The 55,638-nt window shown below is 72.4% G+C and carries 51 protein-coding genes and 1 pseudogene (1 of these 52 only partly in view); 23 read left to right on the top strand and 29 right to left on the bottom strand.

What is annotated here, in order from left to right; translation table 11 throughout:
• From QSJ97_RS04405 to QSJ97_RS04395, 3 genes are all read left to right on the top strand, one after another.
• A protein-coding gene (locus QSJ97_RS04405) for a xanthine dehydrogenase family protein molybdopterin-binding subunit (RefSeq protein ID WP_285670403.1) crosses the window boundary here: on the top strand, positions 1-2,124 show its 3' portion. It extends 183 nt beyond the left edge of the window; only the last 2,124 of its 2,307 coding nucleotides appear in the window; its start codon lies beyond the left edge, outside the window; its stop codon occupies positions 2,122-2,124.
• Between the two features lie 84 nt (positions 2,125-2,208).
• Complete coding sequence (locus QSJ97_RS04400; protein WP_285670402.1) at positions 2,209-2,769, top strand: VOC family protein; 561 nt, start codon at positions 2,209-2,211, stop codon at positions 2,767-2,769.
• A 198-nt stretch (positions 2,770-2,967) separates the two neighbouring features.
• Positions 2,968-4,194, top strand: a complete 1,227-nt coding sequence (locus QSJ97_RS04395; protein ID WP_285670401.1) for a LysM peptidoglycan-binding domain-containing protein — start codon at positions 2,968-2,970, stop codon at positions 4,192-4,194.
• Positions 4,195-4,212: 18 nt separating this feature from the next.
• Here QSJ97_RS04395 and QSJ97_RS04390 read toward each other — a convergent pair whose 3' ends face one another.
• From QSJ97_RS04390 to QSJ97_RS04365, 6 genes are all read right to left on the bottom strand, one after another.
• On the bottom strand, positions 4,213-4,776 hold the full coding sequence (locus QSJ97_RS04390) for a MerR family transcriptional regulator (RefSeq protein WP_285670400.1): 564 nt from the start codon (positions 4,774-4,776) through the stop codon (positions 4,213-4,215).
• On the bottom strand, positions 4,776-5,096 hold the full coding sequence (ihfA, locus tag QSJ97_RS04385; RefSeq protein ID WP_285670399.1) for an integration host factor subunit alpha: 321 nt from the start codon (positions 5,094-5,096) through the stop codon (positions 4,776-4,778). The genes QSJ97_RS04390 and ihfA overlap by 1 nt, the downstream gene beginning before the upstream one ends.
• Positions 5,097-5,279: 183 nt before the next feature.
• Positions 5,280-6,257, bottom strand: coding sequence for a beta-ketoacyl-ACP synthase III (locus QSJ97_RS04380; RefSeq protein ID WP_285670398.1), 978 nt, complete (start codon positions 6,255-6,257; stop codon positions 5,280-5,282).
• A gap of 4 nt (positions 6,258-6,261) precedes the next feature.
• On the bottom strand, positions 6,262-7,341 hold the full coding sequence (plsX, locus tag QSJ97_RS04375) for a phosphate acyltransferase PlsX (RefSeq protein WP_285670397.1): 1,080 nt from the start codon (positions 7,339-7,341) through the stop codon (positions 6,262-6,264).
• A 46-nt stretch (positions 7,342-7,387) separates the two neighbouring features.
• A complete protein-coding gene (gene rpmF / locus QSJ97_RS04370) occupies positions 7,388-7,591 on the bottom strand; it encodes a 50S ribosomal protein L32 (protein WP_285670396.1) in 204 nt (67 codons plus the stop codon).
• Between the two features lie 176 nt (positions 7,592-7,767).
• On the bottom strand, positions 7,768-8,337 hold the full coding sequence (locus QSJ97_RS04365; RefSeq protein ID WP_285670394.1) for a YceD family protein: 570 nt from the start codon (positions 8,335-8,337) through the stop codon (positions 7,768-7,770).
• A gap of 150 nt (positions 8,338-8,487) precedes the next feature.
• Between QSJ97_RS04365 and QSJ97_RS04360 the strand changes: the two genes are divergently transcribed.
• On the top strand, positions 8,488-8,943 hold the full coding sequence (locus tag QSJ97_RS04360) for an outer membrane protein assembly factor BamE (protein ID WP_285670393.1): 456 nt from the start codon (positions 8,488-8,490) through the stop codon (positions 8,941-8,943).
• Positions 8,944-9,010: 67 nt separating this feature from the next.
• On the opposite strand, the gene nusB is transcribed toward QSJ97_RS04360, so the two are convergent.
• The 6 genes from nusB to nrdR all read right to left on the bottom strand — a co-directional run bounded on the left by nusB (position 9,011) and on the right by nrdR (position 13,587).
• The gene (gene nusB, locus QSJ97_RS04355; protein WP_285670392.1) at positions 9,011-9,508 is read right to left on the bottom strand and encodes a transcription antitermination factor NusB; all 498 of its coding nucleotides are present in this window, start codon (positions 9,506-9,508) and stop codon (positions 9,011-9,013) included.
• The gene (locus QSJ97_RS04350; RefSeq protein WP_285670391.1) at positions 9,508-10,050 is read right to left on the bottom strand and encodes a 6,7-dimethyl-8-ribityllumazine synthase; all 543 of its coding nucleotides are present in this window, start codon (positions 10,048-10,050) and stop codon (positions 9,508-9,510) included. The genes nusB and QSJ97_RS04350 overlap by 1 nt, the downstream gene beginning before the upstream one ends.
• Positions 10,037-11,167: a 3,4-dihydroxy-2-butanone-4-phosphate synthase gene (gene ribB / locus QSJ97_RS04345; RefSeq protein ID WP_285670390.1), complete on the bottom strand. Its 1,131-nt coding sequence runs from the start codon at positions 11,165-11,167 to the stop codon at positions 10,037-10,039. The genes QSJ97_RS04350 and ribB overlap by 14 nt, the downstream gene beginning before the upstream one ends.
• Before the next feature lie 112 nt (positions 11,168-11,279).
• A complete protein-coding gene (locus tag QSJ97_RS04340) occupies positions 11,280-11,891 on the bottom strand; it encodes a riboflavin synthase (RefSeq protein ID WP_285670389.1) in 612 nt (203 codons plus the stop codon).
• 76 nt (positions 11,892-11,967) lie between these two features.
• The gene (gene ribD, locus QSJ97_RS04335) at positions 11,968-13,092 is read right to left on the bottom strand and encodes a bifunctional diaminohydroxyphosphoribosylaminopyrimidine deaminase/5-amino-6-(5-phosphoribosylamino)uracil reductase RibD (RefSeq protein ID WP_285670388.1); all 1,125 of its coding nucleotides are present in this window, start codon (positions 13,090-13,092) and stop codon (positions 11,968-11,970) included.
• Positions 13,093-13,095: 3 nt separating this feature from the next.
• Positions 13,096-13,587, bottom strand: coding sequence for a transcriptional regulator NrdR (gene nrdR / locus QSJ97_RS04330; protein ID WP_285670387.1), 492 nt, complete (start codon positions 13,585-13,587; stop codon positions 13,096-13,098).
• Positions 13,588-13,833: 246 nt separating this feature from the next.
• Here nrdR and QSJ97_RS04325 point away from each other — a divergent pair, with 246 nt between their 5' ends.
• Entirely contained in the window at positions 13,834-14,214 is a 381-nt protein-coding gene (locus tag QSJ97_RS04325) for a DM13 domain-containing protein (RefSeq protein ID WP_285670386.1), read from the top strand.
• Between the two features lie 6 nt (positions 14,215-14,220).
• On the opposite strand, the gene QSJ97_RS04320 is transcribed toward QSJ97_RS04325, so the two are convergent.
• The 4 genes from QSJ97_RS04320 to glyA all read right to left on the bottom strand — a co-directional run bounded on the left by QSJ97_RS04320 (position 14,221) and on the right by glyA (position 18,743).
• A complete protein-coding gene (locus QSJ97_RS04320; RefSeq protein ID WP_285670385.1) occupies positions 14,221-14,649 on the bottom strand; it encodes a hypothetical protein in 429 nt (142 codons plus the stop codon).
• A gap of 76 nt (positions 14,650-14,725) precedes the next feature.
• A complete protein-coding gene (locus QSJ97_RS04315) occupies positions 14,726-15,331 on the bottom strand; it encodes a hypothetical protein (RefSeq protein WP_285670384.1) in 606 nt (201 codons plus the stop codon).
• A gap of 81 nt (positions 15,332-15,412) precedes the next feature.
• Positions 15,413-16,879, bottom strand: a complete 1,467-nt coding sequence (locus tag QSJ97_RS04310; protein ID WP_285670383.1) for an ATP-grasp domain-containing protein — start codon at positions 16,877-16,879, stop codon at positions 15,413-15,415.
• A gap of 568 nt (positions 16,880-17,447) precedes the next feature.
• The gene (gene glyA / locus QSJ97_RS04305) at positions 17,448-18,743 is read right to left on the bottom strand and encodes a serine hydroxymethyltransferase (protein WP_285670382.1); all 1,296 of its coding nucleotides are present in this window, start codon (positions 18,741-18,743) and stop codon (positions 17,448-17,450) included.
• 263 nt (positions 18,744-19,006) lie between these two features.
• Between glyA and QSJ97_RS04300 the strand changes: the two genes are divergently transcribed.
• From QSJ97_RS04300 to QSJ97_RS04265, 8 genes are all read left to right on the top strand, one after another.
• Entirely contained in the window at positions 19,007-19,774 is a 768-nt protein-coding gene (locus tag QSJ97_RS04300; RefSeq protein ID WP_285670381.1) for an NAD kinase, read from the top strand.
• Positions 19,771-20,517: a P-loop NTPase family protein gene (locus QSJ97_RS04295; RefSeq protein WP_285670380.1), complete on the top strand. Its 747-nt coding sequence runs from the start codon at positions 19,771-19,773 to the stop codon at positions 20,515-20,517. The genes QSJ97_RS04300 and QSJ97_RS04295 overlap by 4 nt, the downstream gene beginning before the upstream one ends.
• A 7-nt stretch (positions 20,518-20,524) precedes the next feature.
• Positions 20,525-22,711, top strand: a complete 2,187-nt coding sequence (locus tag QSJ97_RS04290; RefSeq protein ID WP_285670379.1) for an RNA degradosome polyphosphate kinase — start codon at positions 20,525-20,527, stop codon at positions 22,709-22,711.
• A 48-nt stretch (positions 22,712-22,759) separates the two neighbouring features.
• Positions 22,760-24,328 (top strand): Ppx/GppA phosphatase family protein, encoded by a 1,569-nt coding sequence (locus tag QSJ97_RS04285; RefSeq protein ID WP_285670378.1) that lies wholly within the window; start codon positions 22,760-22,762, stop codon positions 24,326-24,328.
• Between the two features lie 1,298 nt (positions 24,329-25,626).
• Entirely contained in the window at positions 25,627-26,967 is a 1,341-nt protein-coding gene (gene proS / locus QSJ97_RS04280) for a proline--tRNA ligase (RefSeq protein WP_285670377.1), read from the top strand.
• A 40-nt stretch (positions 26,968-27,007) separates the two neighbouring features.
• A complete protein-coding gene (locus tag QSJ97_RS04275) occupies positions 27,008-28,270 on the top strand; it encodes a lipoprotein-releasing ABC transporter permease subunit (protein ID WP_285670376.1) in 1,263 nt (420 codons plus the stop codon).
• Positions 28,263-28,943 (top strand): ABC transporter ATP-binding protein, encoded by a 681-nt coding sequence (locus tag QSJ97_RS04270; protein WP_285670375.1) that lies wholly within the window; start codon positions 28,263-28,265, stop codon positions 28,941-28,943. The genes QSJ97_RS04275 and QSJ97_RS04270 overlap by 8 nt, the downstream gene beginning before the upstream one ends.
• 104 nt (positions 28,944-29,047) lie before the next feature.
• The gene (locus tag QSJ97_RS04265) at positions 29,048-30,799 is read left to right on the top strand and encodes a PAS domain-containing hybrid sensor histidine kinase/response regulator (protein ID WP_285670374.1); all 1,752 of its coding nucleotides are present in this window, start codon (positions 29,048-29,050) and stop codon (positions 30,797-30,799) included.
• Here QSJ97_RS04265 and QSJ97_RS04260 read toward each other — a convergent pair.
• The 4 genes from QSJ97_RS04260 to QSJ97_RS04245 all read right to left on the bottom strand — a co-directional run bounded on the left by QSJ97_RS04260 (position 30,736) and on the right by QSJ97_RS04245 (position 33,799).
• Positions 30,736-31,176: a globin domain-containing protein gene (locus tag QSJ97_RS04260; protein WP_285670373.1), complete on the bottom strand. Its 441-nt coding sequence runs from the start codon at positions 31,174-31,176 to the stop codon at positions 30,736-30,738. The genes QSJ97_RS04265 and QSJ97_RS04260 overlap by 64 nt on opposite strands.
• A 91-nt stretch (positions 31,177-31,267) precedes the next feature.
• Complete coding sequence (locus QSJ97_RS04255; RefSeq protein WP_285670372.1) at positions 31,268-31,771, bottom strand: hypothetical protein; 504 nt, start codon at positions 31,769-31,771, stop codon at positions 31,268-31,270.
• Entirely contained in the window at positions 31,768-32,727 is a 960-nt protein-coding gene (gene speB, locus QSJ97_RS04250) for an agmatinase (RefSeq protein ID WP_285670371.1), read from the bottom strand. The genes QSJ97_RS04255 and speB overlap by 4 nt, the downstream gene beginning before the upstream one ends.
• Positions 32,728-32,818: 91 nt before the next feature.
• Complete coding sequence (locus QSJ97_RS04245; protein WP_285670370.1) at positions 32,819-33,799, bottom strand: class I SAM-dependent methyltransferase; 981 nt, start codon at positions 33,797-33,799, stop codon at positions 32,819-32,821.
• A 141-nt stretch (positions 33,800-33,940) separates the two neighbouring features.
• Here QSJ97_RS04245 and dnaE point away from each other — a divergent pair, with 141 nt between their 5' ends.
• From dnaE to QSJ97_RS04225, 4 genes are all read left to right on the top strand, one after another.
• Positions 33,941-37,384 carry a DNA polymerase III subunit alpha gene (gene dnaE / locus QSJ97_RS04240; protein WP_285670369.1) on the top strand — a complete coding sequence of 1,148 codons (3,444 nt, stop codon included), beginning with the start codon at positions 33,941-33,943 and terminating at the stop codon, positions 37,382-37,384.
• A 281-nt stretch (positions 37,385-37,665) separates the two neighbouring features.
• Complete coding sequence (locus QSJ97_RS04235; protein WP_285670368.1) at positions 37,666-37,959, top strand: hypothetical protein; 294 nt, start codon at positions 37,666-37,668, stop codon at positions 37,957-37,959.
• A gap of 119 nt (positions 37,960-38,078) precedes the next feature.
• Positions 38,079-38,483: a methylmalonyl-CoA epimerase gene (mce, locus tag QSJ97_RS04230; RefSeq protein WP_285670367.1), complete on the top strand. Its 405-nt coding sequence runs from the start codon at positions 38,079-38,081 to the stop codon at positions 38,481-38,483.
• Position 38,484: 1 nt separating this feature from the next.
• Positions 38,485-38,757, top strand: a complete 273-nt coding sequence (locus QSJ97_RS04225; RefSeq protein WP_285670366.1) for a DUF1467 family protein — start codon at positions 38,485-38,487, stop codon at positions 38,755-38,757.
• A 112-nt stretch (positions 38,758-38,869) separates the two neighbouring features.
• On the opposite strand, the gene QSJ97_RS04220 is transcribed toward QSJ97_RS04225, so the two are convergent.
• The 4 genes and pseudogenes from QSJ97_RS04220 to QSJ97_RS04205 form a co-directional block, all read right to left on the bottom strand.
• A complete protein-coding gene (locus tag QSJ97_RS04220) occupies positions 38,870-39,454 on the bottom strand; it encodes a nitroreductase family protein (protein ID WP_285670365.1) in 585 nt (194 codons plus the stop codon).
• Positions 39,451-40,140 carry a GNAT family N-acetyltransferase gene (locus QSJ97_RS04215; RefSeq protein WP_285670508.1) on the bottom strand — a complete coding sequence of 230 codons (690 nt, stop codon included), beginning with the start codon at positions 40,138-40,140 and terminating at the stop codon, positions 39,451-39,453. The genes QSJ97_RS04220 and QSJ97_RS04215 overlap by 4 nt, the downstream gene beginning before the upstream one ends.
• 270 nt (positions 40,141-40,410) lie before the next feature.
• Positions 40,411-40,911: pseudogene (locus tag QSJ97_RS04210) on the bottom strand (GNAT family N-acetyltransferase); the annotation flags it as partial.
• Entirely contained in the window at positions 40,908-42,398 is a 1,491-nt protein-coding gene (locus QSJ97_RS04205; RefSeq protein ID WP_285670364.1) for an MORN repeat-containing protein, read from the bottom strand. The pseudogene QSJ97_RS04210 and the gene QSJ97_RS04205, both read right to left, overlap by 4 nt.
• Before the next feature lie 285 nt (positions 42,399-42,683).
• On the opposite strand from QSJ97_RS04205, the gene QSJ97_RS04200 reads away from it, so the two are divergent.
• A complete protein-coding gene (locus QSJ97_RS04200; RefSeq protein WP_285670363.1) occupies positions 42,684-44,408 on the top strand; it encodes an NAD+ synthase in 1,725 nt (574 codons plus the stop codon).
• 49 nt (positions 44,409-44,457) lie between these two features.
• On the opposite strand, the gene QSJ97_RS04195 is transcribed toward QSJ97_RS04200, so the two are convergent.
• The gene (locus QSJ97_RS04195) at positions 44,458-45,294 is read right to left on the bottom strand and encodes a hypothetical protein (RefSeq protein WP_285670361.1); all 837 of its coding nucleotides are present in this window, start codon (positions 45,292-45,294) and stop codon (positions 44,458-44,460) included.
• A gap of 238 nt (positions 45,295-45,532) precedes the next feature.
• Between QSJ97_RS04195 and gltX the strand changes: the two genes are divergently transcribed.
• From gltX to QSJ97_RS04175, 4 genes are all read left to right on the top strand, one after another.
• Positions 45,533-46,879 (top strand): glutamate--tRNA ligase, encoded by a 1,347-nt coding sequence (gltX, locus tag QSJ97_RS04190; RefSeq protein ID WP_285670360.1) that lies wholly within the window; start codon positions 45,533-45,535, stop codon positions 46,877-46,879.
• A gap of 232 nt (positions 46,880-47,111) precedes the next feature.
• Positions 47,112-48,521, top strand: a complete 1,410-nt coding sequence (gene cysS / locus QSJ97_RS04185) for a cysteine--tRNA ligase (RefSeq protein ID WP_285670359.1) — start codon at positions 47,112-47,114, stop codon at positions 48,519-48,521.
• Positions 48,522-48,663: 142 nt separating this feature from the next.
• Positions 48,664-50,349: a citramalate synthase gene (gene cimA, locus QSJ97_RS04180; protein WP_285670358.1), complete on the top strand. Its 1,686-nt coding sequence runs from the start codon at positions 48,664-48,666 to the stop codon at positions 50,347-50,349.
• Complete coding sequence (locus QSJ97_RS04175) at positions 50,342-51,133, top strand: squalene/phytoene synthase family protein (protein WP_285670339.1); 792 nt, start codon at positions 50,342-50,344, stop codon at positions 51,131-51,133. The genes cimA and QSJ97_RS04175 overlap by 8 nt, the downstream gene beginning before the upstream one ends.
• Before the next feature lie 22 nt (positions 51,134-51,155).
• On the opposite strand, the gene QSJ97_RS04170 is transcribed toward QSJ97_RS04175, so the two are convergent.
• The 4 genes from QSJ97_RS04170 to QSJ97_RS04155 all read right to left on the bottom strand — a co-directional run bounded on the left by QSJ97_RS04170 (position 51,156) and on the right by QSJ97_RS04155 (position 54,405).
• On the bottom strand, positions 51,156-51,797 hold the full coding sequence (locus QSJ97_RS04170) for a class I SAM-dependent DNA methyltransferase (protein WP_285670336.1): 642 nt from the start codon (positions 51,795-51,797) through the stop codon (positions 51,156-51,158).
• A 76-nt stretch (positions 51,798-51,873) separates the two neighbouring features.
• Complete coding sequence (gene trmFO, locus QSJ97_RS04165) at positions 51,874-53,241, bottom strand: methylenetetrahydrofolate--tRNA-(uracil(54)-C(5))-methyltransferase (FADH(2)-oxidizing) TrmFO (protein ID WP_285670335.1); 1,368 nt, start codon at positions 53,239-53,241, stop codon at positions 51,874-51,876.
• A gap of 42 nt (positions 53,242-53,283) precedes the next feature.
• Positions 53,284-54,027 carry a VIT1/CCC1 transporter family protein gene (locus tag QSJ97_RS04160; RefSeq protein ID WP_285670333.1) on the bottom strand — a complete coding sequence of 248 codons (744 nt, stop codon included), beginning with the start codon at positions 54,025-54,027 and terminating at the stop codon, positions 53,284-53,286.
• A 78-nt stretch (positions 54,028-54,105) separates the two neighbouring features.
• Positions 54,106-54,405, bottom strand: a complete 300-nt coding sequence (locus QSJ97_RS04155; protein WP_285670330.1) for a DUF4389 domain-containing protein — start codon at positions 54,403-54,405, stop codon at positions 54,106-54,108.
• 146 nt (positions 54,406-54,551) lie between these two features.
• Here QSJ97_RS04155 and mtnA point away from each other — a divergent pair.
• The coding region (gene mtnA, locus QSJ97_RS04150; protein ID WP_285670328.1) for an S-methyl-5-thioribose-1-phosphate isomerase at positions 54,552-55,638 on the top strand (1,087 nt) is incomplete at its 3' end.

Genomic DNA, 55,638 nt, shown 5'->3' with positions numbered 1-55,638 from the left:
GGTGTGCGCCTGGTGATGAGCGCCGCCGAGCTCGAGGAGACGGTGCGCAACGACATGCCCGGCGGGCGCATCCCCAACCGCGACGGCTCGGTCTCGGTCCGCCCGAAGCGCCCGATGCTGGCGCGCGAGCGGGTGCGCCATGTCGGCGAGGCGGTGGCGGTGGTGGTGGCCGGAACCCTGGCCGAGGCGCACGACGCCGCCGAGGCGGTGACCGTCGATTATGACAGCCTGCCCGCGGTGACCGACGCCGCCGCGGCGCTCGCCGGCGACGGCGCGCCGCTGCACGAGAAGGCGCCCGGCAATCTCTGCTATGACTGGGGGATCGGCGACGAGGCCGCCACCGATGCCGCGCTGGCCGCCGCGGCGCACCGGGTGACGCTCGATCTCGTCAACAACCGCGTCGTCGCCAACCCGCTGGAGACGCGGGCCTGCATCGCCGAATGGGCCGACGATCACCTCACCCTCACCTTCAACGGGCAGGGGGTCTGGGACCTGCGCGACCACGCCGCCAGGGCGCTCGGCCTCGACAGGGCGCAGGTCACCGTGCGCACGCCCGATGTCGGCGGCGGCTTCGGCATGAAGGCCTTCATCCACCCGGAATACGTGGTCTGCGCCGAGGCCGCCCGCCGGCTCGGCACCCCGGTGAAATGGACCGCCGACCGCTCCGAGGGCTTCCTCGCCGATGTCGGCGGGCGCGACCAGAGGGCCGAGCTGGTGGCCGGCTTCGATGCCTATCACCGGCTGGTGGCGATGAAGGTCCGCACCGTCGCCAATCTCGGCGCCTATTGCAGCCAGGCCGGGGTCTTCATCGCCTCGCAGCTCGCGAGCCGGGTGCTGACCGGGGTCTATGACCTGCAGACCGCCTTCTTCGGGGTCAGGGGCGCCTTCACCAACACCACCCCGGTGGACGCCTATCGCGGCGCCGGGCGGCCGGAGGCGCAGTATCAGCTCGAGCGGCTGATCGACAAGTCTGCCCGCGTGCTCGGGGTCGATCCGGTGGCGCTGCGGCGGAAGAACTTCATCCGGCCGGAGCAGTTCCCCTACCGGACCATCGTCGACGAGACCTACGATGTCGGCGATTTCGGGCGGGTGCTCGACCGCGCGCTGGCCGAGGCCGACCATGCCGGCTTTGCCGCCCGGCGCGCCGCCAGCGAGGCGGCCGGGAAATATCGCGGCCTCGGGCTCTGCTGTTACATCGAATCGATCCTCGGCGCGCCGGACGAGATCGCCCGCATCGCCTTCGCCGAGGATGGCGGGGTGGATCTCTATGTCGGCACCCAGTCGAACGGGCAGGGGCACGAGACGGTCTACCGGCAGTTCCTGCACGCGCGCACCGGCATCCCCTTCGAGAAGATCCGCGTGGTGCAGGGCGACACGAGCCTGATCGCCAAGGGCGGCGGCACCGGCGGCTCGCGCTCGGTCACCACCCAGGGCACCGCGATCAACGGCGCCTCGGATGCGCTGATCGAGAAGCTGAAGCCGCTCGCCGAGGCCGAGCTCGAGGTCTCCGGCGGCGATCTCGTCTGGGAGGCGGGGGCCTGGCGCGTCGCCGGCACCGACCGGGCGGTGGACCTGATGCGCCTCGCGGCCAGGGGCCGCGCCGAGGGCCGGCACGACCTGCTCACCCAGGAGACCGGCACCGAGCTGCCCGGCCGCTCCTTCCCCAATGGCTGCCACATCGCCGAGGTCGAGATCGACCCGGAGACCGGCGTCACCGCCTGCGTGAAATACACCGTGGTCGACGATTTCGGCGTGCTGATGAACCCGATGCTGGCCGAGGGGCAGGTGCATGGCGGGGTGGTGCAGGGCATCGGCCAGGCGCTCGCCGAGCATGTGGTGTTCGACGAGGACGGCCAGCTGCTCTCCGCCACCTTCATGGATTACGCGCTGCCGCGCGCCGCGGATGTGCCCTGGATGCCGTTCCACCACGAGGGCACGCCCTCCACCGCCAACGCCATCGGCATGAAGGGCTGCGGCGAGGCCGGCACCGTGGGCGCGCTGGCGGCGGTGATGAACGCCTGCCTCGACGCGCTCTGGGACCGCGGCGTGCGCCAGGTCGACATGCCGATGACCCCGGCGCGGGTCTGGTCGATGCTGAACGCCCAGGCCGAGGCCGCCGGATGACCCTTTGGGCTGGCGCTCGGCGCGCGGTCCGCTAGCCTGCGCGCGAGGCGTTCGGGCGCCGACTCAGGCGGGGAGGGAGACGAGATGCGGAAGATCCAGACCCAGGGGGTGCATCACATCACCTTCAACGGCGCCGACCGGCAGAGCACCATCGACTTCTGGGAGGGCGTGCTCGGCATGCCCTTCATCTTCGAGCAGCCCAATCTCGACGCGCCGCAGATCAACCATCTCTATTTCGACCCCGGCGACGGCCGGCTGATCACCGTGTTCACCGAGGAGAGCCGCAAGCCCGGCGGGCGGGTGGTGGACCAGGTCGGCTCGATGCACCACATCGCCTTCACCGTGAGCCTCGCGAGCTGGCGCCAGGCGCTGCTGCGGCTCAAGGAGGCGGATATCGCCAATTCCGGCCCGGTGGACCGGGGCTTCATGCACTCGATCTATTTCCGCGACCCCTGCGGGCAGCTGATCGAGCTGGCCTGCTACAAGTTCGACCCGCCCGAGGGCGCGACCCATGCCGAGGTGCTCCGCCTCGCCCATGACCTGCGCATCATGCGGGGGGCGAAGAACATCGAGGAGGAAGACCTCGCCGACGCCATCGAGGCGATCACCGCGCGGCGCGGGCTCAGCCTCTCGGCGGACGACTGACGCGGCCGGCCGAAAAAATTCCTCTCCAAGTCTTGAAATCCCCTCTGCAAATCACGTGGTGGGGAAAATCCGGTTGTTCTGTAAAAACGCGATAGCATCTGAAAACAAACCCGCGCAGTTTGCGAAATAGCCCGCCTGCCTCCGGTATCGCTTCGGTCATGCACCGAGACACAACGATGTTGCCGGAGGAAAAGAGAGATGGGACATAACCCCTTCGCCCGCCAGATGGCGGCCGACGAGCGGGTGCTCAGCCGCCAGATCGGACAGGACCTGACCCGTGCCCTGCGCGCCTCGCGCGTGCAGCGCCGCGCCGATGCCGCGACCACCAGCACCACCCGCCGCCCGCCCCGCGAGGTCACCCGCATCTTCGAGGAGGCGCTGGCGCGCGAGATCCGCGGCGTGGCCCGCGCCAACCGCTCGATCACCATCGACACCTGCATCTGCTACGCGCTGCAGCGCAGCTCCTGGCAGGCCACGGTGAACGCCGTCGTGCGCTACCGCACCCAGTCCCGCGGCGGCGTCAGCCACACCCTGGCGCAGGGCGACACGCTCTGGACCGTCGCCGAGCGCTACTACGGCCACGGCGCCTACTGGTCGGCGATCGCCGACGAGAACCCGCGCGCGCTGAACAGCCGCCAGCAGTTCCTGATGTGCGGCGCGATCCTGCGCATCCCGCGCATCGACGTGGTGCCGGAGATCCGCGACGTGCCGAGCCTGGCGCGCCAGGCCCGCCCGCCGCGGGAGGCGCAGCGCCCGGCCCGCACGCCGGAGCTGCCGTTCCCGGAGATCCAGTGCACCATGCAGCACAGCCGCCCGGTCACCCTCGGGCCGGTCTGCATGGGCGGCGTGACGGTGGAGGTCACCATCGAGCCGAGCGGCAGCCTCGTGGTGAACCGGCCCGGCACCGTGCCGGCGCGCTTCGACTGCCGCCGCTACCGCGCGCAGGTGCAGGCCGAGATCGGCCGCATCACCGCCGCCTTCCGGATTTCCAGCTTCACCACCGGGCGCTTCACCATCTCCAACCGCCTGCTCGGCGGGCGCTACACGGTGGCGCTCAATCTCGACACCGACGGCAGCTTCGGCTTCAGCATCTCGGAGCGCCGCAGCGAGACCACGATCCGCGGCTACCGGGTGACCACCAGCATCGGCTTCGAGGTCACGATCCGGGTCACCAGCACCTGCGGCCAGCCGGTCGGGGCGCCCTCCGCCGAGGGCGTGCGGCGCACCCAGGGCGCGCGCTCGCGCGGGCGCAACACCGCCGCCGATCTCGCCGAAGCCGGGGCCTGGACGGCGGCGGCCGGGGCCGCGGCGGCGCTCGGCCGGGTTCTCCTGGAATTCGCCGGCCGCGCGCTCAGCTTCGCGACGATGCCGATCATCATCATCCTGCCGCCGGGGATGAACGAGCAGGGCGGGCCGATCGCCTGACCGGCCGGGCGCGCCGGCTCAGCGGCTCTCGAGCTGCTCGAGGATCGCCTGCAGCCGGCGGATCGAGCCCTGCACCCGCGCCCGGTCCTCCTCCGAGAGGGCAGGGCGCGCCGGCGCCCGCCCGCGCTCCGCGCCGGTCTCGCCGGTCTCCCCGTCGTCATCCGCCATGGCTGCCTCGGCCTTCAGGGTGGGCACGGCGGCCCCGAGCCGCGCCTTCAGCGCCGCCAGCCGCTCCGGCGCGTCCTCCGGCAGGCCGGGCGCGGGCACCTCGCCCGCCTCCAGCCGGCCGCGCGCCACCACCGCCTTGGTTCCCTGCTCGCGCAGGATCTTCTGGGCGCCCTTGATGGTCAGCCCGTCGTCGTAGAGCAGCGCCTTGATGCCGCGCAGCAGCGCCACGTGGTCGGGCCGGTAGAGCCGCCGCCCGCCATTGCGCTTCATCGGCTTGACCTGGACGAAGCGGGTCTCCCAGAAGCGCAGCACGTGCTGCGGCACGCCGAGATCGTCGGCCACCTCGGAGATCGTGCGGAAGGCCTCCGCGGACTTGCCGCCGGCCGGTCGGCCCCGGGCGGGGGGTGTCGCCATCAGCCGGCCCCTCCGTCCGCACCCGAATTGCCGCTGTTCACGCGCTCCTTCATGATGTGCGAGGGCCGGAACACCAGCACCCGGCGCGGCCCGATGGGCACCTCCTCGCCGGTCTTGGGGTTGCGGCCCATGCGCGGACCCTTCTCGCGCACGGTGAAGGTGCCGAAGGAGGAAATCTTGACATTCTCGCCGCGCACCAGCGCGTCGGAGATGCGGCCGAGAATGGTCTCCACGAGCTGCGCGGATTCGCTTCTCGACAGGCCCACCTCGCGGTAGACCGCCTCGCTCAGATCGGCGCGTGTCGCGGTGTTGCCGGTCATTCCGAACCATCCCCTGAACGAGATCACAAAGGTACCACAGTTCTGAAAAGCTAATGGAATCACGAAGAAAGAGTCAATCTTTACGACGACCCATCCATTCCGGAGCGGGCCTGTCGGCAGCGCTGCGGCGCCGTCAGTTCGGGCAGGATCGGGGGAACGGGGGGGCCGCGGCGCGGCGCCGGATCACCAGCGCAGCAGCGCCGATCCCCAGGCCAGGCCGCCGCCGATGCCCTCCATCAGCAGCAGGTGCCCGGGCTTGATTCGCCCGTCCGCGACGGCGGTGGAGAGCGCCAGCGGGATCGAGGCGGCGGAGGTGTTGCCATGGTCCTGCACCGTCACCACCACCTTGCTCATCGGCAGGCCGGCCTTCTTGGCGGTGCTCTCGATGATCCGCAGGTTGGCCTGGTGCGGCACCATCCAGTCGAGCTCGCCGCCTTCGACCCCGGCCTTCGCCATCACCTCCTCGGCGACCTCGGCGAGCTTGACCACGGCGTGGCGGAAGACCTCCTTGCCCTCCATCCGGAGATGGCCGGCAAGGCCGGTGGTCGAGGGCCCGCCCGAGACGTAGAGGATGCGGTTGTGCGCGCCGTCGGAATGCAGGCAGGTGGCGAGCACGGCGCGGTCGGCCGCGGTGCCGGTGCCCTCGGCGGCCTCGAGGATCACCGCCCCGGCGCCGTCGCCGAACAGCACGCAGGTGCTGCGGTCGTCCCAGTCGAGAATGCGCGAGAAGGTCTCCGCGCCGATCACCATGACCCGCTTCGCCTGGCCCGAGAGGATCAGCCCGTTGGCATTGGCCAGCGCATAGATGAAGCCCGCGCAGACCGCCTGGATGTCGAAGGCGAAGCCGTTCGGCATGCCGATGCCGTACTGCACCCGGGTCGCGGTGGAGGGGAAGGTCTGGTCCGGCGTCGCGGTGGCGACCACCAGCGCATCGAGGCTCGAGGCGGTGAGCCCGGCATTGGCCAGCGCGGCACGGGCGGCGGCGATGGCGAGGTCGGAGGTCTTCTCGCCCTCGGCCGCGATGTGCCGGCGGCGGATACCGGTGCGGGTGCGGATCCACTCGTCGGAGGTGTCGATCCGCCGGGCCAGTTCCTCGTTCGTGACGACGCGCTCGGGCAGATAGTGCCCGCAACCGATTGCCCGCGCCCTCACCTGACCCATGCCGTCACGCTCCCACATCGTCGTTTTGGGGCCCGCCGGGCCCGGTCGCCCGTCTGATATCGAGCTTTCCCAGTTGCTTGGCAACCCGTTGCGTAAACTCTGTCTCGGCCATCTGCGCCGCGAGCTCGATCGCCGAGACGAAGCCGACCGCATCCGCCCCGCCATGGCTCTTCACCACGGTGCCGCGCAGGCCGAGGAAAACCCCGCCATTGACCCGCCGCGGATCGATCCGCTGGCGCAGCCGCATCAGCGTGGTGACGGCGAACATCGAGGCGAAGCGGGTCAGCCAGCTGTGCCGGAACGCGCTGGTCAGCGTCTGCCGGACGAACCCCGCCGTGCCCTCGCCGGTCTTCAGCGCGATGTTGCCGGTGAACCCGTCGGTCACCACCACGTCCACCCGGTTGCCGGAGAGGTCGGTGCCCTCGACGAAGCCGTGATAGGCGAAGCGCCCGGTGCGGGTCGCGGCATCGGAGATCAGCGCCGCGGTCTCGCGCAGGCGGTCCGGGCCCTTGGTCTCCTCGGTGCCGATGTTCAGGAGGCCGACCCGCGGCGCGTCGACGCCGAAGGAGATCCGGGCATATTCCGCGCCCATCAGCGCGTATTGCGCGAGATGCGCGGGCTCGGCGCTCAGATTGGCGCCGACATCGAGCGCGATGGTGTAGCCCTCGGGCCGTGCCGCCGGCCAGTGCACCGCGATGGCGGGGCGCGCCACACCGGGCGCGCGCCGCAGGATCAGCACCGCCATCGCGAGCAGCGTGCCGGTGTTGCCGGCGGAGACGGCAACCGCCGCCTCGCCGCGCGAGACCGCCTCGAGGCATTGCCACATGGAGGTGTCGCGCCGGTCGCGCAGCGAGCGCGTCGGCGGGTCGTCCATGCGCACGAGGCCTGGGCAGTCGCGCAGCTCGTAGCGGCCGACAAGCGCGCTCCGGCGCCGGAGCAGGGGCTCCAGCTCCTCGGCGCGGCCATGCAGCAGGAAACGCAGGCCCGAGCGCTTGCGCGCAACCCGGTCCAGCGCGCCGATCAGCGGAGCAGGACCGCGGTCGCCGCCCATCGCGTCGATCGAGAGCACCGTCTCGGGAGCCATTCGTAATCCTCCAGGCGCCGCCGCAGGCCGCGGCGGCGGCCCGGCCTCAGCTGTCGTCGTCCAGATCCAGATCCTGGGCGACGTTCACAACCTCGCGGCCGGCATAGTAGCCGCAGGACCCGCAGACATGGTGCGGCAGCTTCAGCTCGCCGCAGTTCGGGCATTCGTTGCTCGACACCGCGGTCAGGGAATCATGGCTGCGGCGCATATTGCGTTTCGAGCGCGTGACCCGGTTTTGTTGGACAGCCATGCTCTCCTCCAGCTCTTCTTCTCTGCGCGGCGGGGATTGGCGGCGCTGGCGCATCCGCCCGCCTCACCCGGTCCGCCCTGTGGGAAACGAGACGCGGACAATACCCCTTTTTGCCTCGCAGGCAAGCCCCCGCCGGGCGATTTTCCGCGGCCCCCGAAAGCGCCCCGGCCGGCGCCTCAGCCGCCGCCGCTCTCGAGCTTGCGCTTGAGCGCCTCGAGCCCGGCGAAGGGGCGCATCGCCTCGTCGGTCAGCGGCGCGGTACCGGGCGGGCCGACGACCATCCGGCCGAGCTCGGCGCCCTCGGCGCGGGGATAGGGCTCGATGGCCAGCGCCAGCGCCTCGGCCAGCGTCTCGACCAGGTCGATCCGGTCGGCGAAGCGGTCCGGCGCGTCGTCGTCCACCTCGGTCTCCTCGGCGGCATCGGGCGTCGCGCCGTCGGCCCGCGGCAGGTAGCGCCGCTCGACCGGCTGGTCGACATGGGCGCGCACCGGCTCCAGGGTGATCACGCAGGCCTGTTCGACCTCCGCGGCGAGCTGCCCCTCGAAGCGCCAGCCGGCCTCCTGCCAGGGCACCATGCGGCCGGTGAGCCGGACCCCGGCAAGCGCCACCACGTCGAGGAACCGCGCCAGCGCGGCGTTCTCCTCGTCGGTCGGCACCAGCTCCACCGGCGTCTCCCGGTCGCGGCTCAGCCGCGCCACCATCACCGGGTGATGGAAGGGCAGCGGCAAGGTGTCGGCATCGGTCATCGCAGTCGGCTCCCGTCGTCGGTATCGAGGGCAGCGAAATCCGGGGCGGCAGGCCCCGTGGCGGCAGGCCGCATCGCGCAGGCCCCCAGTCTTGCAGCCCGTGGGCCCTCAATGTAAGGGGTGAACAGGCGGCTGGGGAGACGATGCGTGATGAAAAATCGGAGTTCGGCGGGCATCGCCCTGATCCTGGTGGCCGGCCTCGCGGCCTGCGCCCCGCATATGCGCACCCATGGCTACGTGCCGATCCCGGAGGCGCTGGCGCGGATCGAGCCGGGGCTCGACACCCGCAGCTCGGTGCAGGCCAAGATCGGCCGGCCCTCGGCCAGCGGCGCCTTCGACGAGACCGGCTGGTATTATGTCTCGACCGTGGTCGAGCACTACACCTTCTACGAGCCCAAGGTGATCGACCGCACGGTGATCGCCGTCACCTTCGACGAGAACGACGTCGTGGAGGCGGTGGACCGCTTCGGGCTGCAGGACGGGCGGCTGGTCGACCTCACCACCCGCACCACGCCGACCTATGGCCGCCAGCTCACCGTGATCGAGCAGATCGTGAGCAACCTCGGCAACGTCAACGCGGGCGACGTGTTCAGCGACGAGGACTGATCGCCGCGGCTCCCCGCGGCGCGCGCGGGCGGCGGGCCGGGCAGGGCGCCCGGCCGGCGGCCGCGGCTCAGCCCGGCCCCGGCCCGCGCGGATCGAGCGCCCCGGGACGCGCCTCGCGGGCCATGTGATCGAGCACGCCATTGACGAACTTGGCTTCGCGGCCTTCCTCGAAAAACGCTTTCGCCACATCGAGATATTCGCCGATCGTGACCTTGGGCGGGATGTCCGGCCGGGCGATCAGCTCGTGCCCGGCGGCGCGGAACACCGCGCGCAGGGTCGGGTCGATCCGGCCGAGCGGCCAGCGCGCCACCAGCGCCTTGTCGGTGAGCTTGTCGATCTGGCTCTGGCGCTCGACGACGCCGGACAGGATGTCGCGGAACAGCGCGAGATCGGCATCGTGATACTGCGCGCCCTCGATCTCGGCGCCGAGGCGGTGGGTCTCGAACTCCTGGCGCACGGCGCGCCAGTTCGCCCCGGAGACCTCCATCTGGTAGAGCGCCTGCACCGCGGCGAGGCGGGCGGCGGAGCGGGCGAGCCGCCCGCGGCTCTGGGTCCGGTCGGCCATCACGCGGTCCTCGACAGCCCGGTGGCGGCGACGAAGATCTCGTCCTCGCCGCGCAGCGGACCGGGGCCCGGGCCGAAGCGCCGCGCCAGCGCCGCCAGGTGCAGCGCCGCGGCGGCGGCCCCGCCGCCCTTGTCCTGCCGCGCCGGATCGGCGCGCTCCTCGGCCTGGGCCAGCGTCTCGCAGGTCAGGATGCCGTTGCCGATGCAGAGCCCGCGGCCGATGCCGAGCAGGGTGATGCCGCGGGCGCTCTCCTCGCAGACGGTCTCGTAATGGGTGGTCTCGCCGCGGATCACGCAGCCGAGCGCGACATAGGCGTCGAAGCGCCCGCTGTCCGCCGCCAGGCGGATCGCCGGCGGGATCTCCAGCGCGCCGGGCACGCGGATCTCCTCGACCTCGGCGCCGGCCGCCTGCAGCACCGCGCGGGCGCCGGCGAGCTGGCCCGCGGCGATCCCGTCATAATAGGGCGCGATCACCACCAGCACCCGCGGCGCCGGGTCGAATGCGGGCAGCGCCAGCCCCCCGGCTTCCTCACGCGTCGCCATCGTGGCTCCCTCCATTGATCGGCTGCGAATCGACGATCTCGATGCCGTAGCCCTCGAGGCCGACCACCTTGGGCGTCGGCGAATTGGTCAGCAGCACCAGCCGCGAGACCCCCAGATTGGAGAGGATCTGCGCGCCGAGCCCGTATTGCCGGAGCTCCTTCGGCGCGATGCCGCGGGCGCGCAGCCGGTCGGAGATCGCGGTCGGCGAGGGGTCGCGCAGCAGCACCACGACGCCGCGGCCCGCCTCGGCGATGCGGCGCATCGCATCGGGCACCTGCTGCCAGCGCCCGGGGTTGAGCGCCACCACGTCCTCGAGCGGGTCGAGCACGTGCATCCGGGTCAGCACCGGCTCGTCGGTCGAGAGATCGCCCTTGAACACGGCATAGTGCTCGTGCCCGTCCGGCGTGTCGCGGAACACCCGCAGGCCCCAGCGCCCGCCGATCACGCTGTCGATCTCGGCGTTGTCGACCTCCTGCACCAGGTTGTCGTGGCGCCGGCGATAGGCGATCAGGTCGGAGATCGTGCCGATCTTGAGATTGTGCCGCTGCGCGAAGGCGACGAGATCGGGCAGCCGCGCCATCGAGCCGTCGTCCTTCATCACCTCGCAGATCACGCCGGAGGGGTTGACCCCGGCCAGCCGCGCCAGGTCGACCGCCGCCTCGGTATGCCCGGCGCGCACCAGCACGCCGCCCTCGCGGGCGCGCAGCGGGAACACATGGCCCGGCGTCGCGATGTCGGCAGCGGTCGAGCGCGGGTCGATCGCCACCGCGATGGTGCGCGCCCGGTCATGCGCCGAGATGCCGGTGGTGACCCCCTCGCGCGCCTCGATCGAGACGGTGAAGGCGGTCTCGTGGCGGGACTGGTTCGACTGCGCCATCATCGGCAGGCCGAGCCCGTCGAGCATCCGGCCCTCCATGGCCAGGCAGATCAGCCCGCGGCCATGCGTCGCCATGAAGTTGATCACGTCCGGCGTCGCCATCTGGGCCGGGATCACCAGATCGCCCTCGTTCTCCCGGTCCTCGTGATCGACGAGGATCACCATGCGCCCGTTGCGCGCCTCCTCGATGATCTCGGAGACACTGGAGATCACATCGCTGAATTCGGTCCGGTCGCTCATGCGCTTCCCCCAATGCTTCGCCTGCCAGATAACCCGGTGCAGGGGGGAATGCCAGTCCGGGCGTCCGGCGAAAGGCCGCTTTGCACGCGCTGCGGAGCCGCGGCGGAGGGCCTCAGCCCGCCGCCCCGAGCCGCGCGACATAGCGCGCCAGAACGTCGATCTCGAAATTGAGCCTGGTGCCCGCCGCGGCCCCCGCCAGCGTCGTCACCGCCCAGGTATGCGGGATGATGTTGACGCCGAAGCGGGTGCCCCCGGCGCCGTCCTCGACCTCGTTGACGGTCAGCGAGATGCCGTCGAGCGCCACCGAGCCCTTGGCCGCGACGAAGCGGCCGAAGCCGGCCGGTGCCGCCACCGTCAGCCGGTGCGAGCCGCCCTCCGGCGCCACCGCGACGATCTCCGCCACGCCGTCGACATGGCCCGAGACGATGTGCCCGCCGAGCTCGTCGCCGACCCTGAGCGAGGGCTCGAGATTGACCCGCGAGCCTGCCGCCCAGCCGCCCAGCGTGGTGCGCGCGCAGGTCTCCGCCGAGACGTCGACGGCAAACCACGGGCCGTCCGCGTCGCGCCCGGTCTCCACCGCGGTGAGGCAGACGCCGGAACAGGCGATCGAGGCGCCGATGGCGATCGCATCGGGGTCCCAGTCGCAGCCGATCACGATCCGCCGGTCGCCGTCGACGCGCACCTCGCGCACGGTGCCGACCGCGCGCACGAGCCCTGTGAACATGGTTCGCTCTCCCTTTCCGCTCCCTGCGCATCTAGGGCGCCGGGGGGCGGCGGCACAAGCCCGCCCGGCCGGCGCCTCAGTCGCGGACCCAGCGCGAGAGCGTGTCGGCGCCGATCCGCTCGTGCGCGACCAGCCGGAAGCGCGGCGCCTCGGCCAGCCGTTCGAACCCCAGCGGGCCGAGGCAGCCATGCCCCTCGGCCCCGATCGCGAGCCCGGCCTGGAACAGCGCGATCTCGTCGACCAGCCCGGCCGCCACCAGCGCCGCGGCGAGCCGGCCGCCGCCCTCCGCCAGCACCCGGGTGATGCCGCGCTCGGCGAGCCGCGCGAGCCCGGTGGCGAGGTCGAGCCGCTCGGCGCCGTCCACCGGCACCGGCAGCAGCACCGCGCCGGCCCCGGTCAGCCGCTCCGCCGCCGCGGCCGCGGCGTCGGGCCCGTGCAGCAGCCAGAGCGGCAGCGCGCCCGCCGTCGCCGCCAGCCGGCTCCCGGCCGGCAGCGCGAGCCGGGCATCCGCCACCACCCGCACCGGCTGCGGCGGCGCCGCGCCGAAGCCGCGGACATCGAGCATCGGATCGTCCGCCAGCGCGGTGCCGATGCCGACCAGCACCGCATCCGCCTCGGCGCGCATCAGGTGCACCCGGCGCCGCGCCGCCGCGCCGGTGATCCAGCGGCTCTCGCCCGAGGCCATGGCGATGCGCCCGTCGAGCGAGGTCGCGAGCTTGAGCACCAGCCGCGGCCGCCCGCGCTCGTGCCGCGACAGGAACCCGGCATTGATCGCCCGCGCCTCGGCCGCCATCAGCCCGACCTCGACCGCGACCCCCGCCGCGCGCAGCCGCGCGAAGCCGGCGCCGGAGACCCGCGGGTCCGGGTCCTCGATCGGGCAGACCAGCCGCGCGATGCCGGCGCGCACCAGCGCATCGGCGCAGGGCGGGGTCAGCCCGTGATGCGCGCAGGGCTCCAGCGTGACATAGGCGGTGGCGCCGCGCGCCGCGCCCGGCCCGAAGCGCGCCTCGGCCTGCGCCAGCGCCACCGTCTCGGCATGCGGCCGGCCGCCGGGGGTGGTGACGCCGCGGCCGAGCAGCACGCCGCCGCGCACGATCAGCGCGCCGACCGAGGGGTTGGGCGCCACCTGGCCGAGGCCGCGCCGCGCCAAAGCGAGGCCCGCGCGCATCCAGCGCGCGTCCTGTGCGGCTCCCGCTGTCATGGTTCAGCCTTCGGCCGGATCCGGCTCGGGGGTCTTCGCGGCCGCGTCGGGGCGAAGCTCCGAGACGAAATCCTCGAAATCCGAAACCTCCTGGAAGTTCTTGTAGACGCTGGCAAAGCGCACATAGGCCACGGTGTCGATGCGGGCCAGGCTCTCCATCACGATCTCGCCGATGGTGTCGGAGGGAATGTCGGTGTCGCCGAGGCTCTCGAGCCGGCGCACGATGCCGTTGATCATCTGGTCGACGCGCTCGGGCTCCACCGGGCGCTTGCGCAGCGAGATGCGGATCGAGCGGGCCAGCTTGTCGCGGTCGAACTCCTCGCGCCGGCCGTTCTTCTTGACCACCACCAGATCGCGCAGCTGGACCCGCTCATAGGTGGTGAAACGCCCGCCGCAGGCCGGGCAGAGGCGGCGCCGGCGGATCGAGACGTGATCCTCGGCCGGCCGCGAATCCTTCACCTGGGTGTCGATGTTGCCGCAGAACGGGCAGCGCATGTCGCTCTCCACGAGGATCTGATCCCTAGCACTATAGGGCGCCTCCGAGCGATTGTGTAGCCCGCAGATCGCTCCCCCATATGTTGCAGTGCCGCGGAAGATCCGGGCAGCGGCGGCGCCGATGACGCGGCTGTCACAGGGTTGCGAGGCCGGCTGGCGACGCGGCGTCCGCCGGCTTACCCTCGGAGGGTCGCGGCAAGCCTCCCCGCCGCCGCGGCCGACCGCCCATCAGATGGAGAAACCGAGATGACCTTCCGCGCCGTCCTGCCGCTCGCCCTGGCCGCCGCCCTCGCCGCCGCCGGCCCCGCCCTTGCCGGAGCCGGCTCCGGCAGCTTCACCGGCCAGAGCAGCCATGTCACCTCCGGCTCGGTCGAGGTGGTCGAGACCGATGCCGGCTGGGAGATCCGGCTCGGCGCCGATTTCAGCTTCGACGGCGCGCCGGACCCGCGCGTCGCCTTCGGCAAGGGCGGCAAGTTTGCCGACGGCACCGATTTCGAGCCGCTGCGGCAGAACAGCGGCGCCCAGGTCTATGCGGTGCCGGCGGGCATCGACCCGGCCGAGTTCGACACCGTGGTGATCTGGTGCCGCAAGTTCTCGGTGCCGCTCGGCTACGCCGCGCTGGAGTGACGCCGCTCAGGCCTTGGCGGCCTGCGCCTCCAGCGCCTTGCGGACCTTGGGCCCGAGCTTCTTGACGATCTCCCTGGCGAGGTAGGCCGCGTCGGCAGGGAGCTTGCGCGGGTTGGCATCGGGCAGGGTGCCGTTGCTCTCGCTGCCGCTGGCGCGGATGATCCGCGGCCCCGGCTTGATCGTCATCGCCACGGCGATCTTCATGGTGATGGTCTTCTTGGCGGGGTCGTGCGCGATCTCGACGATCGTCACCTGCACGCCGAAGCCGGTCTCCGACTTCTTGACCGATTTCACCACCGCCAGCTTGCCGCCGGCCAGCGCCTTCGCCATGGCGGTGCACGCCGCCGCGACGGCGGCCTTGCCGGCCGCCTTGTCGAAGCTCTTGGTGACCGACACGCTGTCGATCGAGACGCGCGGCTTGTCGTCCTTGCCCATGTCGGCCTCCCCGTGTTTGCGGACCTCGCAGGCTGAGTGCCGGCGGCCCGCGAAACGGTTCAGCGGATCGCGCGATTCAGTGCGGCGGCAGGTCGAAGCGGCCGCGCAGCGTCATCTCGCCGAAGGGCGGCAGGGTGAAGACCAGCCCCTCGCCGGGCTCGAGGCGCTCGCCGGTCAGCGCCTCGATCACCGCGCCATGGGCGACCAGCAGCGCCGTCTCCGAGGCGCGCAGCCCGTCGAGATAGCCGAGCAGCGCCTCGGTCTGCTCCTCGCCGATCTCGCCGCTCTCCGGCGCGTCGAGCAGCGGCTGCTCGGTGAGCGGGCCGATCTTCATCAGCGCCGCCGCCTGGATGTTGCGGCAGAGCCGGCTGGTCAGGATCAGGTCGACATGGATGCCGGAGTTCTGGAACATCCGCCCGAAGGCCAGCGCCCGGTTGCGCCCGCGCCGGTCGAGCGCCGGGACATCGGCGCAGGCGGCGCGGCCGCGCTGCGGCAAGTCGCCGCCCGCGGGCGGCTCGGAGATCCGCAGCACCACATGGGTGTGGCGGTCCTCGATCATGTGCAGCACGCGGTAGTCGTAGGCGCCGGCGCGCGGCGCCGCCGCGAGCATCAGGGCGGCGATGCAGCCCGCGGCGAGGGCGGCGGCGAGGGCGGCGCCGGTGGGGCGGAGGGCACGCTTCATGGGGCTCAAGCTGCGCACGGGCGGGCGGAAGTCAAGCCGCCGCGGGTGCGGCGCCGTGCCGGAGCGCGCGCCGGCACCGGCTCACAGCGGCCGGAAGGCCTGCGCCGCGGCGCGTTCCGCCGCCGCCTCGCGCGCCGCCATGTCGCCCTCGCCGCCGATGATCGGCGCCACGGTCATCTCGAAGACCTCGCGGAACAGCCGGGCATTGACGGTGTTGACCGGCCCCGGCCCGGTCTGCCCGGGCACCCGCTGCAGCTCGATCAGCCAGGGCTCCAGCGTCTCGTCGAGCAGCATGTCGATGCCGATCAGCTTGGGCAGGTAGGCGCGCCCGCCGGCGGCCATCTCGTCGACCAGCCCGTCGGCGGCGATCAGCGCCACCGCCCGGCGCGCGGTCTCCTCGAGGCGCTGCCAGAGCGGCTCGGGATCGGGCGAGATGCGCTCGATGAAGGCCCGGAGCCCCCAGATCGAGCCGCGGTCCTCGACCTTCGGGTCGCGGTGGAAGAACAGCCCCTTGTGCCCGGTATGCGCCGCGGTGTTGGTGATGTGCATGTCGCGCCGCGCCAGCCAGCCCTCGCCGCGGGCATAGGGCGCCGGGGCGAAGCGCACCAGCCCGTCGCGCCAGAACCAGGCCCGCAGCGGGCTCGCCGAGGTGATCAGCACATAGGTGCGCAGGTGCCCCTTGCGCCCCTCGAAGAGATGCGGCCGGTCGACATACTGCTGCACCACGCCGTCGAAATCCGCGGGGATCGAGGCCGGGTCGTCGGTCAGGCTGATGCCCTGTCCGCCGAACAGATCGCCGGATTTCACGATCCAGACCGGGCCGCTGCGCCCGGCCGCGGCATCGCCCATCAGGCGCTCGCGCTCAGCCGGCAGCACGTAGCTCTCGGGCGTGCGCGGGCGGGCGGCGGGGTCCATGCGGGCGAGCGCGCCGGCCAGCCCGTCCTTGCGGCGCACGCGCTCCCAGCCCGGGCAGTCGCGCCGGTTGATCAGCTTGGAGATGGTGGAGGAGACCCAGACCGGGCGCTGGTCATAGAGCCGCCGGGCGGCATTGGCGGCATCGTCGGCGGCGGGCTCGTAGCCGAGATCGCGGTAGAGCCGCATCAGCGCGACCCAGGCGCGGGCCTGCACCCCGGGCTCGCCGCCGGCGCCGAGCGCCAGCGCGCCCTGCAGCACCTCGACCGCGGCGCCGTGCTCGCCGAGCGCGTGATGCGCCAGCCCGAGCAGCAGGTCGCCCTCCTGGCTGCGCGCGATGCGGCGGACCGCGGCGAGATCGTCGCGCACCCCGGCCATGTCGCCGGCGACGAAGCGCGCGAAGGACCGCGACAGGCGGAAATCCGCCCGCTCGGGCCAGCGCCGCAGCGCCGCCTCGGCGGTCGCCAGCGCCGCCCCGGCATCGCCGCGGCGCAGCTGGGTCTGGTGCAACGCGTTGTAGATCTTGGGGTTTTCCGGCGCCTCGGCGAGCAGCGCGGCAAGCCGGGCCTCGGCCTCCATGGTGTCGCTCTCGCGCAGATCCTCCGCCTCCTTGAGACGTGCCTCGATGCTGCTCATCGCCCTGTCCTCCGGTTGCCGCCGCTCGCCGTCCGGGGCCGGTGTATGCCTGCGGGGGCCGGGGCCGCAAGGGGCGAGGCGCCGGGCACCGGATCGGGCGCGGCCTCCCGCAGGCGGTGGGGGAGCGTGACCCCGCCACCGGGCGCACCGGCTGCCGGGGCGGGCGGGGCCTGCGGGAGGCCGCGCCGGCGCCGCCGGGCGGCCCCGTCCGGCCCATAGTGCGGGCCCCGGCCGGCCCGCGGGGCGGCCCCCGCCAGACCACGGGGCGGCCCCCCGGCCAGCCCGCGCGGCAGTCCCACAAGACGGCCCACAAGGGGCAGCCCCGGCCGGCCCGCCGGGCAGCCTCTGGACGACCTCTGTCCGGCCCACTGGCCGGCCGCCGGGCGGCGCGCCCCGCGCAGGTTCGCGCGAACCAAGGTTCGTGCCGGCGACGCTTCGGCACCGGACAATGGTTCCGCCGGCGAGGTTCGCCCGAACGGAAAGGGCCGGGGAGACGACCCCCGGCCCGAACCTCCGCACGAACCCCGTGCCGGCCTCCGCGCCGCCCCCGGCGCGCGCCGGCCGCGGCTCAGAGCGTCTCGTAGATCGGGAAGCGGTCGGTCAGCGTCTTGACCTTGGCCTTCACGCCGGCCTCGACCGCGCCGTTGCCGTCCTCGCCATTGGCGGCGAGCCCGTCGACCACCTCGACGATCAGCCGGGCGATCTCGCGGAACTCCGCCTCGCCGAAGCCGCGGGTGGTGCCGGCCGGCGAGCCGAGGCGCAGGCCCGAGGTCACCATCGGCGGCTCCGGGTCGAACGGGATGCCGTTCTTGTTGCAGGTGATGTGGGCGCGCAGCAGCGCCTGCTCGGCGGCGTTGCCCTTGACCCCCTTGGGCCGCAGGTCGACGAGGCAGAGATGGGTGTCGGTGCCGCCGGTGACGATGTCGAGCCCGCCCTTCATCAGCTCGTCGGCCAGCGCCTTGGCGTTCTGCACCACCTGGCCGATATAGGAGCGGTATTCCGGCCGCAGCGCCTCGCCGAAGGCCACCGCCTTGGCGGCGATCACATGCATCAGCGGCCCGCCCTGCAGCCCCGGGAACACCGCCGAGTTGATCTTCTTGGCCAGCGCCTCGTCATTGGTGAGGATGACGCCGCCGCGCGGCCCGCGCAGGGTCTTGTGCGTGGTCGAGGTCGCGACATGGGCGTGCTCGAGCGGGTTCGGGTGGTGGCCGGCCGCGACCAGGCCGGCGAAATGCGCCATGTCGACATGCAGGATGGCGCCGACCGAATCGGCGATCTCGCGGAACTTGCCGAAATCGATCTCGCGCGGGATCGCCGAGCCGCCGGCGATGATCAGCCCGGGCTTGTGCTCCTCGGCGAGCCTGGCGACCTGGTCGTAGTCGATCCGGCTGTCGGCCTGGGCGACGCCGTACTGCACCGCGTTGAACCACTTGCCCGAGAGGTTGGGCCGGGCGCCGTGGGTCAGGTGGCCGCCGCTGGCCAGGTCCATGCCGAGGATCGTGGTGCCCGGCTTGATCGTGGCCAGCATCACCGCCTGGTTGGCCTGGGCGCCGGAATGCGGCTGCACGTTGGCGAACTGGCAGTCGAACAGCTTGCAGATCCGGTCGATCGCCAGCTGCTCGGCGACATCGACATGCTGGCAGCCGGCATAGTAGCGCCGGCCCGGATAGCCCTCGGCATACTTGTTGGTCAGCACGCCGCCCTGGGCCTGCATCACCGCGCGGCTGACGATGTTCTCCGAGGCGATCAGCTCGATCTCGTCCTGCTGGCGGGCGAGCTCCTTCTCCATCGCGCCGAAGAGCTCGGGGTCGCGGGTGCTCAGGTCCTCGGTGAAAAAGCCGGCATCGCGGGTGGCGGCGTCCATGGGCGGTCTCCCTGTTGCTGTCGCTCGGAACGGGTTTCGGCCGCGCAGACATCCCGCGCACCGTTTCGGCGGCATATAGCCGGCTTGGCGGGGGCCGGAAAGCCCGTTTCCGGGGCCGGGCCCCGCAAGAATGTTGAAGGGGCGTTAAGCCCGGCTATGGCCGGCCGGCCGGCGCCGCGGCGCCCCGCGGCGCGGATTGCCGCCGCGGGCCGGCGCCGCTATGGTCGCGCCCGAACGCGCCCGAACCCGGGGGAGGGGTGTCCTTGGCCTTCGAGAAGATCTCCTTTCAGGCGAGCGAGGCCGAGGAGGCGCAGACCGCGCGCGACCGGCTCGCCGCGCGCTACGGCTCGGTGCCGCTCTACGAGGCCGAGGTGATCGTGGCGCTCGGCGGCGACGGCTTCATGCTGCAGACCCTGCACCTGACCATGGGCAGCGGCATCCCGGTCTATGGCATGAACCGCGGCACCGTCGGCTTCCTGATGAACGACTATTCCGCCAAGCGCCTGCCCGAGCGGCTGGCGCGGGCGAGCCGGGTGCTGATCAACCCGCTGCGGATGCGCGCCCGCGACGCCGCCGGCACCGAGACCGTGGCGCTGGCGATCAACGAGGTCTCGCTGCTGCGCGAGACCCGGCAGGCGGCGAAGATCCGCATCTCGGTGAACGACGAGGTGATGCTGGAGGAGCTGATCGGCGACGGCGTGATGGTGGCGACCCCGGCGGGCTCCACCGCCTACAACTTCTCGGCGCATGGCCCGATCCTGCCGATCAAGGCCAAGCTGCTGGCGCTGACCGCGGTGGCGCCGTTCCGGCCGCGGCGCTGGCGCGGCGCGCTGCTCTACTACGACAACACGATCCGCTTCGACGTGCTGAGCCCGGAGAAGCGGCCGATCTCGGCCACCGCCGACGCCACCGAGGTGCGCCATGTCGTGCAGGTCGAGATCGGGACCGCCTCGGAGATCGAGATGACGCTGCTCTACGACCCCGGCCACGGGCTCGAGGAGCGCATCATCCGGGAGCAGTTCCTGTCATGACCGGCGAGGGGGAGCCGCGGCCGCAGCAGCTCGTGCTGCCGGTCGCCGGGGTGCGGCCGCCGGCGCAGGGGCGCGAGGACTATCTCGTCTCCGACAGCAACCGCGCGGCGATCACCGCGCTCGACGCCGCCTGGCCGGAGAACCGGCTGGCGCTGATCGGCCCGCCGGGGTGCGGCAAAACGCACCTCGCGCGGGTCTGGGCGGCGGAGCGCGGGGCGGTGCTGCGCCGGGCCGCGGCGCTCGAGCCGGGCGAGGTGGCGGCGCTGGCCGGCGGGCCGGTGGCGGTCGAGGATGTCGACCGGCTGCACGCCCCGGAAACCGGCGCGGCGCCGGCGCAGGCGGCGGATCGCGCCGTCGATCCGGCGGCGGCCGAGCGCGCGCTCCTGCATCTCTACAACCTCGCCGCGGCGAACCGGCAGCCGCTGCTGCTCACCGGGCGGCGGGCGCCGACGCAGTGGCGCATCGCGCTGCCCGACCTCGCCTCGCGGCTCGCCACGCTGGCGCTGGCGGAAATCAGCCCGCCGGATGACGCATTACTGTCATCTCTGGTGATTAAGCTCTGCGCCGATCGTCAACTCCGGGTCGGCCCGAAGGTGGTGACGCGGCTGATGCGCGGCATCGAGCGCTCGCATGCCGGCGTCGCGCAGATGGTCGCGGCGCTCGACGAGGTCTCGCTGACCGAGGGCCGCACCATCACGCCGCAGCTCGCCACCGAGATCCTGAACCGAATGAAGCCTGACTGAGGACCCAATGCGCGCCGACTTCCTGAACACCCCCAGCATCGAGATCCCCGCCGGGCATGCCGTCGAGATCGACGTCGCCTCGCGCGAGCGCTTCCAGAACCGGGAGCTCTCCTGGATCGCCTTCAACTGGCGGGTGCTGGAGGAGGCCGACAACCCGCGCCACCCGCTGCTCGAGCGGCTGCGCTTCCTGTCGATCTCGGGCACTAATCTCGACGAGTTCTACACCGTGCGCGTGGCCGGCCTGCGGGCGCAGCTGCGCGGCGGCATCGAGGGCCGGGCGATCGACGGGCGCAGCGCCGCGCAGCAGCTCGAGCTGATCGACCAGGAGGCGGTGGCGCTGCAGCGCGCGCAGCAGAAGACCTTCGCCGCGCTGCGCGCCCTGCTCGCCGAGCAGAACATCCACATCCTCGAGCAGAGCAACCTCACCGCCGACGACCGCGCGGTGCTGGAGGAGCTGTTCCTCTCGGAGATCTTCCCGGTGCTGACGCCGCTGGCGATCGACCCGGCGCATCCGTTCCCGTTCATCCCCAACGAGGGCCGGGCGCTGGCGCTGCAGCTCGAGCGCAAGCGCGACGGCGAGCCGCTGAACGCGCTGATCCCGGTGCCGGGGCAGCTCGACCGCTATCTGCGGCTGGCCGACGGCGAGGGCGGCGCGATCCGCTTCCTGCCGCTCGAGGAGCTGCTGCTGCTCTCGCTGGAGCAGCTGTTCCCCGGCTATGCCGAGACCGGGCACTGCATCTTCCGGGTGCTGCGCGACAGCGATCTCGAGGTCGAGGAGGAGGCCGAGGACCTGGTGCGCGAGTTCGAGACCGCGCTGAAGCGCCGGCGCAAGGGCGAGGCGATCCGGCTCAAGCTCTCGGCCGGCGCGCCGGACGAGCTCAAGCACCTGATCAGCCGCGAGCTCGGCGTCGGCCCCACCGAATGGCTCGAGGTCGAGGGCGTGGTCGGCATCGGCGACGTCAAGGAGCTGATCACCGACGACCGGCCGGACCTGCTCTGGACCCGCTACAACCCGCGCCTGCCGGAGCGGGTGCGCGACCATGACGGCGACATCTTCGCGGCGATCCGCTCCAAGGACATGCTGCTGCACCACCCCTACGAGAGCTTCGAGATCGTCGTGCAGTTCCTGCAGCAGGCGGCGCGCGACCCCAACGTGGTGGCGATCAAGCAGACGCTCTACCGCACCAGCCGCGACAGCCCGATCGTGCAGGCGCTCTGCGAGGCGGCGGAGGACGGCAAGTCGGTCACCGCGCTGGTCGAGCTGAAGGCGCGCTTCGACGAGGCCGCCAACATCCGCCAGGCCCGCCAGCTCGAGCGCGCCGGGGTGCAGGTGGTGTTCGGCTTCGTCGACCTCAAGACCCATGCCAAGATCTCGACCGTGGTGCGCCGCGAGGCCGGCAAGCTGGTCACCTACACCCATTTCGGCACCGGCAACTACCACCCGATCACCGCCAAGATCTATACCGACTTCTCGCTCTTCACCTGCTCGCCGAGCCATGCCCGCGACGCCGCCAAGATCTTCAACTTCACCACCGGCTATGCCGAGCCGGCCGGGCTGACCCATGTGCAATGCGCCCCGATCACGCTGAAGAAGACGATCCTGCAGAACCTCGAGGCCGAGGCCGCCCATGCCCGCGCCGGGCGCCCGGCGCAGGTCTGGGTCAAGCTCAACTCGCTGATCGAGGAGGAGGTGATCGACGCGCTCTATGCCGCCAGCCAGGCCGGGGTGAAGATCGACCTCGTGCTGCGCGGCATCTGCGGGCTGCGCCCCGGCATCCCCGGGCTCTCGGAGAACATCCGGGTGAAGTCGATCGTCGGGCGCTTCCTCGAGCATTCGCGCATCGCCTGTTTCGGCAACGGCCACGGGCTGCCCTCGGCGGAGGCCAAGGTCTACATCTCCTCGGCCGACTGGATGGACCGCAACCTCAATCGCCGGGTCGAGACGCTGGTGCAGATCACCAACCCGACCGTGCACAGCCAGATCATCGACCAGGTGATGGCCGCCAACCTGCACGACGAGGCGCAGAGCTGGGTGCTGATGCCGGACAACCGCTATGTCCGCGCCGCGGTGCCGGAGGGGGTCGAGCCGTTCAACTGCCACGACTTCTTCATGCGCTATCCCTCGATGTCGGGCCGCGGCCGGCATGGCACCGAGGACGCGCCGCGGCTGACCAGGGCCAGGGCCGCCGAGTGAGCGCGGCGGCCGCGACCGGGGGGAGGGCGCAGCCAGTGGACGAGACCGATGGGTGAGGCGGGACCGGTGGGGGGTCTTCGGATGCGCGAGGGGCAGGGCGAATTCTTCCGCGGCGAGCCGCCGAGCTTTGCCCAGCCGGATGCCCGGTCGGACCGCATCGGGGTGATCGATGTCGGCTCCAACTCGGTGCGCATGGTGGTGTTCGACGGGCCCTGCCGGACCCCGGCGGTGCTCTACAACGAGAAGGTGCTCTGCGGCCTCGGCTCCGAGCTCGACCGCACCGGGCGGCTCGCGCCCGAGGGCGCGCGGCGGGCGCTGCGGGCGCTGTCGCGCTTCACCGCGCTGGCGCCGCAGCTGCGGGTCGGGGCGCTGGCCGGCATCGCCACCGCCGCCGTGCGCGAGGCGGCGGACGGGCCGGATTTCGTCGAGGAGGTGGCGCGGCGCAGCGGCATCCGGCTGCGCGTCGTCAGCGGCTCCGAGGAGGCCGAGCTGGCGGCCCGCGGCGTGCTCTTCGGCAACCCGGGGGCCGAGGGCGTGGTGGCCGATCTCGGCGGCGCCTCGCTGGAGTTCTGCTGGCTCGCCGGCGGCCATGCCGAGCGCGGGCTGACCACGCCGCTCGGGCCGCTGCGGCTCAAGGCGCGGGCCCGGCGCGGCGCCGCCATCGGCGCCGAGATCGACCGCTACCTCGCCACCGTGGCCGACAGCTACCGGGTCTCCGGCGGCACGCTCTATCTCGTCGGCGGCGCCTTCCGGGCGCTGGCGCGGGCGCAGATGCACCGCACGCATTACCCGCTGAAGGTGCTGCACGAATACCGCCTCAGCGCCGACACCGCGCTCGGGCTCGCCGAATGGGTGCAGCACCAGCGCACCGACCGGCTGGCGGCGATCACCGGCATCGGCAGCGGCCGGGCGCAGCACATGGCGGTCTCGGGGCGGCTGCTCGGCGCGCTGGTCCGGTCGCTCGACCCGGCCTGGGTGCAGGTCTCCGGCTTCGGCCTGCGCGAGGGGGTCTGCCTCGAGAACCTCGCCGCCGGGCTGCGCGACGAGGATGCGCTGCTCGCCGGCGCGCGCGAGCAGGAACGCCGGCGCGCCCGGATCCCCGGCTTCGGCGAGGAGCTCGGCACCTGGCTGGCCGATCTGCTCGAGCCGGCGGATGCGCGCGAGGACCGGCTGATCCGGGCGGCGGCGCTGCTGGCGGATGTCAACTGGCGCACCCATCCCGACTATCGCGCGGTGGCCTGCTGGGAGACCGTGACGCGGATCAACCTCACCGATCTCGGCCATGCCGGGCGGGCGTTTCTCGGGCTGGCGCTGGTGTCGCGCTACAAGAGCCTGCGCAAGGCCGCCGAGCGCACCGAGGCGGTGGCGCTGCTCTCGCCGGCCGAGCAGGCCCGCGCCACCCAGCTCGGCCTCGCGATGCGCCTCGGCGGCGTGCTGGCGGGCTCGGGCACCGGCGTGCTGGCCTATTGCCCGGCGCGGCGGCAGGACGGGCGGCTGGTGCTCACGCTGAGCGGGCCGGCGCTGCCGTTCTCCGGCGAGGAGGTCGAGAAGCGCGTCGCCGCGCTGGCCCGCGCCATGGATCTCGACTGGCAGCTCACCGACACCTCCGACAGCTGAGCGCGCCGGACGGCCTGCCGGACGGCCGAACCGGATGGGCTGCCGGGCCGATTGGCCGCGCCGGATGGCCGTACCGGATGTGCTGTCGGGGCGGATGGCCGCACGGGAAGGGCCGCCGCGCCGGATCGGCGCGCCGGATGGATGGCCGGGCCAGGTGGCCGCGCCGGACGGCTAGGCGGGCCGGAGGGCCGCGCCGGATGACGGGGCCGGATGGACTGCCGGGACGGTTGGGCGCACCGGATGGCCGAACCGAATGGGCTGCCGGACCGGATGGCCGCACGGGATGGGCCAACGGGCCGGATCGGCGCGCCGGATGGATGGCCGGGTCAGGTGGGCGCGCCGGATGGTTAGGCGGGCCGGATGACGGGGCCGAGCAAGCCGCCGTGCCGGATGGCCGAACCGGATGGCCGCGCCGGACGGTTGGGCGCACCGGATGGCCGCACGGGATGGGCCGTCAGGCAGATGGATGTCCGGGCCAGATGGCCGCGCCGGATGGCTAGGCGGGCCGGAGGGCCGCGCCGGATGGCGGCGCCGGATGGCCGAACCGGATGGGCTGCCGGGCCAGAAGGATGCGCCGGATGGTTGGACGAGCCAGGATGGGCGAGCCGGATGGGTCGTCTGGCCGGATGGCCGGACCGGATGGTTGGGCGCGCCGGATGGGCCGTCGCGCCGGATCGGCGGACCGGATGGTTGGGCGAGCCGGGATGGGCGAGCCGGATGGGCCGGCGGACCGGATGGTTGGGCGGGCCAGGATGGGCGCGCCGGATGGGCTGCCGGGGTGGATGGCCGCGCCGGATGGGCTGCCGCGCCGGATGGCCGGGCCGGATGGGCTGCCGGGGCGGATGGGCGCGCGTGATGGGTGGGCGCCCGTGCGACATGGCCGGGCGGATCGGGCATGTCTGCTTGTCTGGACTTGTCGGGCGGCGTTCCGGGGCCGCAAATGAGTACGGCCCGCCAAGAGCGGGCCGCCTTCTCCCCTAGACCGGGCCCGGGGCCGATATGCTGGCCGGGCTTGGGCGCTTTGGCGCCTCTCTGCGTGGCGTGGATAACTCGTTTGCGTGCCGTTGTCACCACCCTGGCAAGATGAGTTTACCATCGCGACTCATGCCTGACAACAGGCGACCCGCCGCGCCGGCACGGAATTTGTCTGCTGCCCCGGCGCAGTGCCGGAAGGGTGCCCGCACAGTACCGACGCGGGGCCCCGCGCGGTGCCGGATGCTTGCGCCGCGGGGGCTTTGCTCCTACAGGAAGGGCGCGTATGGCCGGGGCCCCGGCGCTGATCAAGCCAGAGGTGAGCGATGCGACTGACCCGCTATTTCCTGCCCGTGCTGAAGGAGACGCCGGCCGAGGCGCAGATCGTCTCGCACCGGCTGATGCTGCGGGCGGGGATGATCCGTCAGTCCTCTGCCGGGATCTATTCCTGGCTGCCGCTCGGCTACAAGGTGCTGCGGCGAATCGAGCAGATCGTGCACGAGGAGCAGGAGCGCATGGGCGCCGTGCCGCTGCTGATGCCGACCATCCAGCCCGCCGATCTCTGGCGCGAGAGCGGCCGCTACGACGCCTATGGCCCGGAGATGCTGCGGATCCGCGACCGGCACGAGCGCGACATGCTCTACGGGCCGACCAACGAGGAGCAGATCACCGAGATCGTGCGCGCCTCGGTGGGCTCGTATCGCGACCTGCCGAAGCTGCTCTACCACATCCAGTGGAAGTTCCGCGACGAGGTGCGCCCGCGCTTCGGCGTGATGCGCGGCCGCGAGTTCCTGATGAAGGACGCCTATTCCTTCGACGTCGACCGCGAGACGGCGCTGCAGAGCTACCGCAAGTTCCTCGTGGCCTATCTGCGCACCTTCGAGCGGATGGGGCTGAAGGCGGTGCCGATGCGCGCCGAATCGGGCCCGATCGGCGGCGACTACGCGCACGAGTTCCTGGTGCTGGCCGAGACCGGCGAATCGGGCGTCTTCGTCGAGAAGCGCATGGCCGATCTCAGCCTCGGCGACCGCGCGGTCAACTTCGACGACCCCGCCGAGGTGCAGGCGATCTTCGACGACTGGACCAGCGGCTATGCCCGCACCGACGACACCCACGACCAGGCGGTGTTCGAGGCCGAGGTGGCGGCGGGCGAGCGGGTCGAGGCGCGCGGCATCGAGGTCGGCCACATCTTCTATTTCGGCACCAAGTATTCCGAGCCGATGCAGGCGCTGGTCACCGGCCCGGACGGCGAGCGCGCGCCGATCCATTCCGGCAGCTACGGCATCGGCGTCAGCCGCCTCGCCGGCGCGCTGATCGAGGCCAGCCACGACGACAAGGGCATCATCTGGCCGGAGAGCGTGACCCCGTTCCAGGCCGGGCTCGTCAACCTCAAGCAGGGCGATGCCGCGACCGATGCCGCCTGCGAGGACATCTATGGCAAGCTCGCCGCTGCCGGGCTCGAGACGCTCTACGACGACCGCTCCGAGCGCGCCGGCGCCAAGTTCGCCACCATGGAGCTGATCGGCCTGCCCTGGCGCATCACCGTCGGCCCGCGCGGGCTCAAGCAGGGCGTGGTCGAGCTGACCTCGCGGCGCAGCGGCGAGAGCGTCGAGCTGGCGCCCGAGGACGCCATCGCCCGGCTCGCCGAGATCTACCGGGGGCTCTGAGCATGCGCGCCCGGCCCGCCCCCCGCGCCGGGCGCCGGCGATGAGCGCCGGCGCCGGGCCGTTCTCCCGCCTCGAATGGCTGCTGGCGGGGCGCTATCTGCGCGCCCGGCGGCGCGAGGGGGCGATCTCGGTGATCGCCGGGTTCTCCCTCGTCGGCATCATGCTCGGCGTCGCCACGCTGATCATCGTGATGAGCGTGATGAACGGGTTCCGCGCCGAGCTGGTCAACCGCATCCTCGGCGCGCAGCCGCATATCAGCGTGATCTCGACCACCGGCGAGGGGGTGCGGGATTTCCAGGGACTGGCCGACCGGCTGAAGGCGCAGCCGCGGGTGATCCGCGCCGCGCCGACCATCGAGCGCCAGCTGATGGCGGCCTCCGAGGCCGGCAACCAGGGCGCGCTGCTGCGCGCGCTCAGCCCGGAGGACCTCAGGACCCTGCCGGGCGTCGCCGAGCCGGAGTTCGCCATCGGCGACATCGGGCGCTTCTCCGAGGGCATCGCCATCGGCCAGGGGCTGGCCGACAAGCTGCGCGTCGGCATCGGCGACGAGCTGACGCTGATCTATCCGCGCGGGCTCTCCACCCCCGGCGGCACCACGCCCCGGGTCTGGCGCCGCGAGGTCACCTACATCTTCCGCATCGGCATGAGCCAGTACGACAACGCCTTCATCTTCATGCCGCTGGCGGATGCGCAGAAGTATTTCCGCATCCGCGAGCGGGTCGATGCCATCGAGATCATGGTGGACGACCCGGACGCGGTGGAGGAGATCGGCAAGGCGATCATGCCGGTCACCCGCTCCTACGGCTATCTCTGGAACTGGCAGCGCTCCAACGGCGCCTTCCTCGCCGCGCTCAAGGTCGAGCGCAACGTGATGTTCCTGATCCTGACGCTGATCATCCTGGTGGCGGCGCTCAACATCATCTCGGGGCTGATCATGCTGGTGAAGGAGAAGGGGCGCGACATCGGCATCCTGCGCACCATGGGGCTGACGCGGGGGGCGATCCTGCGCGTCTTCTTCATCTGCGGCGCCTCGATCGGGGTGGTCGGCACCGCGCTCGGGCTGCTGCTCGGGGTGGTCTTCACCGCCAACATCCAGGAGATCCAGGGGCTGGTCGAGCGGCTCTCCGGCGGCAGCGTCTGGGACCCGGAGGTGCGCTTCCTGACCCGCGTGCCGGCGGAGATGCAGACCGGCGACGTGGTGTTCACCGTGGTGATCGCGCTCGGCCTCTCCTTCCTCGCCACCTGGTACCCGGCCTGGCGGGCGGCGCGGCTCGATCCGGTGGAGGCGCTGCGCTATGAGTGAGCGGGCGCTGGCGCTGGAGGGCATCACCCGGGTCTTCGTGCAGGGGCCGCGGCGCATCGAGGTGCTGCGCGGCATCGATCTCGCGGTCGAGCCGGGCGAGGTGGTGGCGCTGGTCGCGCCCTCCGGCGCCGGCAAGTCGACCCTGCTGCAGATCGCCGGGCTGCTCGACACCCCGACCGGCGGCACCGTCTCGATCGGCGGGCGCGCGCTCACCGGGCTCGACGATGCCACCCGCACCGCGGCGCGGCGCGACCTGATCGGCTTCGTCTACCAGTTCCACCACCTGCTGCCGGAGTTCTCGGCCGAGGAGAACATCGCGCTGCCGCAGATGGCGGCCGGGGCGGGCCGCGGCGCGGCGCTCGGGCGGGCGCGCGAGCTGCTCGGCCGGGTCGGGCTCTCGGAGCGGGCGCGGCACCGCCCGGCGGAGCTCTCCGGCGGCGAGCAGCAGCGCGTCGCGGTGTGCCGCGCGCTGGCCAACCGGCCGCGCCTGCTGCTGGCCGACGAGCCCACCGGCAACCTCGACCCGGAGACCTCCGAGCGGGTCTTCGGCGCGATGCTCGAGGTGGTGCGCGGCACCGGCCTCGCGGCGCTGATCGCCACCCACAACCACGCGCTGGCGGCGCGCATGGACCGGGTGGTGACGCTGGACCAGGGCCGGGTGCGCACCGCCTGACGTTGCGGCACGCCCGGCCCGGGCCCCCGGTTCGGTAACGCAATGTTATCCTGCGCGTGGTTACCCTCGCGGCATCGTTGGTTGAGAGTGTTTCGAGGACAGCCATGCCGTATGCCGACCCGCATCCCCTGGCGCAGGAGCTCGCCGAACGGATCCGCACCGATCCGGCGATCTTCGAGTTTCTCGAGCGCGGCTGCCTCGACGGCCTCTGGTTCTGGGACATCGAGAACCCCGCGGAGGAGTGGCTGAGCCCGCGGTTCAAGGAGATGTTCGGCTATGCCGAGCACGAGATGGCGCATGGCACCGAATGGTGGCAGGCAAACATCCACCCGGATGACCTGGCCGCGGTGATCGCCAATTTCGAGCGCCATCGCGACGACCCCGCGCATCCCTACGACCAGGTGGTGCGCTATCGCCACCGCGACGGCCACACGGTCTGGATCCGCTGCCGCGGCATGATGATTCGCGACGAGGCGGGCCGGCCGATCCGGATGCTCGGCGCGCATACCGACGTCACCGCCCTGAAGGAGACCGAGGCGGCGCTGGAGCGGGCGCTGGCCGAGGCCGAGGCGGCGCGCGCCGAGGCCGAGGGCGCGGCGCGGGTGAAGACCGAGTTCCTCACCTACATGTCGCACGAGATCCGCACCCCGCTGGCCGGCATCACCGGCATGCTCGACCTGCTCAACCAGACCCGGCTCGACGATGCCCAGCACCGCAACCTCGCGATGGCGCGGCAGTGCTGCCAGTCGCTGCTGGCGATCGTCGACGGCGTGCTCGACCTGTCGCAGCTGCACCAGCGCACGCTGAAGCTGGTGGAGCGCGCCTTCGAGGGCGAGATGGTGTTCAACGCCGCGCTCTCGATCATGAGCAGCCGGGCTGAGGCGCGCGGGCTGGAATTCGTCTCGCGCATCCGGCCCTCGGCCTGCCGCAGCCTCAAGGGCGACCCGGACCGGATCACCCAGATCATCTACAACCTGATCGGCAACGCGATAAAGTTCACCGAGGCCGGGCGCATCGACGTGGTGGTCAACTGCGCCGACCATCCGACCGAGGACGACAGGCTGACCCTCGAGCTCGGCATCACCGACACCGGCATCGGCATCGCGCCGGAGGACCAGCCGAGGATCTTCGAGCGCTTCCACCGGGCCGAGCACGAGCGGGTGCGCAGCCAGCCGGGGCCGGGGCTCGGCCTCTCCATCGTGCGCGAGCTGCTCGACCTGATGGGCGGCGAGATCGCGGTCGAGAGCAGCCTCGGCGCGGGCAGCACCTTCACCTGCCGGATTCCGCTGCGCCCGGCCGAGATGCCGATCGCCCGCAGCACCCAGCACGCCGGGCCGGAGGACAGCGACCTGGCCGAGTTCCGCGTGCTGGTGGCGGAGGACAATCCCGGCAACCGCGAGGTGGTGGGCGGCATGCTGCGCGCGCTCGGCTGCGAGTTCGACCTGGTGACCAATGGCGAGGAGGCGCTCGAGCGCTGCGCCGGCTGGGGCTACGACCTCGTGCTGATGGACGTGCAGATGCCGCTGCTCGACGGGCTCTCGGCAACCCGGCGGATCCGGGCCGACACGCAGATGCCGGCCGATCTGCCGATCGTCGCGCTCACCGCGAACGTGATGGCCGAGGATCTCGAGGCCTGCCGCCGGGCCGGCATGACCGACCATCTCGGCAAGCCCTTCACCCTGCGCTCGCTCCGGCGGATGCTGCGCCGGCACCTGCTGTCGCGCGCCGCACCATGCGGCGGCGCGGCGGGCGCGGACCCGCCCGGAAATCAGGCGGCGGATCAGGCCGGAGATCAGGCGGGGGCGGCCGGCCCGGCGGGCGCCGCCGCGAGCATGCGCTCCGACACCGCGGCATAGGCCCTGGCCCAGGCGGCATCGGTCTCGGCGTCGTAGCGGTCGCCGAGCCAGTCCGCCATGGTCTCGCGCAGCGCCGCGCCCATCGGCGCATAGGCCGCGGCGGTCACGCCATAGGCCCGGTGGCCGGCGCCCAGCGCCTCGAGCGTGCGCTCGAACTCCGCCGGGTCGTCGAGCGTGTTGACGATCACCCCGAGCGTGGTGAGAAAGCGCATCCCCTGCTCGGCGAGGTCGTCGCGGAACAGCCCGCGCGCCTCCGGCAGCTTCGCGAACAGCCGGTCGTAGAACACCCGGCCGAACGGGTCCTGGCTCGCCATGGTCTGGCGCAGCCGGTCGAAACTCGTGCGCAGGCGGTCGATCTCGTCATCGGTGAACTGCATGCCGGGCCTCCTCTGCCAGTCGCGGTCCGGGCCCCTTGCTCGCATGCGCGGCAGGGGCCCGCCATGATCCAGCGCAAGGCGCCGGCCGGGTTCAGGCCGGGCCGGGCAGGGCGGTCTCGTGCAGGTGCCGGAACACCAGCCGCCCGCCGCGCAGCGCGAGCAGCGCGGTGGAGCGGCGCAGATTGTCCGCCGGTACGGTGTTGCGCGCGCCGAACTGCGCCTCGACATAGCCCGCCAGGATCAGCCCCGCCGCCGGCCAGGCCCCGAGCAGGCGCACCTCGCGGATCTCGATGCGGAAATCCGGGTTGGCGCCGTGGCCCTTGCGGAGCCCGCCGAGCAGCGCATCGCGCGGCGCCACGACGCCGGCCGGCATCACGCATTCGAGCCCGGCATCGAGCGCCTGCTCGAGCCCGGCGAAGTCTGCCGCCGCCGCCTCGCCGCGGAACCAGCGCGCGATGAGATCGTGCAGCGCCGCGATCGCCGCCGCCGCGGCGGCGCGCGGGTCGTCCGGCCAGCCCGGCGCCGCGCCCGCCGCGCCCGGCCCGCCGGCACCGCCCAGCCCGTCCGGACCGCCGGCACCGCCCGCCGGGCTCACCCCGCGCGCCCGGCGGTCATCGCGCAGAGCAGCTCGTACATGATCGTCGCGCCGTTCAGCGCCGTCATCTGCGCGGTGTCGAAGGGCGGCGCGACCTCCACCAGATCGGCGCCGCGGATGTCGAGCCCGGCCAGCATCCGCACCATGCCCTGGGCCTCGCGCATGGTCAGCCCGCCGGCCTCCGGGGTGCCGGTGCCCGGGGCATAGACCGGGTCGAGCGCGTCGATGTCGAAGCTGACATAGCAGGGGGTCTCGCCGACGATGCCGAGCGCCTCCTCCATGCAGGCGCGCCAGCCGCGCTCCTCGACCTCCTCGATCTGCATCACCCGCATGCCCGAGGCATAGGAGAAGGCCCACATCTCCTGCGAATGCACCGAGCCGCGGATGCCGATCTGCACCACGCGCCGGGGGTCGAGCAGCCCCTCGTCGACCGCCACCTTGAACGGCGCGCCGTGGTGGAAGCGGCTGCCCATGTAGCCGTCGCCGGTGTCGCAATGGGCGTCGATATGGATCATCGCGAGCGGCCCGCCGCCGGCAATGCCGCGCAGGATCGGCAGGCTGACCGAATGGTCGCCGCCGCAGGAGAGCGGCCGGATGCCGGCGGCATGGATGCGGGCGAAATGCGCCTCGATCTCCTGGTGCGCGCCCTCGAGGGCATAGGGCCTGGTGACCCAGGCATCGCCGATATCCGCCACCTTCGCCTCGAAGGGCTTGGCTCCGGTGGCCTGGTTCTCGCGCCGCAGGAAGGAGGACATGTTGCGCACCTCGCGCGGCCCGTGGCGCGAGCCGGGGCGGTTGGTGACGCCGCCGTCATAGGGCACCCCGACAATGCCGATCTCCGGCGGATCGGCCTCGAAATCCTCGCGGTAGGGCAGGCGGAAGAAGGTCGCGAGGCCGGTATAGCGCGGGCGCTGCTGCGGATCGGTGTAGTTCAGATTGTCGGTGCTGTCGGTCATCAAATGGCCCTCCGTTTTGCGGCGCCATGCTGCGCCAGCGATCCGCCGGCGGCAAGGCTGCGGCAGGGCGGTGGCGGCAATCTGTCCGCGCTCAGCCGGGGGCCTCGACGAGAAACACGAAGGAGCGCAGCCAGGGCTGGTCGGCGGCGGTGTCGTCGCGCTGCACCTCGACGAGGCGGAGGCCAAGTTCGGCGATCAGCGCGAAGATCGCCCGCTGCGGCAGCGCATGGGTCTCCTGCACCCGGCCGCCCTCGGCGAGATGGCGGGCGGTGTCGAAGGCATAGCCCTCGATCGAGGTGACGGTCTGCACCATGGCGCCGCCGCCGGGGGCGAGCCGGCCGAGCATGGCGCGCAGCATGGCGCGCTGCACCGGCGGCGCGTTGTGGTGCAGCACATAGCGCGAATAGACGAACTGCGCCTCTGGCAGCGCCGCGTAATCGGCCAGCCCGGTGAGCCGGCGCAGCGCGACATTGCCGGCCCCGGCGCGGGCCAGCACGGCGCCGGCGATCTCGAGATGGCTGGGCGAGACATCGATGCCCAGCACCCGGGCGAAGCGCGCGGCGAGCGGCAGGGTCATCCGGCAGATGCCGCAGCCGATCTCGAGGCAGAGCCCGGCGGTCAGCCGCTCCGGCTCGGGGAAGCGCGCGAGGGCGGCATCGAGCAGCGCCAGCTCGTCCTCGCCGGTGGCGGCGAAGGCGGCCTCGGCCCCGGCGGCATCCGCGGCGACGCGCTCGGGCAGGTAGTCCGGGTGGCCCATCACCGAGTGGTGCGGGCGCGCCTCGCCGAGGCGGCGCCAGGTCTCGGCGGTCTCGGCCAGCATGGCGGCGAGCGCCTCCGGGTCCTCGGTCAGCGCGATGCTCCCCATCGGCGGCAGCACCTCGGCGATCGGGCTCGCGGCGCGCGCCCCGGTCAGCGCGCGGAAGCGGCGGGCGAACTCCTCGCTGCGCAGGATTGTCTCGGCGAGGCGCTCCGGCGTGCCGAGGGCCTGGTGATGCGCGATCGCCGCCTCGCTCTCGGGCGCGCGGCCGAGCAGCAGGCGATAGGCGTCGATCACGGCGTCACGCGTCAGCATCGGGCGGCTCCGGCTGGCCCCGCATTGCCCGGAGAGTGCGCGATGGCGCGGCCTGCCGCAAGGGCAGCGCGCCGCGCAACGTCGCGGCAGGCCGGCGCCTCGAGGCTTGGCCGGGCAGGGGGGGCGGCATAGTCTCGGGCCATGAGCCTCCCCCGATTCCTGCACCTGCGCACCCGCTCCGCCTATTCGCTGCTGGAAGGCGCGATCCATGTGAAGGCCCTGCCGAAGCTCGCCGCCGCGGCGGGGATGCCGGCGCTGGGCCTGGCCGATTCGGGCAACCTCTTCGGCGCGCTGGAGTTTTCCGAGGCCTGCGCGAAGGCCGGGATCCAGCCGGTGATGGGGCTGACGCTCTCGGTCGCGCATGCCGCGCCGGCGCCGGGGGAGCGCTTCGGCCCGCGCGCGCCGCTCGCGCTCTATGCGCAGGACGCGGCGGGCTGGCGCAACCTGATGGCGCTGACCTCGGCGGCGTTTCTCGAGACCGACCGCGGCGCGCCGCCGCATGTGACGCTGGAGCGGCTGGAGGCCGCCGCGGAGGGGCTGATCTGCCTGACCGGCGGCGCCGAGGGGGCGCTCGGCCAGCTCGCCGGCGCCGGCAAGACCGGCCCGGCCGCGGCGCTGGCCGAGCGCCTCGCCGCCGCCTTCCCGGACCGGCTCTATGTCGAGCTGCACCGCCATGGCAGCGACGGCGCCCGCGCCACCCCCGAGGAGGCCGCGGCCGAGCCGGGGCTGCTCGACATCGCCTATGGCAAGGGGCTGCCGATCGTCGCGACCTGTCTCGTGATGTTCGACAAGCCGGAGATGTTCACCGCCCATGACGCGCTGCGCTGCATCGGCGAGGGCCGCGCGGTGAACGACCCGACCCGGCAGATGCTGACCCCGGAATACCGCTTCGCCAGCGCCGAGGAGATGGCCGCGCGCTTCGACGACCTGCCCGAGGCGCTCGACAACACGCTCGAGATCGCCCGGCGCTGCGCCTTCCGCCCGCGCACGCATCCGCCGATCCTGCCGCGATTTGCCGATGACGAGGTCGACGAGCTGCGCCGCCAGGCCCGCGAGGGGCTCGCCGCGCGGCTCGCGGTGATACCCCATGCCGCGCCGGTCGCGGACTACGAGGCGCGGCTCGACTTCGAGCTCGGCATCATCGAGAAGATGGGCTTTCCGGGCTATTTCCTGATCGTCGCCGATTTCATCAAGTGGGCCAAGGAGCAGGACATCCCGGTCGGCCCCGGCCGCGGCTCGGGCGCCGGCTCGCTGGTCGCCTATGCGCTGACCATCACCGATCTCGACCCGCTGCGCTATGGCCTGCTGTTCGAGCGCTTCCTCAACCCCGAGCGCGTCTCGATGCCGGATTTCGACATCGACTTCTGCCAGGACCGCCGCGAGGAGGTGATCCACTACGTGCAGGAGAAATACGGCCGCGACAGGGTGGCGCAGATCATCACCTTCGGCGCGCTGCTCTCCAAGGCGGCGGTGCGCGACGTGGCGCGGGTGCTGCAGCTGCCCTTCGCCGTGGGCGACCGGCTCTCCAAGCTGATCCCGGTGGAGGGGGTGAAGCCGGTCTCGATCGGCAAGGCGCGGGTGGACGAGCCGCGGCTCGAGGAGGAGGCGCGCAAGTCGGAGACCGTGGCGCAGCTGCTCGACATCGCCGAGAAGATCGAGGGGCTCTACCGCAACGCCTCGACCCATGCCGCCGGCGTGGTGATCGGCGACCGGCCGCTGGTCGAGCTGGTGCCGCTCTACCAGGACCCGAAATCCGACATGCCGGCGACCCAGTACAACATGAAATGGGTCGAGCCGGCCGGCCTCGTGAAGTTCGACTTCCTCGGGCTGAAGACGCTGACGGTGATCCAGAACGCGGTCGACCTGCTGAAGCTGCGCGATGTCGAGGTCGACCCCGAGCGCATCCCGCTCGACGATGCCGCGACCTACGAGCTCTATTCCCGCGCCGACACGGTGGGGGTGTTCCAGGTGGAGAGCGCCGGCATGCGCGACGCGCTGCGCCAGCTGCGCCCGACCTGCATCGAGGACATCGTGGCGCTGGTGGCGCTCTACCGCCCCGGCCCGATGGAGAACATCCCGACCTATTGCAACGTCAAGAACGGCCGCGAGGCGCGCGCCGGCATCCACCCGCTGATCGACCCGATCCTCGACGAGACCCAGGGCATCATCGTCTACCAGGAGCAGGTGATGGAGATCGCCCGGAAGATGGCGGGCTACTCGCTCGGCGGCGCCGACCTGCTGCGCCGCGCCATGGGCAAGAAGATCAAGGAGGCGATGGATGCCGAGCGGCCCAAGTTCCTGAAGGGCGCGGCGGAGAACGGCGTCAAGGAGGCCAAGGCGCTCGAGGTCTGGAACCTGCTGGAAAAGTTCGCCAATTACGGCTTCAACAAGTCGCACGCCGCGGCCTATGCGGTGGTCAGCTACCAGACCGCCTGGCTGAAGGCGAACCACCCGGTGGAGTTCATGGCGGCGACCATGAACCTCGACATCCACCTGACCGACAAGCTCAACGTCTTCGTGCAGGAATGCCGGCGCAGCGGGATCGAGGTGCTGGCGCCCTGCGTGCAGCGCTCGCGCGCGCGCTTCACCGTGCGCGAGGGGCGCATCCTCTACGCGCTCGGCGCGCTCAAGGGGGTCGGCATCGAGGCGATGCGGCTGATCGTCGAAGCGCGCGAGGCCGGCGGGCGCTTTGCCGACCTCGCCGATTTCGCCGCCCGGGTGGATCTCAAGGCGGTCGGCAAGCGGGCGCTGGAGATGCTGGCGCGGGCCGGCGCCTTCGATGCGCTGGAGCCGAACCGGGCGCGTGCCTTCGCCGGCCTCGACCGGCTGGTGGAGTATTCCGCCGCCGCCCATGCCGATCGCAGCTCGGCCCAGGGCGGGCTGTTTGGCGGCGGCGAGGCGCTGCCGGCGCCGCGGCTGCCGGCGAGGGAGGACTGGACGCCGAACGAGCGCCTCGGCGAGGAGCTGGCGGCGGTCGGCTTCTATCTCTCGGGCCATCCGCTCGACGATTACGAGGGGCCGCTGCGCCGCTCCGGCATCGCCACCTATCCCGAGTTCCTCGCCGGGCGGGCGCGCAGCGGCGGGCGCGGCAAGATCGCCGGCACGCTGGCCTCGATCCAGAACCGCAAGTCGGCCCGCGGCACGCGCTTCGCCTATCTGCAGATGTCCGACCGCACCGGCGGCTACGAGGTGATGGCCTTCTCCGACGTGCTGGCGGCGCATGAGGCGCTGCTGGTGGTCGGCGCCAACCTGGTGCTGACGGTGGAGGCCGATGCCGAGGGCGACGCGCCGCGGCTGATGCTGCGCGAGGCCCGGGCGATCGACGACGCGGTGGCCGATGCGGCGCCGGCGGGGCTGCGCGTGCATGTCGCCGAGCCCGGCGCCTTCGCCTCGATCCGCAGCCGGCTCGACACCGCGGCGAAGATCGGCCGGCGCCGCGCCGAGGGGCCGGTGGAGCTGGTGCTGGCGCTGCCCGAGCGCGCCGAGGAGGTGATCGTCGCGCTGCCCGGGCGCTGGCCGGTGAGCCCCGAGGTGCGCGGCGCGCTGAAGGCGGCGCCGGGCGTGCTGCATGTCGAGGAGGTCTGAGCACGGCTGCGCCGCGCCTGCCCGTCCCGAGGCCCCACCCGCCCGGCCGGCGCTGCGCCGGGTGCCGGCGTTCCGCGGCCCCCCGCCCCGGGACGGGCAGGCGGCGCGCAAGGGGCCGAGGCTTGCCGAAACCGCAACGCTGTTGTGAAGCATCCGTGTTTGTGCCGGGCCGCCCGGCTGCCCATCTGCCTGCCATCGGACGGGCAGGGCGCACGGCGCCGTCCCCTCCGCCCCGATTTCCAGGAGGCCCGGCCTGCCGGGCACAGAAGGAGGATACCGAGATGAAGACCCTGTTCACCAGCATCGCCGCCCTGGCCCTCGCCGCCGCCGCCGGCAGCGCCTCCGCCGAGAACGCCGTCGGCCAGAGCCAGGAGCGCCTGCGCGCCGCCCTCGCCGCGGAGGCCGACGACGCCCCGCAGGTGACCTCGAGCGCCCGGCCGACGGCGTTCGGCAGCCTGTTCGGCGCCGAGATCGGCTTCGGCATCGGCGGAACCGGCCGCGTCGACAACGGCGAGTTCGGCAATGCCTATGGCGGCTCCTACGGGCTGACCGGGCGCCACGGCGTCGACCGCTGAGCCCGGCGCCGGCCCGACGAAGCTGAGGCAAAACGCCCGCCCGGCCACGAAAGCGCCGGGCGGGGCTTGTCCCGCCCCCGCCGATGACTAGCCTGCCTGCGACGCAAAGGAGACACGGGATGATCGGACGCCTCAACCATGTCGCCATCGCGGTGCCGGATCTCGCGGCCGCGACGGCGCTCTATCGCGACACGCTGGGGGCGACGGTCTCGGCCCCGCAGGCCGAGCCCGACCACGGCGTGACGGTGGTCTTCATCGAGCTGCCCAACACCAAGGTCGAGCTGCTCGAACCGCTCGGCGCGGACAGCCCGATCGCCGGCTTCCTGGCCAAGGCGCCGGCCGGCGGCATCCACCACATCTGCTACGAGGTGGCGGATATCCGCGCCGCGCGCGACCGGCTGCTGGCCGGCGGCGCCCGGGTGCTCGGCAGCGGCGAGCCGAAGATCGGCGCGCATGGCAAGCCGGTGCTGTTCCTGCATCCGAAGGATTTCAACGGCACGCTGGTCGAGCTCGAGGAGGTCTGAGATGTCGTTCACCTCGGGGCTGGTGTTCTATGCCGTCTGCTGGATGGTGACCTTCCTGATCATCAACCCGCTCTGGCAGAAGAGCCAGGCGGAGGACGGCAATGTCGTCCCCGGCACCCCCGCGAGCGCCCCGGTGGACCCGATGCTGCGCCGCAAGGCCCTGTGGACAACTCTGTGGGCAACCTGCGTCTTCGCCATCCTGGTGGTGATTATCGAGTTCCGGCTCATCAGCCTCGAGGATGTGAGCTGGGCCACGCCGCCCTCGCTGCGCTGATCGGGCAGGCCCGGCGCGGCACCACGAAATCGGGTGTCTTGCGCTGCAGCTACCACCATGAGTTGCGCCCGGCCGGGGCCTGGCGCGAATGAGCGCCCGCCTGCCGCGCCGGTCAGGGCAGATGCCGCGTGATCGCGGCGATGTCGGGCCGGTCGCGATCCGGCGGCACCACGCTCTCGCCGCCGATGTGGATAAAGCCCGCGACGGTCTCGCCCGGCGCCGCGCCCAGCACCTGCGCGAGGAAGCTTTCGTCATGCGCCAGCGGGCCGGTCAGCCAGTTCGCCCCCCAGCCGAGGGCGAGCGCGGCATTGACCGCGCCGAGGCAGACCGCGCCGGCCGCCAGCGCCTGCTCCCAGGCGGGGATCTTCGGGCTCTCCTGCAGCGCCGAGAGCACCGCGACCACCACGCCGCCCTGGGCGAACTGCGCCGCCGCCTTCTGCTGCGCCGCTTCCGGCTCGCCGCGCGCCGCCAGCCGCTCGACCGCGCAGGCCGCGGCGGCGGCGCGGGTCTCCGGCCCCATCACCGCAAAGCGCCAGGGCACCAGCTTGCCGTGATCGGGGCAGCGCGAGGCGAGGCGCAGGATCTCCTCCAGCGTCGCCGCATCGGGCGCCGCCTCGGTCAGCGTCTTGGCCGGGCGGGAGCGGCGCGTCGCCAGGAAGGCGACGACCTCGGGGCGGTGCGTCAGCGGTTCGGTCATAGATCGGCCAGGGCTGGGTCGAAACGGGCGAGGAGGGGGGCGGTCAGCGTCGAGAGGCTCTGGCGCTGGCGGCCATCGGCGTCGAAGTTCCCCGGCGCCAGCCAGGCGGCATGGGCGGCCTCGAGCGCCGGCCATTCGCTGTCGATCGCGGCGAACCAGGCGGTGTCGCGGTTGCAGCCCTTGGAGATCGTGGCCTGGCGGAACACGCCCTCATAGGAGAGGCCGAGCCGCTGCGCCGCGCGCCGCGAGCCGCGATTGGCGGCGTTGCACTTCCACTCGAAGCGGCGATAGCCGTGGCGGAAGGCCCAGGCGATCATCATCGAGAAGGCCTCGGTGGCGGCCGGGGTGCGCTGCAGCCGGGGCGAGAGGTTGATATGGCCGAGCTCGATCGAGCCGGCCGCCGGCGCGATGCGCAGAAAGCTCGCGACGCCGAGCGGCTCGCCCCCGACGCAGAGCGCGAAGAACAGCGGATCGGGCTGGCGCGCGACCTCGCGCACCCAGGCGCGGTAGCTGTCGGCATCGGCATAGGGGCCATAGGGGAGATAGTCCCAGATCCGGCCCGCGGCATCCTCGCGATTGGCGGCATGGAGCGCCGCCGCATGGTCGAGCGAGAGCGGCTCGAGGCGCACGAAGCGGCCGGTCATGGTCTCGCGGCTCGGCGGCGGCGGCACCGTCCAGCCCGGCACCGGGGCGCCGAGCGGCTGGCCGAAGCGGCTCTCGGCCCCGGCCGGCGGCGGCTCCGGCGCGCGCGCCCGCAGCAGCCCCGCGGTGAAGGCGGCGAGCGGCTGGCGCTGGCTGCCGTCGGCGCCGCGGTTCTCCACCGAGAGCCAGGCCCGGACGGCGGCGCGGATCGCCGGCCATTCGCGGTCGATGATGGCGAACACCGCCTTGTCGCGGTTGTGCCCCTTCGAGACATAGGCCTGGCGGAACAGCGCCTCGTAGGAGAAGCCGAGCCGGGCGGCGGCGCGCATCGAGGCGGCGTTGAACGGGTCGCAGGTCCACTCCACCCGGCGATAGCCGAGGCGGAAGGCCCAGTCGATCTGCAGGAACAGCGCCTCGGTGGAGGCGGTGGTGTTGGCGATCTCCGGCGCCATCATGATCGAGCCGATCTCGATCGAGCCGCCCGCCGGCATCATCGACATCAGCGCGCCGAACCCCGCCGGCCGGCCGGTCGCCTTCGGCACGTAGACGCCGTAGCGCACCGCCGGATCGGCCTCGATCGCGCGCAGATGCGCCATGAACGCCGCCTCGTCGGCGAAGGGCCCGACCATGCGGTAGGTCCAGCGCCGGCCCTCGGCATCCGCCGAGATCGCCTGCCAGAGCGCGGCGCCGTGGGTCTCCGCGGTCAGCGGCTCGACATCGACGCTGGTGCCCCCGAGCACGCGCCGCCAGGGCAGGGGCGGCGGCGACCACCCCTCCAGCGGCGCCACGTCGGGCGCCTCGGCCGGGGCGATCATTCGCCGGGGGTCGGGCAGACCAGCTGGGCGTCGCCCACGAAGAGCGGGCGGCCCTCCGGGTCGGTGCCGAGCTGTTCGCCGGGTTCGGCGGCGCGCTGGCGCCGGCCATTGACCCAGTAGCCCTCGAAGGACTTGCCGGAGCGGTAGTTCATCACGCCGAAGCCGTGCTGGCGGCCCTTCTGGAAATTGCCGCAATAGACGTCGCCGTTGGGATAGGTCGCGATGCCCTCGCCGTGGATCTCGCCGTTCTCCCAGCCGCCCTCGTAGATGAAGCCGTCGGCCAGCGTCAGCGTGCCCATGCCGGCGCGCTGGCCCTGGTTGAAGCCGCCCTCGTAGACCGCGCCGTCCGGATAGGTGAGCTTGCCCTGGCCGTTCTGGGTGCCGTTCTCCCAGCCGCCGACATAGACATGCCCGTCGGCATAGCGCATCTCGCCCTCGCCGTGGTGGCGGGCCTGTTTGAAGTCGCCGACATAGACCGAGCCGTTGGCATAGTTCGCCTCGCCGGCGCCCCAGATCACGCCCTTCTGCCACTCGCCCTCGTAGGAGCCGCCATCGGCATAGGTGATCTTGCCGGTGCCGTCCGGCGTGCCGTCGACGAAGCGGCCCTCGTATTGCGAGCCGTTGGGATAGGAGGCGATGCCCTGGCCCTCGATCCGGCCCTCGACCCAGTCGCCCTCGTAGACATAGCCGTCCTTGCCGACGAACTTGCCGTCGCCGTGGCGCCGGCCATCGACGAAGGCGCCCTCGTAGCGGTCGCCATTGGCATAGACCGCGACGCCCTTGCCCTCGCGCTTGCCGTCCTTGAAGCCGCCGGAATACTTGTCGCCGTTGGCGTAGATCGCCTCGCCCTGGCCGGTGATCTGGCCCGCCTTCCAGTTGCCGGAATAGCGGAAGCCGTCGGGCAGGGTAATGGTGCCGAGCCCCTCGCGCAGGCCCTCGACGAAATTGCCCTCGTAGACCGCGCCGTCGGGATAGGTGACCTTGCCGAAGCCGTGCTGCGCGCCGTCCTTCCAGGCACCCTCGTAGCGGTAGCCGTTCTCGCGGGTCATCACGCCCTGGCCGTGATGCGCGGAATTGCGGAACTCGCCGACATAGCGCATGCCGCCGGGATAGCTCGCCTCGCCCTGGCCGTTGATCACGCCATCGACCCACTTGCCGGCATAGGAGCCGCCATCGGCATAGGTGATGGTGCCCTCGCCATGCGGCACGCCGTCCTTGAACTGGCCCTCGTAGACCGAGCCGTTGGGGAAGCGCGCGACGCCCTGGCCCTGGATCACGCCCTCGACCCATTCGCCGGTGTATTCATAGCCGTCCGGCGCGGTGTAGCTGCCCTGGCCGTGCTGCTTGCCGTCCTTGAACTCGCCCTGGTAGACGGCGCCCGAATCGTAGGTCTTGGTGGCAATCACCGGCTCGTCCTGCGCGCCGGCAGGAAAGCTCGCCGCCTGCGCCAGCACGAGGCCGACAAGCACCGGTGTGAGAACTCTCATGCGAAAGCTGCGCATGGCCCCTGATCCCTTTCCCCCAAAACCCAGCCCAAAGCCCGTCCGGTCTGATCCCCCGCCGCACGGTTAACAACTTACGGTGGGCGTGGTCGCCTGACAATCGTTGATCGGACCATGCCCCGGATGGCGGTGCCGGCGCAATGGCCGGCCTGGTCCGCGCCGCCGCAGCGCATGCCGCGCGTTGCACGGGGGACGCGGGAACCGGCTTGCCCTTGCCGGGGGGCCCCGCGCCCCGTATCTCCCGCGCAACCGGCAGAGGAGGCGGCAGCGATGACCGAGCACAGCGGAGACAACGGCGCCGGGCGCCTCAGGATCACCCTCGCGCAGCTCAACCCGGTGGCCGGCGACATCCCCGGCAATCTCGAGCGCGCCCGCGAGGCGCTGGCCGCCGGCCGCGCCGCCGGGGCCGATCTGGTGATGCTGCCGGAGATGTTCCTCTCGGGCTACCAGCTGCTCGACCTCTCGATCCGGCCGGCCTTCCTGCGCGACTGCCAGGCGGCGCTCGAGGCGCTGGCCGCCGGGATGGGCGAGGGCGACCCGGCGCTCGGCATCGGCGCGCCGATGGAGGCCGGCCGCGCCGGCGAGGCCGAGCAGCTCGGCCGCGGCGTCTACAACGCCTATCACCTGCTCGAGGGCGGCGCCGGCGGCGGGCGCATCCGCGCCCGGTTCGCCAAGCACCACCGGCCGAACTACGGCGTCTTCGACGAGAAGCGGCTCTATCTCGAGGGGCCGCCGCAGGGGCCGGTGGCGATCAACGGCTGCCGCGTCGGCTTCCCGATCTGCGAGGACATGTGGTTTCCCGATGTCGCCGAGACGCTCGAGGAGTCGGGTGCCGAGCTCTTCCTGGTGCCGAACGGCTCGCCCTATGACCGGCACAAGGTCGAGGCGCGGATGAACCACATGGTCGCGCGCACCGTCGAGACCCGGCTCAGCCTCGTCTATCTCAACCTGATGGGCGGGCAGGACGACCAGGTCTTCGACGGCGGCAGCTTCGGGCTCAACCCGGGCAAGCCGCTGGCCTTCCAGATGCCGTTCTTCGAGGAGGCGATCGAGACCGTCGAGGCGCGCCGCACCAACGAGGGCTGGCGCCTCGCCGACGGCCCGCGCGCGGCGCAGCCCGAGGCGGCGGAGGCGGACTACCGCGCCATGGTCACCGCGACCCGCGACTATGTGCGCAAGGCCGGCTTCTCCAAGGTGCTGCTCGGGCTCTCGGGCGGGATCGATTCGGCGATCGTCGCGGCGATCGCCACCGATGCGCTGGGGGCGGAGAACGTGCGCTGCGTGATGATGCCCTCGCGCTTCACCAGCCGCGAGAGCCTCGAGGACGCCGCCGCGGTGGCGGGCCGGCTCGGCGTGCGGCTCGACGAGCTCTCGATCGCCGGGGCGGTCGCGGCGCTGGAGCAGGGGCTGGCGCCGCATTTCGAGGGCATGGCCCGGGATCTCACCGAGGAGAACATCCAGTCGCGCCTGCGCGGCACCTACCTGATGGCGCTCTCCAACAAGTTCGGCGAGATGCTGCTGACCACCGGCAACAAGTCGGAGATGGCGGTCGGCTACGCGACGATCTACGGCGACATGAACGGCGGCTACAACCCGATCAAGGATCTCTACAAGACCCGCGTCTTCGCCGCCGCGCGCTGGCGCAACACGGTGCGGCACGACTGGATGCTGGGCCCGGCCGGCGAGGTGATCCCCGAGCGGGTGATCGCCAAGCCGCCCAGCGCCGAGCTGCGCGAGGACCAGAAGGACGAGGACAGCCTGCCGCCCTACGAGATCCTCGACGCGATCCTCGAGCGGCTGGTGGAGGAGGACGCCTCGACCGCCGAGATCATCGCCGAGGGCCATGACCGCGAGACCGTGATGAAGGTGCAGCACCTGCTCTACATCTCGGAATACAAGCGCTTCCAGTCGGCCCCCGGCACCAAGCTGACGCGCCGCGCCTTCTGGCTCGACCGGCGCTATCCCATCGTCAACCGCTGGCGCGACCGCTCCTGAGCGCGCCGCGCGGGCGGGGGAGGGGGACGGGCCGAGGGAGGGGCGCCGGCTATTTCTGCGCCAGGCTCATCGAGCCCTTGGGCCAGAGGATGGTGTAGCTCAGCTCGCGCCCATGGGTCTTCGAGAGCTCCTTCTCGCGGGTGATCTCGCCGCCGCCGGAGATCACCTTGAAGTCGATCCCCACGGTGCCCTTGACGCCGGACTTCTTCACCGCGCCCTCGGCGCTGTGGTCCTTCTTGGTGGCCTTGGCGGCATCCTCGCGGGCCTTGATCACCAGCACCTCGCCGGCCTTCAGCGGATTGTAGACGAGGTGGTTGGCGAGCTTCGGCTTGACCTTGCGCTGCAGCGCGACATTCACGATCACCCGCGATTTCGACGGCTCCAGCATGATCCCGCGGAACCGGGCGCCGCCCGCTTTCATGGCGCTGGCGAGCTTCACCTTGCTGGCCGGGAACTGCAGCGTGACCTTGCCGCCCTTTGGCAGCGTGTTGTTGAAATCGACGAAGGCGAACAGGATGTCGACCTCGACCAGCCCCTTCGCCGCGCCTTCCTTCTCGTACTGCTTCTCCTCCCGGGCGATCTCCGATTGCCAGGCCTTCAGCGTCCGCAGGATGCCGTCCATGGTCTTCAGGAATTCGGGCCATGCCAGCAGCGCCCGCTTCGGCCGGGTGGCGCGCAGCCTGGTGCCGTCGCGGACCGCGCCGTCGAGCCGGTCGCGCATCAGCTCGTAGCGCGGCGGTTTCACCTCGGCAAAGCGCAGGAGCCCGTTGACGAAGCTGGTGACGAGCTTGGCCTCGAGCATCGGCAGCACGCTGTCGAAGCGCCCCGACGCGAAGAGCCTGGCGAATTTCTGGACCGATTTCGCCCGTTCGGCTTCCCTGGTCATGGTCGTCCCTCCGCGTTGCATGCGGACCCTGGCGACGGGGGAGATGATACCACATCCGGCCGCGCCGGGCTTGACGAACGTCAACGGCAGCGGCGGCCCGGTGCGTCACGCCAGACGCACGGCGCGATTGTTGCATGCGGGCGGCAGTCGCGCGCCGCCTCCCGCCCGCCCGCAGCCGCACTTGACCCGCCCCGCGCGAGCGGTCACGGATAGCGGGCCAGACCCGGAGTGCCCCAGAATGACGACCACCCGTTTCGCGCCATCGCCCACGGGATTGCTGCATGTCGGCAATCTGCGGACGGCGGTGCTCAACTGGATGCTGGCGCGCAAGGCCGGCGGCACCTTCATCCTGCGCATCGACGACACCGACACCGCCCGCTCGGAGGCGCGATTCGCCGATGCGATCCGGCGCGACCTCGAATGGCTCGGCCTGACCTGGGACCGCGAGGAGCGCCAGTCGGAGCGCTTCGAGCGCTATGCCGCCGCCACCGAGACGCTGCGCGCCGCGACCCGCGTCTACGAATGCTTCGAGACGCCGCTCGAGCTCGAGCTCAAGCGCAAGACGCAGCTCGCCATGGGCAAGCCGCCGGTCTATGACCGCGGCGCGCTGATGCTGACCAATGCCGAGCGCGAGGCGCTGCGCGAGACCCGCAACCCGCATCTGCGCTTCCTGCTCGAGCGCCGGCCGATCGAGTGGGACGACCTGATCCGCGGGCCGCAGTCGGTCGACGGTGCCTCGATCTCCGATCCGGTGCTCTACCGCGCCGACGGGCAGCTGCTCTACACGCTGGCCTCGGTGGTGGACGACATCGAGATGGGCGTCACCCATGTGGTGCGCGGCGCCGACCACGTGACCAACACCGGCGCGCAGATCCAGATCTTCGAGGCGCTCGGCGCCGCGCCGCCGCGCTTCGCGCATCACGCGCTGCTGACCGGGCCGCAGGGCGAGGCGCTGTCGAAGCGGCTCGGCACGCTCAGCCTCGCCGACCTGCGCGAGGGCGGGGTGGAGCCGGCGGCGCTGCTCGCCTTCATGGCGCGGCTCGGCTCGTCGCTCCCGGTCGAGGTGGCGACCGATCCCGCGGCGCTCGTCGCGGCCTTCGATCCCGGGCAGTTCGGCCTCTCGCCGACCAGGTTCGACGCCGAGGAGCTGCGGCTGCATTCCGCCAAGACCCTGCGCGCGCTGCCGCTGGCGGCGGTTGCCGACCGCCTGTCCGCGATCGGCGTGCCGGAGGCGCGGCAGGCCGCCTTCTGGGAGGCGGTTGGCCCCAATCTCGACCGTTTCGACGAGGCCGCCGGCTGGTGGGCGCTGTGCCGCGAGGGGCCGGGGGCGGCCGACATCCCGGCGGAGGATATCGATTTCGTCGAGACCGCGCTGGCGCTGCTGCCGCCGCGCCCCTGGGGGCCGGAGAGCTGGGGCGCCTGGACCGAGGCGGTGAAGCGCGCCACCGGGCGCAAGGGCCGGGCGCTGTTCCAGCCGCTGCGCCGGGCGCTCACCGGGCGCGACCGGGGCCCCGAGATGGCCCGGCTGATGCCGCTGCTCGAGGGGCCGCTGCCGGCCAGCGCGGCGGGTCCGGCCGGCGGCTGAGCCGGGCGGCGCAGGCCCCCGGCGGACCCCGGCGAGGCCCGGCCGCCGGGCGCCCGGCCGCATTCGCGCTTGACAGCGCCGGCGCGGGCAGGCACCACTCCGCCCATGACACATGCTGCCGCCATCTTCCGGATCTGCATTAGCTGCTGACACCCACGTCCGCGGCGGCCTGTCACCTTGTTCCAATAGCCCAGATGTCAGACCCGCTGCGGGAACCCCGCGCGAGGCCGACATGACATCCGAGATCACGCTCTACGACAGCCGCACCCGCCAGAAGCAGCCGCTGCGCCCCGATGCGGCGGGCCGCGTCGGCATGTATGTCTGCGGCCCCACGGTCTATGACCGGGCGCATATCGGCAATGCCCGGCCGGCGGTGGTGTTCGACGTGCTGTTCCGCCTGCTGCGCCACGAGCTCGGCGCCGGGCGCGTCACCTATGTGCGCAACTTCACCGACGTCGACGACAAGATCAACGCCCGCGCCGCCGAAAGCCGCGGCCCCGGCGAGAGCCTCGAGGCCGCGGTGCGCCGCATCACCGACGAGACCATCGGCTGGTATCACGAGGACATGGGCGCGCTCGGCACCATGCGCCCCGATCACGAGCCGCGCTGCACCGAATACATCCCCCAGATGATCGCCATGGCCGAGCGCCTGATCGCCGCCGGCCATGCCTATGCCGCCGAGGGGCACGTGCTGTTCGAGGTGGCGAGCTATGCGGGCTATGGCGGGCTCTCGCGCCGTTCGCTCGACGAGATGGAGGCCGGCGCCCGGGTCGAGGTCGCGCCCTACAAGCGCAACCCGATGGATTTCGTGCTCTGGAAGCCCTCGACCCCGGAGCAGCCCGGCTGGGACAGCCCCTGGGGCCGCGGCCGCCCGGGCTGGCACATCGAGTGCTCGGCGATGGCCAAGGCGCTGCTCGGCGACCGCTTCCAGATCCATGCCGGCGGCATCGACCTGCAGTTCCCGCATCACGAGAACGAGCGCGCCCAGAGCTGCTGCGCCAACGCCACCGAGGAGATGGCCGATATCTGGATGCACAACGGCTACCTGATGGTCGAGGGCGAGAAGATGTCGAAGAGCCTCGGCAACTTCTTCACCGTGAAGGACCTGCGCGACCGGGGCATCCCCGGCGAGGTGATGCGCATGGTGCTGCTCTCGACGCAGTACCGCCAGCCGCTGGACTGGACCGGGAAGCGCGTCGCCGAGGCCGAGGCGGCGCTGCGGCGCTGGCGCGGGCTCTGCGCCGGGGTGGCCCCGGCCGCCGCGGTGCCGGCAGCGGTGCGCGCGGCGCTGGCCGACGACATCAACACCCCGAAGGCGATCGCCGCGCTGCACGCGCTGGCCGGGCAGGGCGATGCGGCGGGGCTGCGCGCCGGGGCGGAGCTGCTCGGCCTGCTCACCGATGCGCTCGGCGGCTGGGAGGCGGCGGCCGAGGCCGATGCGGATGTCGCCGCCGGGATCGACCGGCTGCTGGCCGCCCGCGCCGCGGCGCGCAAGGCGAGGGATTTCGCCCGCGCCGATGCGATCCGCGACGGGCTGGCGGCGGCCGGCGTCGAGGTGAAGGACACGCCGCAGGGCGCCGAGTGGCAGCTCGGCCCGGATTTCGACGCGGCCCGCCTCGCCGGGCTGGAGGCGGCAGGATGAGCGCCGCCGCCCGCCGCCGGCAGCACGCCGCCCGCGCCGCGGCCGCGCCGCCCCGGCGCGCCCCGTTCGCCCTGCCGCACCCGAACCGATCCCGTTCCGAACCCAGATGCGGGTGCCTGCGCCCCGCCAGCGAGGCCCGGCCATGACCACCCACACCGCCCCGGCGGCCCCGAGCGCCCAGCCGAAGGAGGCCGCGGCCGCCGTCCGCGAGCGGCTCTGGCTCTATGACACCACGCTGCGCGACGGCCAGCAGACCCAGGGCGTCGATTTCTCGGTCGACGACAAGATCCGCATCGCCCGCGCCCTCGACGCCCTCGGCATCGACTTCATCGAGGGCGGCTGGCCCGGCGCCAACCCGACCGACAGCGACTTCTTCGCCCAGGCCCCGGCGACCCGCGCGCGCTTCACCGCCTTCGGCATGACCAAGCGGGCCGGGCGCTCGGCGGCCAATGACGAGGTGCTGGCCGAGGTCGTCAATGCCGGCACGCAGGCGGTCTGCCTCGTCGGCAAGTCGCACGACTTCCATGTCGAGGCGGCGCTCGGGATCACGCTGGAGGAGAACCTCGGCAACATCCGCGAGAGCATCGCCCATCTGGCCGGCCTCGGGCGCGAGGCGCTGTTCGACGCCGAGCATTTCTTCGACGGCTACAAGGCGAACCCGGCCTATGCGCTGGAGGCGCTGCGCGCCGCGCTCGAGGGCGGCGCCGGCTGGGTCGTGCTCTGCGACACCAATGGCGGCACCCTGCCGGCGGAGATCGGCGAGATCACCGCCGCGGTCGCCGCCCGGCTGCCGGAGGCCCGCCTCGGCATCCACACCCACAACGACACCGAGCAGGCGGTGGCCGGCACCTTCGCCGCGGTGGAGGCCGGGGCGCGGCAGATCCAGGGCACGCTGAACGGCCTCGGCGAGCGCTGCGGCAATGCCAATCTCTGCTCGATCATCCCCAGCCTGGTGCTGAAGCCGCGCTATGCCGAGCGTTTCGAGACCGGGGTGGCGCCGGAGAAGCTGGCCGATCTGCGCCGGCTCTCGGTCACGCTCGACGAGATGCTGAACCGCCAGCCCGACCCGCATGCGCCCTATGTCGGCGCCGCCGCCTTCGCGCACAAGGCGGGGCTGCACGCATCGGCGATCCTGAAGGACCCGACGACCTACGAGCATGTCGCGCCGGAGGCCGTGGGCAATGCCCGCGTGGTGCCGATGTCGAACCAGGCCGGCCGCGCCAACCTGATGCGCCGGCTCGAGGAGGCGGGCATCGCCGTCGAGCGCGACGACCCGCGCCTCGGCACGCTGCTGATGGAGGTCAAGACCCGCGAGGACCAGGGCTTCGCCTATGACCAGGCGGATGCCAGCTTCGAGCTGCTGGCGCGGCGCCATCTCGGCCTGATGCCGCGCTTCTTCGAGGTCGACCGCTACCGCGTCTCGGTCGAGCGCCGCTTCGACGCCCAGGGCCGCTGGGTCACCGCCTCCGAGGCGGTGGTGGTGGTCCATGTCGATGGCGAGCGGATGATCTCCGCCTCCGAGAGCCTCGACCCGGTCAGCAGGGAGGACCAGGGCCCGGTCAACGCGCTCAGCCGCGCGCTGATCAAGGATCTCGGCCGCTACCAGGAACATATCGAGGACATGCGGCTGGTCGACTTCAAGGTCCGCATCCACGGCCAGGGCACCGAGGCGGTGACCCGCGTGCTGCTGGAAAGCCGCGACGCCGCGGGCCGGCACTGGACCACCCTCGGCGTCTCGGCCAACATCGTCGATGCCTCCTTCCAGGCGCTCGAGGATGCGGTGCTGGCCAAGCTGGTGCGGGCCGGGGTGCGCGGCAGCAATGGCTGACGCTCCGGCAGCCGGCGAGGAGACCGGCCCGGCGGCGCTGCTCCGGCGCTATGACCCGGATCTCTTCGCCTGCCTGATCTTCGCGCGGGAGCCGCTGCGCAGCCGGCTGATGGTGCTCGGCGCCTATGATCTCGAGCTCAGCCGCGCGGTGCACGGCGCCCGGCGCGCCGCCGATACCGGCCCGCTGATCGGCGCGATGCGGCTGCAGTTCTGGCGCGACACGCTGGAGGGCGCCTTCGCCGGCCAGCCGCCGCGGGCGCATGAGGTGGCCGGGCCGCTGGGCGAGCTGATCGCCGCCGCCGCCCCGGCACCGGCCGATCTCGAGGCGCTGATCGCGGCGCGCGACATGGAGCTGGCGCCGCCGCTCGCCGACATCCCGGCCTGGGCGGAGGCGCGCTATGCCGCCTTCCTGCGGCTCGGCTGCGCGCTGGCCGGCGCGGCGCCGCCCGCCGCCTGCGGGCCGGCGGGGCAGGCGCTCGGCCGGGCCTTCCTGCTGCGCACGGCGGCGGCGATGGCGCGCGAGCCCGGGGCGCTGCTGGCGGATGCGTCGCCGGCGGCGCTGGCCGGCCATGCCCGGGAAGGGCTCGGGGCGCTCGCCGAGGCGCGCCGGGCGCGCCTGCCGGCGGCGGCGCGGCCGCTGTTCCTGACGCTCTGGCAGGCCGAACGCAGCCTCGCCGCCGCCGCCGCCGATCCCGAGGCCGCCGCGGCGCGGGGGCTGCCGGCCGCCGGCCCCGCCCGCCGCGCCCTCGCGCTCAGCTGGCGCGCCCTCGCCGGGCGGCCCTGAGGCCCGGCCGGCGCTCCGGTCGTCAGCGCCGGCGCAGCACGTAGACGGTGGCCTTCAGGCCGATGCCGGGCAGATGCGCGCCGTAATCGGCCACCAGCAGCTCGGTATAGCCGCAGTCGATCAGGTCGTTGATGCGCCCGCGGATGGTGCCGTCGGCCGCCGCGTGATCGTTCACCGAGAACACCAGGCAGCCGCCGGAGGGCAGCTTGCCGACGATCTCGTCGAGCACCGTCGGCGGCATGTATTCCGGCGAGATGCAGCCGATCGCCGCGGCGTTCTGGTAGACATCGCCCGGCATCTCCAGCGGTTTCGAGAGATCGGCGATGGCGAGCTCGCGATAGACGTCCTTCCTGCGGGCGCGGGCCAGCATCTCCTCCGAGAGGTCGAAGCCGTCGATGCAGTCGAACCCCGCCGCGCGCAGGGCCAGGCCCGAGAGCCCGGTGCCGCAGGCCAGGTCCATCACCGGCGCCCAGGGCAGCGCGGCATGGGCGGCCAGCGCCTCGGCGCAGCGTTTCGGGGTGATGTAGCCGTTCTTGCCGACCTCGGCGTCATAGGCCGGGGCCCAGCGGTCGTAGAAGCCCTCGGCCTCTTCCGGCGTCTCGATCCTGTAGGCGTGTTCGAGGCCCACGTCCTTGTCGCCTCCGCGGGTGTCGGAATTGTCCATTTGCGCCTCCTTGGGGTCGCTTTCGGACAAGTATCGGGGCCGCGCCGCGGGAATGCAACCGCGGCCCGCCGGGGCGTCAGGCCGCAGAGGCCGCCCCCTCCGACGCCGCGATCCAGGCGGCCAGCGCGGATTTCGCCCGCTCGGTATAGGCGCGGGCCCGCTCGCGCTTGCCCTTGCGGCCCTTGCGGATATCCTCCTCGAGCGGCGGAAACAGGCCGAAATTCACGTTCATCGGCTGGAAGGTCTCGGCCTCGGCGCCGCCGGTGATATGGCCGAGCAGGGCGCCGAGCGCGGTCTCCGCCGGCGGCGGCGGGCAGGGCCGCCCGAGCCGCTCGGCCGCGGCGAAGCGCCCGGCCAGGATCCCCATGGCGCCGGATTCGACATAGCCCTCGACCCCGGTGATCTGCCCGGCGAAGCGCAGCCGCGGATCGGCCTTCAGCCGCATCTCGCCGTCGAGCAGCCGCGGCGCGTTGAGGAAGGTGTTGCGGTGGATCCCGCCGAGGCGTGCAAACCGGGCATTCTCCAGCCCCGGAATCTTCGCGAAAACAGCGGCCTGCGCGCCATACTTCATCTTGGTCTGGAAGCCGACGAGATTGTAGAGCGTGCCGAGCCGGTTCTCGCGCCGCAGCTGCACGATGGCATGGGGCTTCACATCCGGCTGGTGCGGGTTGGTCAGCCCGACCGGCTTCAGCGGGCCATAGCGCAGGGTCTCGCGCCCGCGCGCCGCCATCACCTCGATCGGCAGGCAGCCCTCGAAATAGGGCGTGCCCTCCCACTCCTTGAACTCCGTCACCTCGGCCGCCAGCAGCGCGTCGATGAAGCCCTCGTACTGCTCGCGGCTCATCGGGCAGTTGAGATAGGCGGTGCGCTCCGCCTCGGTCTCGCCCTTGTCGTAGCGCGACTGGAACCAGGCCTTGGAGAGATCGACGCTGTCGGCATAGACGATCGGCGCGATGGCGTCGAAGAAGGCCAGCGAGGTCTCGCCGGTCAGCCCGCCGATCGCGGCGGCCAGCGGCTCGGAGGTGAGCGGGCCGGTGGCGATCACCACGCTGTCCCACTCGGCGGGGGGCAGGCCGGCGACCTCGCCGCGTTCCAGCGTGATCAGCGGGTGCTCGGCGATGGCGCGGGTCACCGCCGCCGAGAACACCGCGCGGTCGACCGCCAGCGCGCCGCCGGCCGGCACCGAGGCGGGCCCGGCGGCGGCCATCATGATCGAGCCGAGCCGGCGCATCTCCTCGTGCAGCAGGCCCACCGCGTTGGTCTCGTGATCGTCCGAGCGGAAGGAGTTGGAGCAGACGAGCTCGGCCAGACCGTCGGTCTGGTGCGCCTCGGTGCCGCGATGCGGGCGCATCTCGTGGAGCACCACGGGAACGCCCATGCTGGCCGCGGCCCAGGCTGCCTCGCAGCCCGCCATGCCGCCGCCGACGATGTGAATGGGTCTCATGGTCAGCACTTAGGGTCGCGCCCGCGGCAGGGTCAAGCCGGATCAGACCCGGAAGGCCAGCCCCACGCCATAGGCGACCGCGGCGCAGATGCCGCCGACCAGCACCGTCTCGCCGACGCAGCGCGCCATCGGCTCGATGGTCACCTTCCAGCGCAGCAGGCCGAGCGCCACCAGCGCCGAGAAGGTCGCGCCCACCGCGACGAGGAAGGTCGTCTCCGAGGGCGGCATCAGGAAATAGGGCACCAGCGGCACCGCGCCGAAGCAGAGGAAGCTGGCGAAGGTCATCAGCGCGTCGCGCACCGGGCGGTCGCCGTCGGGCCCGGACAGCGCCATCGCCTCGCGCACCAGCGCCTCGGCCAGCAGCCCCGGGTCCCGCGCCGTCGCGGCGGCGACCGCGCGTGCGGTGTCCTCGGCAATGCCGCGGGCGGCGAGGCGCGCGGCATAGCCCTGGCGCTGGCCCTCCGGATCGGCGGCGATCATGCGGCCGACGGCGCCGTGCACGCGGTGGTAGATGTCGCGCTGCGAACGCGCCGAGAGAAAGGCGCCGAGGCCCATCGAGGTGGCATCCGCCAGCAGGTTGGCCAGCCCGAACAGCAGCACCGCGACCGCGCCCACCGGCCCCGCGCCCTCGGCCGCGGCGCCGGCGAAGCCCGCCACCACGGCGAAGGTGGTGACGATGCCGTCATTGCCGCCATAGACCACCTCGCGCAGCGAGGCGCCGATGGTGCCGACGCCGTCGATGGGGGCGGGCGCGGTGTCCTCGCCGCGATCGGCACGCTGCTGCAAGCTGGCCTCCAGGCTGGATGGGCCGCGCGCCGGGCCTCTAGGCCCGCGCCGCGCCGGAGGCCGGGGCGTGCGGCGCCATCACGGCTTTGGCCAGGCCGAGAGCGGGAAGGGCCGGCGTGCCGTCGCCCCGGTGAGATAGCCCGTCACCTCGGCGAGCCAGATCGCGAGGCTCCGCCCGAAGCCCTGGATGTGCTCGTTCTCGCGGCCGCTGACGGCGAGATGGATCACCTGCACCACGGTCAGCATCGTCAGCAGCCACTGCGCGATGCCGAATGCGACGACATAGAGGATCGAGAGCCCGATCCGGGCGACCAGCCTGTCGCGCCGCTGGGTCCGCGTCTCGCTGCCGGGGGACGCCTCTGCCTGGCTGTCGGTCATGCCGAGCCTCCACTCTGTGATCAGGGATGGTTCGGAGATGCGGATGATGCGCTGCGGGATCAAGCCCGGACCGGGAAAATGCGCGGATTTGCCCTTAAGCCCGGCGGCGATCCGGCCTAGTCTGCCGGCGGCAAGAGGAGGGCGCGATGCGCATCGACGGCACCGACTGGCGGACCATCTGGCGGCGCGCGGATGGCAGCGTCGCGATCATCGACCAGACCCGGCTGCCCTTCGCGCTGGAGGTGGTGACGCTGGCCACCGCGGCGGAGGCCGCGCGCGCCATCGCCGGGATGCAGGTGCGCGGCGCCCCGCTGATCGGCGCGGCGGCGGCCTATGGCATGGCGCTGGCCGCGGCGGCGGACCCCTCGGACGCCGCGCTGGCCGCGGCCGCGGGCGTGCTGATGGCGGCGCGGCCGACCGCGGTCAACCTCGCCTGGGCGGTGGAGGCGCAGCTCTCCGCGCTGCGTCCGCTGGCGCCGGATGCCCGCGCCGCCGCTGCCTTTGCCCGCGCCGATGCCATCGCCGAGGACGACGTCGCCCGCAACACCGCGCTCGGGATGCACGGGCTCGCGCTGGTCCGCGCCGCGGCCGAGGCGCGCCCCGGCCCGGTGCAGATCCTCACCCATTGCAATGCCGGCTGGCTGGCGACGGTGGACCGCGGCACCGCCACCGCGCCGATCTATGCCGCGGCCGAGGCGGGGATCGACCTGCATGTCTGGGTCGACGAGACCCGCCCGCGCAACCAGGGCGGCCAGCTCACCGCCTGGGAGCTGGCGCGCGCCGGCATCCCGCACACGGTGATCGTCGACAATGCCGGCGGGCACCTGATGCAGGCGGGGCAGGTGGATCTCTGCCTCGTCGGCACCGACCGCACGGCGCGCAACGGCGATGTGGCGAACAAGATCGGCACCTATCTGAAGGCGCTGGCGGCGCGGGACTGCGGCGTGCCGTTCCATGTCTGCCTGCCCTCGCCGACGATCGACTGGCAGATCGCCGCCGGCGCCGCGATCCCGATCGAGGAGCGTGCCGCCGCGGAGGTCGAGACGGTGGCCGGGCCGGAGGGGCCGGTGCGCGTGGTCAGCCCGGGCTCGCCGGTCGCGAACCCGGCTTTCGACGTGACCCCGGCGCGGCTCGTCACCTCGCTGGTCACCGAGCGGGGGATCTGCGCCGCCTCACCCGAGGGGCTGGCCGGCCTCTTCCCCGAGCACGCGGCCCCCGCCGCCCGCAGCGCCT

Source organism: Paralimibaculum aggregatum, from assembly GCF_030270585.1.
Classification (GTDB): Bacteria; Pseudomonadota; Alphaproteobacteria; order Rhodobacterales; family Rhodobacteraceae; genus Thermohalobaculum; species Thermohalobaculum aggregatum.
Note: the sequence above shows the minus strand (reverse complement) of the source record. Positions and strands in the feature narration are given on the sequence as shown.

Bases quoted from the DNA above. Each gene is read 5' to 3' on its own strand.
- speB (WP_285670371.1), bottom strand. From the start codon at position 32,727: ATGACCGACAGCACCGACAATCTGAACTACACCGATCCGCAGCAGCGC.
- QSJ97_RS04380 (WP_285670398.1), bottom strand. From the start codon at position 6,257: ATGGGTCAGGTGAGGGCGCGGGCAATCGGTTGCGGGCACTATCTGCCC.
- QSJ97_RS04295 (WP_285670380.1), top strand. From the start codon at position 19,771: ATGACCGGCGAGGGGGAGCCGCGGCCGCAGCAGCTCGTGCTGCCGGTC.
- QSJ97_RS04205 (WP_285670364.1), bottom strand. From the start codon at position 42,398: ATGAGAGTTCTCACACCGGTGCTTGTCGGCCTCGTGCTGGCGCAGGCG.
- plsX (WP_285670397.1), bottom strand. From the start codon at position 7,341: ATGGCTCCCGAGACGGTGCTCTCGATCGACGCGATGGGCGGCGACCGC.
- QSJ97_RS04350 (WP_285670391.1), bottom strand. From the start codon at position 10,050: ATGGCGACGCGTGAGGAAGCCGGGGGGCTGGCGCTGCCCGCATTCGAC.
- QSJ97_RS04395 (WP_285670401.1), top strand. From the start codon at position 2,968: ATGGGACATAACCCCTTCGCCCGCCAGATGGCGGCCGACGAGCGGGTG.
- QSJ97_RS04200 (WP_285670363.1), top strand. From the start codon at position 42,684: ATGACCGAGCACAGCGGAGACAACGGCGCCGGGCGCCTCAGGATCACC.
- cysS (WP_285670359.1), top strand. From the start codon at position 47,112: ATGACATCCGAGATCACGCTCTACGACAGCCGCACCCGCCAGAAGCAG.
- QSJ97_RS04275 (WP_285670376.1), top strand. From the start codon at position 27,008: ATGAGCGCCGGCGCCGGGCCGTTCTCCCGCCTCGAATGGCTGCTGGCG.
- QSJ97_RS04270 (WP_285670375.1), top strand. From the start codon at position 28,263: ATGAGTGAGCGGGCGCTGGCGCTGGAGGGCATCACCCGGGTCTTCGTG.
- QSJ97_RS04245 (WP_285670370.1), bottom strand. From the start codon at position 33,799: ATGCTGACGCGTGACGCCGTGATCGACGCCTATCGCCTGCTGCTCGGC.
- QSJ97_RS04290 (WP_285670379.1), top strand. From the start codon at position 20,525: ATGCGCGCCGACTTCCTGAACACCCCCAGCATCGAGATCCCCGCCGGG.
- QSJ97_RS04325 (WP_285670386.1), top strand. From the start codon at position 13,834: ATGACCTTCCGCGCCGTCCTGCCGCTCGCCCTGGCCGCCGCCCTCGCC.
- ihfA (WP_285670399.1), bottom strand. From the start codon at position 5,096: ATGACCGGCAACACCGCGACACGCGCCGATCTGAGCGAGGCGGTCTAC.
- QSJ97_RS04260 (WP_285670373.1), bottom strand. From the start codon at position 31,176: ATGCAGTTCACCGATGACGAGATCGACCGCCTGCGCACGAGTTTCGAC.
- nusB (WP_285670392.1), bottom strand. From the start codon at position 9,508: ATGGCCGACCGGACCCAGAGCCGCGGGCGGCTCGCCCGCTCCGCCGCC.
- QSJ97_RS04320 (WP_285670385.1), bottom strand. From the start codon at position 14,649: ATGGGCAAGGACGACAAGCCGCGCGTCTCGATCGACAGCGTGTCGGTC.
- QSJ97_RS04285 (WP_285670378.1), top strand. From the start codon at position 22,760: ATGGGTGAGGCGGGACCGGTGGGGGGTCTTCGGATGCGCGAGGGGCAG.
- nrdR (WP_285670387.1), bottom strand. From the start codon at position 13,587: ATGCGCTGCCCGTTCTGCGGCAACATCGACACCCAGGTGAAGGATTCG.
- QSJ97_RS04365 (WP_285670394.1), bottom strand. From the start codon at position 8,337: ATGACCGATGCCGACACCTTGCCGCTGCCCTTCCATCACCCGGTGATG.
- QSJ97_RS04400 (WP_285670402.1), top strand. From the start codon at position 2,209: ATGCGGAAGATCCAGACCCAGGGGGTGCATCACATCACCTTCAACGGC.
- QSJ97_RS04315 (WP_285670384.1), bottom strand. From the start codon at position 15,331: ATGAAGCGTGCCCTCCGCCCCACCGGCGCCGCCCTCGCCGCCGCCCTC.
- QSJ97_RS04310 (WP_285670383.1), bottom strand. From the start codon at position 16,879: ATGAGCAGCATCGAGGCACGTCTCAAGGAGGCGGAGGATCTGCGCGAG.
- glyA (WP_285670382.1), bottom strand. From the start codon at position 18,743: ATGGACGCCGCCACCCGCGATGCCGGCTTTTTCACCGAGGACCTGAGC.
- QSJ97_RS04220 (WP_285670365.1), bottom strand. From the start codon at position 39,454: ATGACCGAACCGCTGACGCACCGCCCCGAGGTCGTCGCCTTCCTGGCG.
- QSJ97_RS04170 (WP_285670336.1), bottom strand. From the start codon at position 51,797: ATGGACAATTCCGACACCCGCGGAGGCGACAAGGACGTGGGCCTCGAA.
- trmFO (WP_285670335.1), bottom strand. From the start codon at position 53,241: ATGAGACCCATTCACATCGTCGGCGGCGGCATGGCGGGCTGCGAGGCA.
- QSJ97_RS04390 (WP_285670400.1), bottom strand. From the start codon at position 4,776: ATGGCGACACCCCCCGCCCGGGGCCGACCGGCCGGCGGCAAGTCCGCG.
- QSJ97_RS04340 (WP_285670389.1), bottom strand. From the start codon at position 11,891: ATGTTCACAGGGCTCGTGCGCGCGGTCGGCACCGTGCGCGAGGTGCGC.
- QSJ97_RS04175 (WP_285670339.1), top strand. From the start codon at position 50,342: ATGGCTGACGCTCCGGCAGCCGGCGAGGAGACCGGCCCGGCGGCGCTG.
- rpmF (WP_285670396.1), bottom strand. From the start codon at position 7,591: ATGGCTGTCCAACAAAACCGGGTCACGCGCTCGAAACGCAATATGCGC.
- QSJ97_RS04155 (WP_285670330.1), bottom strand. From the start codon at position 54,405: ATGACCGACAGCCAGGCAGAGGCGTCCCCCGGCAGCGAGACGCGGACC.
- QSJ97_RS04360 (WP_285670393.1), top strand. From the start codon at position 8,488: ATGAAAAATCGGAGTTCGGCGGGCATCGCCCTGATCCTGGTGGCCGGC.
- ribD (WP_285670388.1), bottom strand. From the start codon at position 13,092: ATGACAGCGGGAGCCGCACAGGACGCGCGCTGGATGCGCGCGGGCCTC.
- dnaE (WP_285670369.1), top strand. From the start codon at position 33,941: ATGAGCCTCCCCCGATTCCTGCACCTGCGCACCCGCTCCGCCTATTCG.
- QSJ97_RS04235 (WP_285670368.1), top strand. From the start codon at position 37,666: ATGAAGACCCTGTTCACCAGCATCGCCGCCCTGGCCCTCGCCGCCGCC.
- proS (WP_285670377.1), top strand. From the start codon at position 25,627: ATGCGACTGACCCGCTATTTCCTGCCCGTGCTGAAGGAGACGCCGGCC.
- QSJ97_RS04225 (WP_285670366.1), top strand. From the start codon at position 38,485: ATGTCGTTCACCTCGGGGCTGGTGTTCTATGCCGTCTGCTGGATGGTG.
- gltX (WP_285670360.1), top strand. From the start codon at position 45,533: ATGACGACCACCCGTTTCGCGCCATCGCCCACGGGATTGCTGCATGTC.
- mce (WP_285670367.1), top strand. From the start codon at position 38,079: ATGATCGGACGCCTCAACCATGTCGCCATCGCGGTGCCGGATCTCGCG.
- QSJ97_RS04265 (WP_285670374.1), top strand. From the start codon at position 29,048: ATGCCGTATGCCGACCCGCATCCCCTGGCGCAGGAGCTCGCCGAACGG.
- ribB (WP_285670390.1), bottom strand. From the start codon at position 11,167: ATGAGCGACCGGACCGAATTCAGCGATGTGATCTCCAGTGTCTCCGAG.
- cimA (WP_285670358.1), top strand. From the start codon at position 48,664: ATGACCACCCACACCGCCCCGGCGGCCCCGAGCGCCCAGCCGAAGGAG.
- QSJ97_RS04195 (WP_285670361.1), bottom strand. From the start codon at position 45,294: ATGACCAGGGAAGCCGAACGGGCGAAATCGGTCCAGAAATTCGCCAGG.